Source organism: Micrococcus sp. 093350064-1 (assembly GCF_053627955.1).
The window spans coordinates 1-55,576 of record NZ_JBSEYU010000008.1 but is presented as its reverse complement, the minus strand read 5'-3'; the positions used below and the strand labels follow the sequence as shown (position 1 = coordinate 55,576).

47 protein-coding genes and 5 tRNA genes (1 of these 52 cut by a window edge) are annotated in these 55,576 nt (G+C 74.7%); 18 read left to right on the top strand and 34 right to left on the bottom strand.

What is annotated here, in order from left to right:
• Positions 1-486, bottom strand: partial view of a hydroxymethylpyrimidine/phosphomethylpyrimidine kinase gene (locus ACUW6W_RS09505; RefSeq protein WP_020624820.1) — the 5' portion only. It extends 360 nt beyond the left edge of the window; the window shows 486 of its 846 coding nt (coding positions 1-486); the start codon lies at positions 484-486; the stop codon falls past the left edge of the window.
• Positions 487-617: 131 nt separating this feature from the next.
• Between ACUW6W_RS09505 and ACUW6W_RS09500 the strand changes: the two genes are divergently transcribed.
• The 3 genes from ACUW6W_RS09500 (at position 618) to ACUW6W_RS09490 (ending at position 2,137) form a co-directional block, all read left to right on the top strand.
• Positions 618-1,082, top strand: coding sequence for a DUF4126 domain-containing protein (locus ACUW6W_RS09500; protein WP_044659066.1), 465 nt, complete (start codon positions 618-620; stop codon positions 1,080-1,082).
• Complete coding sequence (locus tag ACUW6W_RS09495; protein WP_010079505.1) at positions 1,079-1,402, top strand: putative quinol monooxygenase; 324 nt, start codon at positions 1,079-1,081, stop codon at positions 1,400-1,402. The genes ACUW6W_RS09500 and ACUW6W_RS09495 overlap by 4 nt, the downstream gene beginning before the upstream one ends.
• Positions 1,403-1,501: 99 nt before the next feature.
• Positions 1,502-2,137, top strand: coding sequence for a GNAT family N-acetyltransferase (locus ACUW6W_RS09490; protein ID WP_002856702.1), 636 nt, complete (start codon positions 1,502-1,504; stop codon positions 2,135-2,137).
• A 10-nt stretch (positions 2,138-2,147) separates the two neighbouring features.
• Here the strand turns inward: ACUW6W_RS09490 and ACUW6W_RS09485 are convergent, their stop codons facing one another.
• Complete coding sequence (locus ACUW6W_RS09485) at positions 2,148-2,753, bottom strand: TetR/AcrR family transcriptional regulator (protein ID WP_036341145.1); 606 nt, start codon at positions 2,751-2,753, stop codon at positions 2,148-2,150.
• 126 nt (positions 2,754-2,879) lie between these two features.
• Here ACUW6W_RS09485 and ACUW6W_RS09480 point away from each other — a divergent pair, with 126 nt between their 5' ends.
• The gene (locus tag ACUW6W_RS09480) at positions 2,880-4,094 is read left to right on the top strand and encodes an acyl-CoA dehydrogenase family protein (RefSeq protein ID WP_100057905.1); all 1,215 of its coding nucleotides are present in this window, start codon (positions 2,880-2,882) and stop codon (positions 4,092-4,094) included.
• 100 nt (positions 4,095-4,194) lie between these two features.
• Here the strand turns inward: ACUW6W_RS09480 and ACUW6W_RS09475 are convergent, their stop codons facing one another.
• The 8 genes from ACUW6W_RS09475 to ACUW6W_RS09440 form a co-directional block, all read right to left on the bottom strand.
• Positions 4,195-5,133, bottom strand: a complete 939-nt coding sequence (locus tag ACUW6W_RS09475; protein ID WP_454180153.1) for an endonuclease domain-containing protein — start codon at positions 5,131-5,133, stop codon at positions 4,195-4,197.
• A 249-nt stretch (positions 5,134-5,382) separates the two neighbouring features.
• Positions 5,383-6,726 carry a tRNA guanosine(34) transglycosylase Tgt gene (tgt, locus tag ACUW6W_RS09470; protein WP_454180152.1) on the bottom strand — a complete coding sequence of 448 codons (1,344 nt, stop codon included), beginning with the start codon at positions 6,724-6,726 and terminating at the stop codon, positions 5,383-5,385.
• A 41-nt stretch (positions 6,727-6,767) separates the two neighbouring features.
• A complete protein-coding gene (locus tag ACUW6W_RS09465; protein WP_044659062.1) occupies positions 6,768-7,727 on the bottom strand; it encodes an ornithine cyclodeaminase family protein in 960 nt (319 codons plus the stop codon).
• A 30-nt stretch (positions 7,728-7,757) separates the two neighbouring features.
• Positions 7,758-8,552, bottom strand: a complete 795-nt coding sequence (locus ACUW6W_RS09460; RefSeq protein WP_454180151.1) for a glutamine amidotransferase — start codon at positions 8,550-8,552, stop codon at positions 7,758-7,760.
• A gap of 74 nt (positions 8,553-8,626) precedes the next feature.
• The gene (locus ACUW6W_RS09455; protein WP_063189932.1) at positions 8,627-9,199 is read right to left on the bottom strand and encodes a GNAT family N-acetyltransferase; all 573 of its coding nucleotides are present in this window, start codon (positions 9,197-9,199) and stop codon (positions 8,627-8,629) included.
• Positions 9,200-9,316: 117 nt separating this feature from the next.
• Positions 9,317-10,216, bottom strand: a complete 900-nt coding sequence (locus tag ACUW6W_RS09450) for a DUF6707 family protein (RefSeq protein ID WP_230297492.1) — start codon at positions 10,214-10,216, stop codon at positions 9,317-9,319.
• A 2-nt stretch (positions 10,217-10,218) separates the two neighbouring features.
• Positions 10,219-10,758, bottom strand: a complete 540-nt coding sequence (locus tag ACUW6W_RS09445; RefSeq protein ID WP_036316089.1) for an NUDIX hydrolase family protein — start codon at positions 10,756-10,758, stop codon at positions 10,219-10,221.
• A 56-nt stretch (positions 10,759-10,814) separates the two neighbouring features.
• Positions 10,815-11,942, bottom strand: coding sequence for an NADH:flavin oxidoreductase/NADH oxidase (locus ACUW6W_RS09440; RefSeq protein WP_073117197.1), 1,128 nt, complete (start codon positions 11,940-11,942; stop codon positions 10,815-10,817).
• A 125-nt stretch (positions 11,943-12,067) separates the two neighbouring features.
• Here ACUW6W_RS09440 and ACUW6W_RS09435 point away from each other — a divergent pair, with 125 nt between their 5' ends.
• Positions 12,068-12,391 carry a hypothetical protein gene (locus tag ACUW6W_RS09435; RefSeq protein WP_036339857.1) on the top strand — a complete coding sequence of 108 codons (324 nt, stop codon included), beginning with the start codon at positions 12,068-12,070 and terminating at the stop codon, positions 12,389-12,391.
• 12 nt (positions 12,392-12,403) lie between these two features.
• Here ACUW6W_RS09435 and ACUW6W_RS09430 read toward each other — a convergent pair whose 3' ends face one another.
• The 8 genes from ACUW6W_RS09430 to ACUW6W_RS09395 all read right to left on the bottom strand — a co-directional run bounded on the left by ACUW6W_RS09430 (position 12,404) and on the right by ACUW6W_RS09395 (position 24,740).
• On the bottom strand, positions 12,404-14,599 hold the full coding sequence (locus ACUW6W_RS09430) for a hypothetical protein (RefSeq protein WP_454180150.1): 2,196 nt from the start codon (positions 14,597-14,599) through the stop codon (positions 12,404-12,406).
• Positions 14,600-14,601: 2 nt separating this feature from the next.
• Positions 14,602-15,207: a DedA family protein gene (locus ACUW6W_RS09425; protein WP_454180149.1), complete on the bottom strand. Its 606-nt coding sequence runs from the start codon at positions 15,205-15,207 to the stop codon at positions 14,602-14,604.
• On the bottom strand, positions 15,204-16,250 hold the full coding sequence (locus ACUW6W_RS09420) for a pseudouridine synthase (RefSeq protein ID WP_454180148.1): 1,047 nt from the start codon (positions 16,248-16,250) through the stop codon (positions 15,204-15,206). Before ACUW6W_RS09420 ends, ACUW6W_RS09425 begins: the two co-directional genes overlap by 4 nt.
• Positions 16,251-16,296: 46 nt before the next feature.
• On the bottom strand, positions 16,297-17,547 hold the full coding sequence (locus ACUW6W_RS09415; RefSeq protein WP_454180147.1) for a glucose-1-phosphate adenylyltransferase family protein: 1,251 nt from the start codon (positions 17,545-17,547) through the stop codon (positions 16,297-16,299).
• 76 nt (positions 17,548-17,623) lie between these two features.
• Positions 17,624-18,565, bottom strand: a complete 942-nt coding sequence (locus ACUW6W_RS09410) for a DNA-formamidopyrimidine glycosylase family protein (protein WP_454180146.1) — start codon at positions 18,563-18,565, stop codon at positions 17,624-17,626.
• Positions 18,566-18,579: 14 nt separating this feature from the next.
• On the bottom strand, positions 18,580-19,092 hold the full coding sequence (locus ACUW6W_RS09405) for a VOC family protein (protein ID WP_454180145.1): 513 nt from the start codon (positions 19,090-19,092) through the stop codon (positions 18,580-18,582).
• 138 nt (positions 19,093-19,230) lie between these two features.
• Positions 19,231-24,285 (bottom strand): ATP-dependent helicase, encoded by a 5,055-nt coding sequence (locus tag ACUW6W_RS09400; RefSeq protein WP_454180144.1) that lies wholly within the window; start codon positions 24,283-24,285, stop codon positions 19,231-19,233.
• A complete protein-coding gene (locus ACUW6W_RS09395) occupies positions 24,282-24,740 on the bottom strand; it encodes a 23S rRNA (pseudouridine(1915)-N(3))-methyltransferase RlmH (RefSeq protein ID WP_186303259.1) in 459 nt (152 codons plus the stop codon). The genes ACUW6W_RS09400 and ACUW6W_RS09395 overlap by 4 nt, the downstream gene beginning before the upstream one ends.
• A 105-nt stretch (positions 24,741-24,845) precedes the next feature.
• Between ACUW6W_RS09395 and ACUW6W_RS09390 the strand changes: the two genes are divergently transcribed.
• The gene (locus tag ACUW6W_RS09390) at positions 24,846-25,934 is read left to right on the top strand and encodes an alpha/beta hydrolase (protein WP_144819949.1); all 1,089 of its coding nucleotides are present in this window, start codon (positions 24,846-24,848) and stop codon (positions 25,932-25,934) included.
• 66 nt (positions 25,935-26,000) lie between these two features.
• On the opposite strand, the gene ACUW6W_RS09385 is transcribed toward ACUW6W_RS09390, so the two are convergent.
• Positions 26,001-26,091, bottom strand: a tRNA-Ser gene (locus ACUW6W_RS09385).
• 74 nt (positions 26,092-26,165) lie between these two features.
• The gene (locus tag ACUW6W_RS09380) at positions 26,166-26,672 is read right to left on the bottom strand and encodes a nucleoside deaminase (RefSeq protein ID WP_454180143.1); all 507 of its coding nucleotides are present in this window, start codon (positions 26,670-26,672) and stop codon (positions 26,166-26,168) included.
• Between the two features lie 83 nt (positions 26,673-26,755).
• Here ACUW6W_RS09380 and upp point away from each other — a divergent pair, with 83 nt between their 5' ends.
• The 3 genes from upp to ACUW6W_RS09365 all read left to right on the top strand — a co-directional run bounded on the left by upp (position 26,756) and on the right by ACUW6W_RS09365 (position 29,249).
• The gene (gene upp / locus ACUW6W_RS09375) at positions 26,756-27,391 is read left to right on the top strand and encodes a uracil phosphoribosyltransferase (protein WP_010079486.1); all 636 of its coding nucleotides are present in this window, start codon (positions 26,756-26,758) and stop codon (positions 27,389-27,391) included.
• A gap of 474 nt (positions 27,392-27,865) precedes the next feature.
• Entirely contained in the window at positions 27,866-28,654 is a 789-nt protein-coding gene (locus ACUW6W_RS09370) for a winged helix-turn-helix domain-containing protein (protein ID WP_036316068.1), read from the top strand.
• Between the two features lie 70 nt (positions 28,655-28,724).
• On the top strand, positions 28,725-29,249 hold the full coding sequence (locus ACUW6W_RS09365; RefSeq protein WP_002854135.1) for a SixA phosphatase family protein: 525 nt from the start codon (positions 28,725-28,727) through the stop codon (positions 29,247-29,249).
• A 79-nt stretch (positions 29,250-29,328) separates the two neighbouring features.
• On the opposite strand, the gene ACUW6W_RS09360 is transcribed toward ACUW6W_RS09365, so the two are convergent.
• Positions 29,329-29,402, bottom strand: a tRNA-Arg gene (locus ACUW6W_RS09360).
• A gap of 244 nt (positions 29,403-29,646) precedes the next feature.
• On the opposite strand from ACUW6W_RS09360, the gene ACUW6W_RS09355 reads away from it, so the two are divergent.
• Positions 29,647-31,491 (top strand): phosphoenolpyruvate carboxykinase (GTP), encoded by a 1,845-nt coding sequence (locus ACUW6W_RS09355; RefSeq protein ID WP_049147908.1) that lies wholly within the window; start codon positions 29,647-29,649, stop codon positions 31,489-31,491.
• 66 nt (positions 31,492-31,557) lie between these two features.
• Here the strand turns inward: ACUW6W_RS09355 and ACUW6W_RS09350 are convergent, their stop codons facing one another.
• Both ACUW6W_RS09350 and ACUW6W_RS09345 read right to left on the bottom strand, forming a co-directional pair.
• Positions 31,558-32,748, bottom strand: coding sequence for a globin domain-containing protein (locus ACUW6W_RS09350; RefSeq protein ID WP_041102857.1), 1,191 nt, complete (start codon positions 32,746-32,748; stop codon positions 31,558-31,560).
• Between the two features lie 95 nt (positions 32,749-32,843).
• On the bottom strand, positions 32,844-33,302 hold the full coding sequence (locus ACUW6W_RS09345) for an RrF2 family transcriptional regulator (RefSeq protein WP_041102859.1): 459 nt from the start codon (positions 33,300-33,302) through the stop codon (positions 32,844-32,846).
• Between the two features lie 71 nt (positions 33,303-33,373).
• Between ACUW6W_RS09345 and ACUW6W_RS09340 the strand changes: the two genes are divergently transcribed.
• Positions 33,374-35,569, top strand: a complete 2,196-nt coding sequence (locus tag ACUW6W_RS09340) for a RecQ family ATP-dependent DNA helicase (RefSeq protein WP_454180142.1) — start codon at positions 33,374-33,376, stop codon at positions 35,567-35,569.
• 10 nt (positions 35,570-35,579) lie between these two features.
• Here the strand turns inward: ACUW6W_RS09340 and ACUW6W_RS09335 are convergent, their stop codons facing one another.
• Positions 35,580-37,055 carry a phosphomannomutase/phosphoglucomutase gene (locus ACUW6W_RS09335; protein ID WP_063189907.1) on the bottom strand — a complete coding sequence of 492 codons (1,476 nt, stop codon included), beginning with the start codon at positions 37,053-37,055 and terminating at the stop codon, positions 35,580-35,582.
• Positions 37,056-37,196: 141 nt separating this feature from the next.
• Here ACUW6W_RS09335 and ACUW6W_RS09330 point away from each other — a divergent pair, with 141 nt between their 5' ends.
• The gene (locus tag ACUW6W_RS09330; RefSeq protein ID WP_255354996.1) at positions 37,197-38,348 is read left to right on the top strand and encodes an MFS transporter; all 1,152 of its coding nucleotides are present in this window, start codon (positions 37,197-37,199) and stop codon (positions 38,346-38,348) included.
• Positions 38,349-38,393: 45 nt separating this feature from the next.
• On the opposite strand, the gene ACUW6W_RS09325 is transcribed toward ACUW6W_RS09330, so the two are convergent.
• A complete protein-coding gene (locus ACUW6W_RS09325; RefSeq protein WP_159832835.1) occupies positions 38,394-39,731 on the bottom strand; it encodes a polysaccharide deacetylase family protein in 1,338 nt (445 codons plus the stop codon).
• Between the two features lie 196 nt (positions 39,732-39,927).
• Between ACUW6W_RS09325 and ACUW6W_RS09320 the strand changes: the two genes are divergently transcribed.
• Positions 39,928-40,764, top strand: coding sequence for a hypothetical protein (locus ACUW6W_RS09320; protein ID WP_061867512.1), 837 nt, complete (start codon positions 39,928-39,930; stop codon positions 40,762-40,764).
• A 79-nt stretch (positions 40,765-40,843) separates the two neighbouring features.
• Here ACUW6W_RS09320 and ACUW6W_RS09315 read toward each other — a convergent pair.
• Positions 40,844-40,932 (bottom strand) — tRNA-Ser (locus ACUW6W_RS09315).
• A 195-nt stretch (positions 40,933-41,127) separates the two neighbouring features.
• Entirely contained in the window at positions 41,128-42,006 is an 879-nt protein-coding gene (locus ACUW6W_RS09310; protein ID WP_101967260.1) for a PRC and DUF2382 domain-containing protein, read from the bottom strand.
• A gap of 291 nt (positions 42,007-42,297) precedes the next feature.
• Between ACUW6W_RS09310 and ACUW6W_RS09305 the strand changes: the two genes are divergently transcribed.
• Entirely contained in the window at positions 42,298-44,253 is a 1,956-nt protein-coding gene (locus ACUW6W_RS09305) for an FAD/NAD(P)-binding protein (RefSeq protein WP_101967261.1), read from the top strand.
• An 83-nt stretch (positions 44,254-44,336) separates the two neighbouring features.
• Here ACUW6W_RS09305 and ACUW6W_RS09300 read toward each other — a convergent pair whose 3' ends face one another.
• The 3 genes from ACUW6W_RS09300 to ACUW6W_RS09290 all read right to left on the bottom strand — a co-directional run bounded on the left by ACUW6W_RS09300 (position 44,337) and on the right by ACUW6W_RS09290 (position 49,609).
• The gene (locus tag ACUW6W_RS09300) at positions 44,337-47,087 is read right to left on the bottom strand and encodes an ExeM/NucH family extracellular endonuclease (protein WP_170748208.1); all 2,751 of its coding nucleotides are present in this window, start codon (positions 47,085-47,087) and stop codon (positions 44,337-44,339) included.
• Between the two features lie 27 nt (positions 47,088-47,114).
• The gene (locus ACUW6W_RS09295) at positions 47,115-49,379 is read right to left on the bottom strand and encodes a bifunctional metallophosphatase/5'-nucleotidase (RefSeq protein WP_148408587.1); all 2,265 of its coding nucleotides are present in this window, start codon (positions 49,377-49,379) and stop codon (positions 47,115-47,117) included.
• A gap of 142 nt (positions 49,380-49,521) precedes the next feature.
• Positions 49,522-49,609: transfer RNA gene (locus ACUW6W_RS09290), tRNA-Ser, on the bottom strand.
• Between the two features lie 143 nt (positions 49,610-49,752).
• On the opposite strand from ACUW6W_RS09290, the gene ACUW6W_RS09285 reads away from it, so the two are divergent.
• Both ACUW6W_RS09285 and ACUW6W_RS09280 read left to right on the top strand, forming a co-directional pair.
• Positions 49,753-50,814, top strand: coding sequence for an NAD(P)H-quinone oxidoreductase (locus tag ACUW6W_RS09285; protein WP_081339248.1), 1,062 nt, complete (start codon positions 49,753-49,755; stop codon positions 50,812-50,814).
• Positions 50,811-51,260 carry a hypothetical protein gene (locus ACUW6W_RS09280; protein WP_044658507.1) on the top strand — a complete coding sequence of 150 codons (450 nt, stop codon included), beginning with the start codon at positions 50,811-50,813 and terminating at the stop codon, positions 51,258-51,260. The genes ACUW6W_RS09285 and ACUW6W_RS09280 overlap by 4 nt, the downstream gene beginning before the upstream one ends.
• A gap of 74 nt (positions 51,261-51,334) precedes the next feature.
• On the opposite strand, the gene ACUW6W_RS09275 is transcribed toward ACUW6W_RS09280, so the two are convergent.
• Positions 51,335-51,408, bottom strand: a tRNA-Thr gene (locus tag ACUW6W_RS09275).
• 181 nt (positions 51,409-51,589) lie between these two features.
• Between ACUW6W_RS09275 and ACUW6W_RS09270 the strand changes: the two genes are divergently transcribed.
• Positions 51,590-52,324: an HAD family hydrolase gene (locus ACUW6W_RS09270; RefSeq protein WP_069941544.1), complete on the top strand. Its 735-nt coding sequence runs from the start codon at positions 51,590-51,592 to the stop codon at positions 52,322-52,324.
• 29 nt (positions 52,325-52,353) lie between these two features.
• Here ACUW6W_RS09270 and ACUW6W_RS09265 read toward each other — a convergent pair whose 3' ends face one another.
• Together ACUW6W_RS09265 and tmk are read right to left on the bottom strand one after the other, a co-directional pair.
• On the bottom strand, positions 52,354-53,544 hold the full coding sequence (locus ACUW6W_RS09265; RefSeq protein WP_069941545.1) for a DNA polymerase III subunit delta': 1,191 nt from the start codon (positions 53,542-53,544) through the stop codon (positions 52,354-52,356).
• Positions 53,541-54,200, bottom strand: coding sequence for a dTMP kinase (gene tmk, locus ACUW6W_RS09260; protein ID WP_002858064.1), 660 nt, complete (start codon positions 54,198-54,200; stop codon positions 53,541-53,543). The genes ACUW6W_RS09265 and tmk overlap by 4 nt, the downstream gene beginning before the upstream one ends.
• 81 nt (positions 54,201-54,281) lie before the next feature.
• Between tmk and ACUW6W_RS09255 the strand changes: the two genes are divergently transcribed.
• Positions 54,282-54,578 (top strand): DUF2516 family protein, encoded by a 297-nt coding sequence (locus tag ACUW6W_RS09255; protein WP_036384680.1) that lies wholly within the window; start codon positions 54,282-54,284, stop codon positions 54,576-54,578.
• A 25-nt stretch (positions 54,579-54,603) separates the two neighbouring features.
• Here the strand turns inward: ACUW6W_RS09255 and ACUW6W_RS09250 are convergent, their stop codons facing one another.
• Complete coding sequence (locus tag ACUW6W_RS09250) at positions 54,604-55,446, bottom strand: hypothetical protein (protein ID WP_044658509.1); 843 nt, start codon at positions 55,444-55,446, stop codon at positions 54,604-54,606.
• Positions 55,447-55,576 lie beyond the last annotated feature (130 nt).

The window sequence follows — 55,576 nt, the reverse complement described above, 5'->3', positions numbered from 1 at the left end:
GAGCTGCTCCGTCTCGAAGTGGTTCGGGGTGGTGAAGGTGGCCAGCGGCAGCAGCTCGGCCTTGAGCGCCTGGTCCGTGTCCAGGGCGTGGCCCGGCTCCTGGCCCTTGCAGATGAGCACGGGGTCCAGGACCACGTGGTCCCACTCGGCGCGGCGCAGGGCCGCGGCCGAGGTGCGGATGACCTCCGGGGAGCCCTGCATGCCCAGCTTCACGGTGCGCAGCCGCTCCGGGTAGTCGCCCTGGATGGCGTCGAGCTGCTGCTGGAGGATCTCGGTGGGCACGGGGAAGAAGCGGTGGTTCCAGTCGTCCTCCGGGTCGAAGGAGACGATGCAGGTCAGCGCCACGATGCCGAAGACGCCGAGTTCCTGGAACGTCTTGAGGTCGGCCTGGGCGCCGGCGCCGCCGGTGGCCTCGGACCCGGCGATGGTCAGGGCGAGCGCGGGGGCGGAGGCGGAGTGCTGGGGGGAGTGAGCGGTCTGGGGCATGCGCCCATGGTAGGACCGACCCCGGACGGGAAGCGCCCGACGGCCGGCGGTGTTCACCGGGGAACGAGGGTCCTCGGACCCGGAGCGTCCGCCCGGGCGCCCCGAGCGACCCGCGAAGGACGGGGACGGACGTGCTCGAGTTCCTCACCGGCACGGGCCTGGCCACCTCGGCCGGGCTCAACGCCTACATCCCCCTGCTCGCCCTGGGTCTGCTGGACCGGTTCACGGGGCTCGTCGACCTGCCCGCGGGGTGGACGTGGCTCTCCGCCGACGCCTCCCTCTGGATCCTCGGCGCCCTGCTCGCGCTCGAGCTCGTCGCGGACAAGATCCCCGGGGTGGACGCGGTCAACGACGTCGTCCAGACGGTCGTGGGAGCCGACACGGTCACGGTGGGGGCCGCCGCGCCCGTGCTCTCGGCGGCCGAGGACGTCTCGGCGGCCGGCCTCGTCGCGGCCGCGCTGTTCCTGCCGGTGCTGGTCGCCGTGCTGGTGGTCGCCGTCGTCGTGGGCCTGTGGCTGCTGGCCCGGCGGTTCCGCGCGCGGCGGACGCGAGGCCGTGCCGCGGCCGTGCCGGGTGGACCAGAATGGACGGCATGATCCTCATCAACCTGAAGTTCACCGTCCAGCCCGAGCGTGCCGACGAGTGGATGGACGCCGTCGCGAAGTACACCGCGGACGTGCGCTCCGAGCCCGGCAACCTGTTCTTCGAGTGGTACCGCCCGGTGGAAGGCGGCCCGAACGAGTACTTCCTGCTCGAGGGGTTCACGGACGAGGGTGCGCAGGCCCACGTCGCGTCCCCGCACTTCCAGGAGGGCCTGGACGCGATGCGCCCGCTGCTGGCGAGCACGCCCCAGATCATCTCCGAGCAGGTCGGTGCGGAGGGCTTCGGCCCGATGGGCGAGCTGCAGATCGACTGAGCCCGCCCCCGGCCGGAGGAGGCGACGGCGCCCGCGTCACGAGCGTGACGCAGGGCGCCGTCTCTGTATCCGGGGTCACACCCTGGCTACGGTGAGCGCATGAGCGCCGAGCAGAACAGCACCCAGACCCCCGGCCACCGCACCGCCCACGTCCCTGCCGGCCAGGATCTCGGCCACCGCTGGTCCACCCGCGAGGCCGATCACGACGATCCGGCCGACCGCCGCGCCGTCCGCCAGATCGCCGAGCTCGCCTTCGCGTCCACGGCCGAGGCCGACCTCGTCGAGGCGCTCGCCGGCGGCGCGGAGGGCTGGCTGCCCCAGTACTCCCTCGTGGCCATGACCGCCGCGATCCCCGGCACGGACCTGCAGTCGGACCCGATGGGCTACGGCACCCTGGTCCGGGCCCACATCGACCACGCCGAGGTGATCGCCCTCGCCCCGCACGGCGTCCTGCCCGAGCACCAGGGCGAGGGCGCCGGCACCGCGCTCGTCAACGCCCTGCTCCAGAAGGCCCAGGCCGACGGCGAGGAGGTCGTGGTGGTCTACGGCTGGCCCGAGTACTACGCGAAGTTCGGCTTCCACCGGGCCTCCGAGCACGGCGTGCACGCGGCCTTCGCGCGTCAACCCGAGGCGCTGCAGATCCTCACGCTCCAGGACGGCGCGGAGGTGCCGGCCGGCGAGTTCCGCTACCCGCCCGCGTTCGGGGCGGAGAACGCGCAGGTCGCCGGCCGCTGAGGGCGGGGCGTCAGCCCACGAGTCGGCGCACGGCGGCGAGCGTTCGTTCGGCCTCGGCCGGCTCGGCCGTGAGCCGCGCGATGACCTCCGCGAGGTCCGCGCGCAGGCCGGCCTCGGCGTCGTCGGCCGGGGCGTGGAGCCACGCCCGCAGGGCGCGGTTGTGGACGGCCACCACGGCCGCCGCCAGCCCGACGGCGACCCCGCCGCGCGCGGGCGTGTCCGGCAGGGCCGTGGCGAGCCAGCCGGAGAACAGCTCCGTGTAGCGGTGCGAGGTGAGCAGCTCGCGCGTGCGCAGCGCCTGGGAGCCGCGCAGCAGGCGGGAGCGCGCCCGGGCCCGGTCCGGATCGGCGGTGTGATGCCGGAAGACCTGGAGGACCGCCTCCTCCAGGGCCTCCCGCACGCCGAGGGAGGTGCCGCGCAGGAAGTCGTCCAGGCGGGCGAGCAGCGCCGCGTGGTCGGCGAAGACCACCTCCTCCTTCCCGCCGAGGTGGCGGAAGAAGCTGGCCCGGCTCATGCCGGCCTGGCGGGCGAGCTGGTCGGCCGTGACGGCGTCGTAGCCCTCGCGGTCCAGCAGGTGGATCAGGGCGGTGAGGGTGTCCTCGGCGGGCGTCGTCATGCGGGCCATGGTGCCACGGGCGCGGAGAGGAGGTGAGACTGCGTCTGATTCTGTGAGATGGCGTGTCAGTTGGTGTAGGGTGATGGCGGACACACCCATCTCTCCGACCCCGCCCGGGAGGCCACCATGACCGAGACCCTGCCCACCGTCGAGCCCGAGTACGACGTCGCCACGCCGCTGGACACCGACTTCTACCTCGCGCTCGCGGACGTCTCCGACGCCGAGAAGGATGTGTGGCGTCGGGCCCGCGCCTTCGCGCTCGAGCCGGACGTGCTGCCCCGGATCCGGGAGGCGTGGGACCGCCACGAGTACCCGCTGGACCTCGTGGCCCGCCTGGGGCAGGCCGACCTGCTGCGCGACGGCGTCCCCGTGGACGGGCTGCCCGACGTCTCCCGCGTTGCAGCGGGCCTGGCCATGATGGAGCTCTCGCGCCTGGACGGCTCGATCGCCACGATGACGGGCGTGCAGGGCGGTCTGGCCATGCGCTCGATCCAGCTGTGCGGCAGCGAGGAGCAGCGTGCCGAGCACCTGCCGGCCATGGCGCGCGGCGAGCTCTACGGCGCCTTCGCGCTCACGGAGCCGACCCACGGCTCCGACTCCGTCTCGCTGGAGACCCGCGCCGAGCGCGTCGACGGCGGCTGGCGGCTGCACGGGCACAAGAAGTGGATCGGCAACGGGGCCGCCGGCGGCGTGACCGTGGTGTGGGCGCGCAGCGCCGAGGACGAGAAGGTCCGCGGGTTCATCGTGCGCCAGGAGTCCGAGGGCTACACGGCCGAGGTCATCAAGGGCAAGGTCGCGCTGCGGGCCATCGACCAGGCCCACATCACCCTCGACGGCGTCTTCGTGCCCGACGCCGACGTCCTGCCCGAGGCCCGCTCCTTCAAGGACACCTCCCGCGTCCTCTTCGCCACGCGCGTGGGCGTCGCGTGGTCCGCCCTCGGGAAGGCCGTGGGCTGCTACGAGGCGGCGGTGCAGTACGCGGGGCAGCGCATCCAGTTCGGCCGGCCGCTGGCCGCCGCCCAGAGCGTGCAGACCCGCCTGGCCGAGATGCTCTCCCAGCTCACCCAGGTGCAGCTGCTCGTGCTGCGTGCGACCCGGCTCGAGGACGAGGGCCGGCTCACCGGGCCGATGGCGTCCCTGGCCAAGTACTCGGCGACGCGCGCCGCGCGGTCCATCGCCGCGAACGCGCGCGACCTGCTCGGTGGCAACGGCATCCTCATCCAGAACGAGGTGGCTCGCCACTTCGCGGACATCGAGGCGATCCACACCTACGAGGGCACCGAGACCGTGCAGGGGCTGATCATCGGCCGCGAGATCACGGGGGTCGGCGCGTTCGTGTGAGATGACGCGAGCGGGGGCGGCGGCGTGAGCCAGAGATTTCTGCTGGTGCGCACGCCCCCCTGCCGCCGATTCGTCTGGCTCGGCGGCCGATTCGTCTGGCTCACGCAGGCAGAGGGAGCCGCAGGTGGGCGGCGAGGTCGCGCAGCAGGGCGGTGAGGCCGCGCCGAGTGAAGACGCTGGCGGCCACGCGCAGCACGATCCACCCCTCGGCCTGCATCCGGCGGTCGCGCTCGATGTCACGGCGCCACTGCTGCGGGTCAGTCCGGTGATGATCGCCCTCGTACTGCACGCAGACGCGCGCCTCCCGCCACACCAGGTCCGGCCGGACGGTGGACCCGTCACTCAGCAGAAGCAGCGGATTCACCTCCGGCTCCGGCACACCCGCGTCGGCCAGCGCCAGTCGCAGGAGCGTCTCGGCCCGCGAATCCGCGCCGTCCCTGAGCAGCGGCAGGGCCGCCCGCAGGGTCCGCGTCCCTCGCCGCCCACGCACCCGGAGCACCTCCGCCTCCAGATCACGCACGGTGCACCGTGGATGGTCGCCGGGACGACGTCGGCCCGCCGGGCCGTCAGCCCGTTGCAGCAGGCTGTCCCCGGCGGCGACGACGTCGGCCAACGGCAGACCCAGCTGCGCCAGCGCCGCCCAGGTGGCGGCCGGCGTCGTGATCCGCACCCGGGCACGCACCAGCACGGGGTCCTGCGGGTGCAGTTCATGCCCGACGACGCCGCTGCGGCGCGGCGCCCCGCCCTCGGCCCGCGTGCGCGCCAGATGGATGGGGCCGCGCTCCCACTGCCGCGGCAGCCACATCCCCCAGAGGCGAGCGGCGGTGGCGTGGGTGGCCGCGGTGCCGGGGTTCGTCCGCTGGAGGGCGCGGACGACGTCGGCCAGTGAGGGCTGACCCCCGGCGGTGTGCCGCAGCCCGTGGTGCGGGGCGTCGAACCGGGGGCCGCGCAGCTGCGAGGCCGTCAGGCCGGCCTGCAGCCCCGCGGCGACCGGGAAGACGGGGCCGAGGGCGTCGTGGTGCGGAGGAGGGGCGACCATGCCGCCAGCCTCCCCTTTCACCAGCGGACCCGGCGCCGCGACCGCGAGGGCCGTGGAGGGCGAGCTGCGCCCGCGGCCCTGTGCAGGAGCCGCTGAATCGTCTGGCTCACGTCTTCCGCACGTCCGAGCGGCGCTGAGCCAGACGAATCGGTCGTGACAGCCCCCTCAGAACAGCAGAAACGTCTGGCTCGCGCCGTCACAGCAGGCTGGCTCGCGCCCGTCGCAGCGTGCCGGCGCACCCAGCACCCCTCAGCCCTTCGGGGCGTAGTACCGGCCGAGGGTCTCGGCCTTGAGCTCGGCGAGCGTGCCATCCTGCATGGCCGCGCGGATCCGGTCCACGAGCGAGACCGTGAACCGCTCGTTGTGGATGGAGAGGAGCGTGTGCGCCACCATCTCCTTCGCCTTGAACAGGTGCCGCAGGTACGCGCGCGAGTAGTGGGCGCACGTGTAGCAGTCGCACTCGGGGTCCAGCGGCCCGAAGTCGCGGCGGTACTTCGCCCCGGGCAGGTTGTAGCGCCCGTCGCGGGTGTAGAACGCGCCGGTGCGGGCCACACGGGTGGGGGAGACGCAGTCGAAGGTGTCGGCGCCGTTCTCGACGGCGGTGAACAGGTCATCGGGTTCGGAGATGCCCAGCAGATGGCGCGGCTTGTCCTCGGGCAGCTCCTGCGCGCACCAGCCCACGATGGTCCCGAGGTTCTCCTTCTCCAGGGCCCCGCCGACGCCGTAGCCGTCGAAGCCGGAGGTCACGCCGTCGAGCTCCCCCGCGGCCGGGAACTCTGCCCGCATCGCTGCGAGGTCGCGGCAGGCCTTGCGGCGCAGGTCCTCGTACTGGGCCCCCTGGATCACGCCGAACAGCGCCTGGTACGGCCGCGCCGCGCGGACCCCGGTGAGGCGGGCGTGCTCGTCGAGGCAGCGCTGGGCCCAGCGGCGGGTGCGCTCGAGCGCCTCCTCCTGGTAGCCGCGGGAGTTGTGCAGGGTGGTCAGCTCGTCGAAGGCGAACATGATGTCCGCGCCGAGGTTGTGCTGGATGCCCACGGACACCTCGGGGGTGAACCGGTGTCGGTCCCCGGTCAGGTGGGACTTGAACCAGACGCCGTCGTCGTCGACGTTGGCCAGGCGCTCCTTGCCGGGGGCGACGGTGTCGTCGGCGCCCTGCCCCTCGGGCGCGCCGGGGCCCTTCATGTCGATGACCTTCTTGAATCCCGAGCCCAGGGACATCACCTGGAAGCCGCCGGAGTCCGTGAAGGTGGGGCCGGGCCAGTTCATGAACGCGCCGAGGCCGCCGGCCTCGTCGAGGAGGTCGTCCCCGGGCTGCAGGTACAGGTGGTAGGCGTTGGCCAGGAGGGCCTGCGCGCCGAGCTCGGCCATCGACTCCGGCAGCACCGCCTTGACCGTGGCCTGTGTGGCCACCGGGATGAACGCCGGCGTCTGGATCCGCCCGTGCGGGGTGGTGATGACGCCGGTGCGGCCGAGCGGGGCGCCGTCCGCACCGCCGGTCTCCAGCCGGTGCGTCACCTCGAAGCCGAACTGCGAGGGATGCGCGGGGGCACCGGAGGCGGGCTGCGGCGTCGGGGCGGCGGGGGTCTCAGGCATGGGACCCAGGGTAGTGCGCAGGCACCGCAGGCCGCCCCGGCTCAGCCCAGCACCTCCCGCGCCACCGCGCTCGCCACCACCAGGTCCTGCCAGGGCATGCCGGTGGTGACGAACAGGGCGGGCGCGCCCTCCCGACGACGCGCGGTCCCGGCCACGAGCTCGGCCAGCGTCACCGTGTCCTCGATCCCGGCGAGGGCGCCGGAGTCGATCGCGAGGGTGACGTCGCCGGCCTCGCGGGCGGCCGAGTCCCGCGACTCCACCGCCACGGTCGCGCGGCGGGCCAGGGCGTCGTCGGTCTCGCGGGCGTCCGTGGTGTGCGAGCCCATCGCCACGACCGTCGCGTGCTCCGGCACGAGTGTCCCGTCGAACAGCGGGGCCGTCGCGGCCGTGCACGTCACCACGACGTCCGCCTCCGCCACGGCCTCCGGGCCCGCGGCGCTCGCGGTCACGCCCAGCTCCGCTTCGATGCGCGCGGCCAGGGCGGCGGCCCGGTCGGCGTCGCGGCCCACCACGGACACCCGTTCCAGCCCGAACACGTCCTGGAAGGTGAGCGCGTGCTCCCACGCCTGCACGCCCGTGCCGACCACGACCAGGTGCCGGGGCGAGGCGTCCGCGAGCAGCCGCACCCCGAGCGCGGACACCGCGGAGGTGCGCAGGCCCGTCAGCTCGACGCCGTCCAGCACGGCCCGCGGCGCCTGGCCGGGGGTGCCCGGGGCGCCGAACAGCACGTAGACGCCCTGGATGACGGGCAGTCCGCGCTCGGGGTTGTCCGGCGTGAGGGTGAGCAGCTTGGTGCCGACCTCGGTCCCGCGCGTCGAGGGCATCTGCAGCAGCTGCCCGGCGGCGGTGGACACGCGGGTGCGGGGGGCGTCGGCCTCCGGGTCCAGGCCGGCGGCGAGGGCCGCCTCCAGCGCGTCGACGGCGGCGCGCGGGCTCAGGGCGGCGCGCACGGCGGGGCCGTCGATCCAGGGCAGGGAAGCGGTGGCGCGGTGCGTGTCCATGCGGCCACGCTACGGGGTGGGCCGGGCGGCTCAGCCGAACAGCGTGCGGAAGTTCGCCAGGATCCGGCGCGGGTGCTCGGGGTCGACGGCGGCCAGCCCCGCCACCGTGGGCTCGTACTCGCCCGGCGCGAAGTACCCGTGCTCGCGGTAGATCTCAAGGCGCTCGAGGATCCCGGCCTGGTCCAGCTCCGGGTGGAACTGGGTGGCGTACTGGCGGGTGCCGAGCCGGAACATCTGCACGGGGCAGTCGGCGCCCTCGGCGAGCAGCACCGCGCCGGGCGGCAGCGCGCTCATCGCCTCCTTGTGGCCGACGTACGCCGCGAACACGCGGGGCACCCCGGCCAGCAGCGGATCTGCGGCACCCTCGTCGGTGAGCGTGACCTCGACGGGCGCGGCCGACTCGCCATGGGCGTTGTCCACGACGCCGCCGGCGTGCCGGCCCAGCGTGCCGACGCCGTAGCAGCAGCCGAGGAACGGCAGGTCGCGGCGCCGGACGACGTCGAGCATCCGGCCCAGCTCCGCCTCCACGGCGCGCTGCACGGGGGACTTGGTCTCCTCGGGATCGGAGCCCGTGAACGGGCTGCCGGGCAGGATCACGGCGGCGACGTCCGCGAGCTCCGCCTCCCAGTCCAGGCCGTGCGTGGCCACGTCCGGGCGCTGCACGACGCGGTCCAGGCGCAGCACCCGCAGCCGGCCCTCCGGATAGCCGCCCAGTCGCTGGACGGCCTCGACCTCGGCGGCCGCGGCGTCGTCTTCGGGGCGCGTCTGGACGAGGAGGAACGGCCGCGGATGCGGGCTCGGGATGGCGCCGGTCGGGGTGGTCATCTCGGCAGACTAGCGGGGCATCGGGCCGGGAGGGCGTGACGGCGTCGCGGGGCGTCGTCGGGGGCGGGTCGCGGTCAGCGGTCGGCCCAGGGGCGGGCGTCGGAGGCCCACGGCAGGGGACGGACGCGTTCCTCGGGCAGCGGGTCCGCGGCCAGCCGGCCGTAGAGGTGCACGTCGAGCCGCCGCCCGCCCGTGCGGAGGCGGCCGCGCTGCGTGCCTTCGTGACGGAGCCCAGCGGCCCGGGCGACGGCCCCCGCCGTCGGGCTGTCCGCCCGGTGGGCCAGTTCGATCCGTTCGAGCCCGCCCTCGGCCAGTTCGGCGTCCGCCACGGTGGTCGCCGCCCGCGACATGATCGCGTCCCCGCGCCAGCCCTGATGCAGCCAGGCGGTGAGCGCGCCGGTGCCGTGCGCCTCGTCGCGCACGACGGCGACCAGGCCGATCAGCGTGTCCGTCCCGCGCTCCACCACGGCGACGGCGTCCGTCCCCTCCGCCTGGACCAGTCCGTCGACGTAGGCGCGGGCGGAGGCGTCGTCGGTGACCTCTGCGGGATCGGCCATGCCGACGGTGCCCGCGTGGAAGGCCGCCAGGACGGCGGGCGCGTCCGTGGCGCGGAGGGGGCGGAGCTGGGCGGGTGCGGAGCCGGTCATGCCGGGAGCATAACCCCGGCAGGGGCTGGAGAGTGAGGTGCGCCACACGAGCCGGACCCCGGAGGGCGTGTCACCGGGGACGGGGCCGGCTCTCGACGCCCGTCCCGCGGCTGGGCCTCACCGGCGCGTGGCTGCCTTCGCCTCGAGCTCGTCGGCGAGGGTGCGCAGCGCGCCGAGCTCCCGGGCGATCCGGGAATCCAGGTCGGCGTCCGTGAGCGTCTCCGAGCCGCCGCGGGCACGCAGGTAGAGCAGCTGGCCGAACCGGGCCCGGCGCCACTGATACTCGGCCTCGGCGTCGCGGGCCTGCAGGGCGCGGGAGATCTCCCGGTCGTAGAGCGGCGGCTCGTTGAGCTGACGCTGGCGCACTTCGAGCACGCGGGACGCCCGGCCCGGCTCGGAGGGGACCTCGTCCGCCTCGAGCAGGCGCCGACCGAGGTTGGCGGCGGCGATGTGCTCGCCCTCCTCGCGCAGGATCAGCGACGCCAGGGACAGCGCGGCCTGGATGGACTTCCACCGCCCCACGGCCCCGTCCCACGGCAGGTTCGTCAGCAGGCCCAGGGTGGCGAGCGTGCCCTCGGTGTCCTCGTGCAGCAGGTAGAGCCGCTCGGCCATGCCGAACACGTCCTCCAGCTGGGAGCCGGAGCGCAGGTTCAACCCGTGGGAGAGCCGGGCCGCGGTGGCGGTCAGCTCGGTGTCGTCGAGGTGGCGCTTGCCGACGGCGACGATCCGCTCCTCGGGGGACCCCGCGTCCACGGGGGAGAAGGTGGTGTCCGGGACGGCCCTGCGCTCCTCCGGGCGGTCCGTGCGGACCCGGATCACGGAGCCGTGGGCGATCTTGACCTCCCGGCCGCCCTCGAGGGTGGCGATCACGAGCGCGGGGGTGCCGAAGTCGTCCCGCATCACCCGGGTCGAGGCCACGGGCGGGGCGGGCTCGCCGCGGCGGGTCAGGAAGCTGTCCCCGGGCTGCACGTCCTGGGACTTCAGATGGCGGAGGTAGCCGCCGACGACCGGTGCCATGCTCAGCGCCCCCATCCCACGTGGGCGAGGGCCTGGCGCACCAGGTCCCCGCGGCCACCGATGAACTCGGCCTGGATGTCCTCGCCGAGGGCCTCCTCGGGGGTGAGCCAGGTCAGCTCGAGCGCGTTCTGGCGCGGCTGGCACTCACCCGTCACCGGCACCACGTACACCAGGGCCACGGCGTGCTGGCGGTCGTCCGTCAGCCCGGTCTCGGACGGCGCCGGGAAGTACTCGGCGACGGTGCAGGGGACCACCGATGGCGGCAGCTGCGGGAACGCGAGCGGGCCGAGGTCCTTCTCCAGGTGGCGCATCAGCGCGGCGCGGATGGTCTCCCGGTACTGGACGCGTCCGGAGACGAACGTCCGCTGGAACGTGCCGGTCTCGTCCGCCACGTAGAGCAGGCCGATCTCGGTGACGTAGCCGAGGGAGTCCAGCCGCACCGGGATGGCCTCCACATACACCATGGGCAGCCGGCGCCGGGCCTCGTAGAGGTCCTCGTCGGACAGCCAGCCCGGATTCGGGTCGGGGGTGCGCACGCTCATGGTTCTGTTCTACCGGAGTTCCGCGCCGGGGGCACACCGGGTCCCGGGTGTTCCGCTCACCACTTGGCTCGGAAGTACTGCCGGGCCATCGGCACCTGCTCCGAGGGGACGTCGAGCGCGAGGGCGGCCGCGGTCGGCCAGTTCGGGTTCGCCAGGGCGGCGCGGCCCACGCAGACGGCGTCGGCGCGGTCCTCGTCCACCACGGCCGCGACCTCCTCGGCGCCGGTCAGCGAGCCGACGGCGGACACCACGATCCCCTCGGTGCCCTCCTTCACGGCGGTGGCCAGCGGCACCTGATAGCCCGGGCCCTGAGGGCCCTCGTAGGTGTCCCCGATGCCCGCGGAGGACAGGTCGAACCAGTGCACCTGCCCCTGCAGCTCCTGCGCCAGGCGGACGGTCTCCTCGATGCTCCAGCCGCCCTCGACCCAGTCCGAGCCGGAGATGCGGATGCCGAGGACCTTGTCCGCGGGCCACACCTCGCGCACGGCCGCCACGACCTCCTTGAGGAAGCGGGTGCGGCCCTCGAAGTCCCCGCCGTACTCGTCGGTCCGGGTGTTGGTCAGCGGCGAGAGGAACTGGTGGATGAGGTAGCCGTGGGCGGCGTGCAGCTGCACGGCGCCGAAGCCGGCACGGTCGGCGCGCTCGGCGGCGTCGGCGAAGGCCTGGACGGTCTCCCGGATCTCGTCCACCCGCATCGCGTGGGTGCGGATCTCCATGGAGTTGGTGGCCACGCCGGAGGGGGAGAGGGTCTCCCAGGAGTCGGGGCCCTCGAGGATCGGCTGCCCGGCGAGCGCGCCCGGGTGCATGGGGACGGTCGAGGCCTTGGCGCCGGCGTGACCGAGCTGGATGGCGGGCAGGGCGCCCTGGGAGGCGATGAACTCGGCGATCGGCGCCCACGCGTCCCGCTGCTCGTCGTTCCACAGGCCGGTGTCCCACGCGGAGATGCGTCCCTCGGGGGTGACGGCGGTGGCCTCGGCCACCACGATCCCGAAGCCGCCGGCCGCGCGGGCGCCCAGGTGCTGGAAGTGCCAGCCGTGGGGGACGCCGTCGCGCGCCTCGCACGAGTACTGGCACATCGGCGGCAGGATCAGGCGGTTGCGCACGCGCACGCCGTTGATCTCAATCGGTTCGAAGATCGCGGGCACGGCGGGGGCGTCGGTCTGCGGGGTGGCGGTCTGAGTCATGCACCCCACCCTACGAGCGGGTCCGGACACGGGAGGGCTCGCGTCCGCCGCGGGCGGAAGGGCGGGCCGGCCCGTGCGACGAGAGAAGTCGTCACCGCTGCTGCGTCCACCCCTACCCTGGGCCCATGCCCTCCTACCGCGCCCGCCTGCAGATCGGCGACCTCCTGCCCGGCCACCGGCCCGAAGAGGTCATGGACCTGGCCGAGGCCGCCGTCCAGGCCACGCACGTGCTCGCGGCCAAGGACATCGAGGTCGTCGCGCGCGTCCCGCGGATCGTGCTGCGCTTCACGGTGCCCGGCTCGCACCGGGCCGGCGAGGACGCCGAGGCCGCCGAGGTGGCGCGGCGGATGGCGGAGGCGGTGTCCGGCGTCGCCGTGACGGGCCGGCTGGACGTGCTCCGGCGCGACGGCGGCCGGTGGGTCCCGGTGCCCGCTGGGCTCGGGCGCTGAACGGGGCCGGGCTCAGGCGCCGGCCGGGTGCGGCCGGCGGGCGGCGTCGCGCTCGATCTGGCGGGCCCAGGAGCGGCGCACGGCCGCGGCGGTGACCAGCAGCAGCGCCCCGAAGGCGGCCGCGAGACCCACCCACACGCTCTGCTGCGCCCCGAGCGGGCTGGGCAGCAGGCGGGGCAGGGCGAGGCAGAGCAGGGTCCAGGCCATGCCCAGGGCCACACCCATGCGGCCGCGCCCCCCGAGCACGAGGCGCAGGGCCGCCAGCAGCAGGGCCACCAGCACCAGCAGGGCGAGCAGCTCGGTCGGGAACCAGCCGACGTGCACACCCCAGGCGTGGAGGGCGGCGCCCACCGCGGTGGGTGCGCCGGCGAGGAGGGTGCCCAGCAGCACGCCGAGCGCGCCGTCCTCGGCCACCCGTGCGACGCGGCGGGCCGCCGGGCGTGCGCCGAGCCGCCGGACCACACGGAGCATGAGGACCAGGGCGAGCAGCCACGGGACGACGTCGAAGCCCCCGGGGGCCAGGACGGCCAGGGGGAACCACAGCGCCAGCGCCAGCAGGGCCCCCGCGATCGCGCCCCGGATGCGGCGGTGCCGCGGCGACGCGCCCTGGCCCCGCCCCCACTGCCGCAGCACGTACATGCCGGTCAGCAGCCACAGCACCGGCCAGATCGCCGGGTGCAGCGGGGACAGCCCGAACACGCTCGCGCCGGGGCCGTGTCGGCCGTCGGCGGTGAGCGGGTACGCGCCGGCATCGAGGGCGCCGAGCCCCGGGACGCGGCCGGCCAGACCGAGGCCCCACGCGCCGGAGAGCACGAACAGCGCCCACACGACGGTCAGCAGCGCCTGGCCGCGTCGGTCCGCAGCGGTCGGTGAGCCGGCCGGCTCCTCGGGCGGCGCGGGGGTGTAGCCGGGGATCAGGGGCAGGGCGCCCGTGACCGGCCCCGCCGAGGAGTGGGCGGTGGCCTCGGCCCGGACGGCCTGCGCCTTCGTGGAGAGCCGCTGCCGCCGCCGCCACTCGGGCAGGGCCACCCGGGCCCGGGCGAAGAGCTCCTCATCGGTGAGCCGCTCCTCCGGGTCGGACAGCAGCGGCCGGTCGGCGGCGGCCGGGAAGACCTCGGGGCCCTCGAGCTCGCGCGCGGCCCGGGCCAGCGCGCGGGACTCCCGCTCCTCGTGCTCGCGACGGCGGCGGGCGGCGTCCTCCGCCGCACGGCGCTCGGCCTCCCGGGCGCGGTCCTCGAGGAGCCGGGCCTGGGCGAGGGCGCGTTCGGCGTGCAGCACGGTGTACGCGCGGACGCGTGCGGCCTGGCGACGACGTCGCTCGGCCTCGAGGCGGGCGGCCTCCTCCGCCTCGCGACGGCGCCGCTCGGCCTCCTCGGCCCGACGGCGCCGCTCGGCCTCGACGCGTTCGGCCTCGAGGCGACGGCGTTCGGCCTCGGCCGCCTGCCGACGGCGCTCCGCCTCCGCCTCCGCCTCGAGCCGGAGCCGCTCCCGTTCCGCGAGCGCGGCCTCCTCGCGGGCCCGCCGCTCCGCCTGCACGCGGGCGCGCTCGGCGGCGACCTCCGCCTCCCGGCGGCGCCGTTCCTCCCGCTCCCGGCGGCGGGCCTCCGCCTCGGCGGCGGCACGTGCCTTCTCCTCGGCCGCCACCCGACGGCGCCGCTCGGCTTCACGCCGACGGCGCTGCTTCTCCTCCTCGCGGCGGCGGCGGGCCACCCGCGCGGCCTGGGCCCGGCGGGCCTCCTCGTCGAGGCGGGCCCGCCGGCGCTCCTCGGCCGCGGTGCGGCGGCGTGCGGCCTCCGCGGCCTTCTCCGGGTCCCGGCCCGGGGCGGGGAGGATGCGTTCGACCGTGCCGACGAGTGGGTCGGTGAAACGGGCGAGGTCCGGGCTGCCGAGGCGGTCCAGGATCTCGCTGAGGTCGCGGCGTGGGCGCTGCTGGGCGGGAGCGCCCGGGGTGCGCAGTCGGTCCATGGCGCGGTGCACGTCCGCGCGGCGGTCCTCGCGCACGCGGCGCTCGGCGGCGGTCTCGGGTCGGCCCGAGCGCAGGGCGCGCTCGTGACGGCGCAGATCGCGGCGGGAGATCTCCCCGGGCGCGGCCAGGGCGCGGCGGGGGCGCGCGGCGGGGGCACGCGTCGCGTCGTCGTCGGGACGGGGCGCCGAGGCGTCCCGGAGGCGCTCGAGGGCGGCGCGGGACTCGGAGGACGCGTCCTGCATGCTCACCCCTTCCGGCCCCGGCGACGGTGGGCCATGATCCCCGCGATCATCAACCCTGCAAGGGTACCGAACACCATGCCGACCACCGCGGACGCCCACCACGGCAGGCCGGTGGCCCGGCCGGTGATCCAGCCGAGCCCCACCATGGACCCGGACCACGCAAGCGAGCCCGCCCCGGACAGCCACAGGAACACGGGCCAGCGGATCCCGCCGATCCCGGCCGCCGCCATCGACGCCGTCCGTCCGCCCGAGACGAACCGCAGCACGGACAGCCCCGCCAGGCTGCCCGCCGGGCCCACCCGCACCAGCAGAGTCCGGATCCCCCGGTGGATCCGCCGCCACCACGCCCAGCGGTCCAGGCGGTCGGCGAGGCCGTGGCGGAACAGCGCGTAGAGGCCGACGTCCCCGGCCCAGCAGCCCAGCCACGCCGCCAGCACCGCGGCCACGGGGGAGACCCGGCCCTCCGCCGCGAGCGCCCCCGAGCCGATGACCACCACCTCCGACGGGACGGGTGGGATCGGGGCGTCCAGGGCCACGAGCAGCGCGGTGAGCGGGTGGAACCACACTCCGAGCGCGTCCATCAGGGCGGCCGGGTCCCCGCCCGTCACCGCGGTCGCTCCTGCAGCTCGGCGGGGGAGGTGAACTCCCGCTCCTCGCCCGTCACCGGGTCCGTGAAGCGCAGCGACCGGGAGAGCAGCTGCAGGGGACGCGTGACGTCGTCCGGGGCGAGGTCGAGCAGGTCCGGGTAGAACGGGTCGAACGCGATGCCCAGGCCCAGGGCGGCCAGGTGGATGCGCAGCTGGTGGGTGCGGCCCGTGCGCGGGGTGAGCCGCAGGTGCGCCACGCGCCGCCCCGCCAGCGTCCCGGCGGAGACGCCGACGCCCAGCAGCTCCACCCGGGACTCCGCGTTCGCCCCGGCGTGGGGCCGGTTCGACCGCCGGGTCCGCACCGGCGCGCCCGCCCGGCGTCCCGAGGCGGCCGGCGGGATCTCCTCCACCACGGAGCGCAGGATCCCCTTGTCCTTGCGGATCCGGCTGCGCACGGTCAGCGGGAATCGCCCCAGGACGGGGTCGGCCGGGGCACCGGGGCCGTGGGCGGCGTCGTCGGGGGCGTCCGGCAGGAGCGCCACGGCCTCGTAGGTCTTGGCCACGGCACGCCGCTCGAAGAGCAGGTGGTAGGCGCCGCGGGTGGCCGGGTTCGCGGAGAACATCACGACGCCGGCCGTCGCCCGGTCGAGCCGGTGCAGGGGCACGAGGTCGTCGAGGCCGAGCTCGTTGCGCAGCCGCACGAGCGCGGTCTCCTGGACGAAGCGGCCGCCCGGGGTGGTGGGCAGGAAGTGGGGTTTGTGGATGACCGCGAGGTGCTCGTCGCGGTGCAGGAGCGTGTGCGTCACGGGCAGCGGGGCCTCGTCGGGGACGTCCCGGTAGTACCAGAGGTCGTCGTGCACGCCGAGCGGTGTCGTCGGCGTCAGTGCGGTGCCGTCCGCCGCCACGACCTCGCCGCGGGCGAAGCGCGCGCGGATGCCGTCCGGGTCCACGTGACCGAACCGGTGGAGCACGTAGTCCTGCGCGGTGGGCCAGCCGGCGGCGGGCAGGCGCAGGCGCGTGGCGTTGACGCCGTTGCGCGGGGGGAGGGGAGAGGGGACGGCCACGGGTCCATCCTCCCAGCCCGGTGCGGCTGCGTCCGACGGGCGCCGCTCAGTCCGACCGGCCGGGCCGGCCGGAGCCGGTGGTCTCGTCCTCGGCCGGGCCCCGGTGCTGCGGGGTGAGCACCACGACCTCCTCGGCCGGCGCGGCGCGCCCCGTCACCTCGCGCGCCGGGACCGCCCCGCCGACGTCGACCACCACGGTGTCCAGCACCGCGCCCGCGGGGACCACGCAGTCGCCGAGCAGGAGGCTGCCGCGCACCGTGGCGCCGGCCGCCACGACCACCCCGGGGCCGACCACGCTGCCCGACACCTCGCCCTCGATCCGGCAGCCCGGGCTGAGCAGCGAGCCGGAGACGCGGGCGTCCGGGGCCACCCACGCCGGCGGCGCCTGGTGGGGGTTGGTGATCAGCGGCCAGCCCTCGGCGGCGACGTCCAGGCCGGTGCCCTCGAGGATCTCCCGGTGGGCGCGGACGTACGCGTCCAGGGTGCCGATGTCCCGCCAGTACCCGACGAGGCGGTGCTCCCGCACGTGTCCCCGCGCCACGAACGCCGGGATGATGCTCTCCCCGTAGTCGCCGAGGGAGGAGCCCACGGGGTCGCCGTCCTCATCGGTCTCGCCCTCGTCCTTGGTGGCCGCCTCGTCCTCGCCCGCCACGAGGTCGCCGACCACCTCGGAGAGCGCGGCGACGTCGAACACGAACACCTCGGTGGCCACGAGCGTGCCCGCCGGGTCCTCCGGCTTGTAGGCGTAGTCGGTCACGGCGCCGTCGTCGTCCACCTGCACGACGCCGAAGCGCGAGGGGTCCTCGTCCGTCTCGGTGGTGACCACGGTGAGCTCGGCGCCGGAGCGGGTGTGCTCGGCCAGCACGGGGCGCAGGTCCAGCTGGTACAGGTGGTCCGCGGAGAGCACGACGACGGTCTCGGCGCCGAACTGCTCCAGCAGGGGCAGCTGCTGGGCGATCGCGTGGCCGTTGCCGCGGGCGAAGCCCTCCTCGGCGCGGCCCTGCGCGGGGGGCAGGAGCCGCAGGCCGTGGCGGGTGCCGTCGAGATCCCACGGCCGGCCGCCGGCCAGGTGCTGGTTGAGCGTGAAGGGGCGGTACTGCTCCACGACCCACACGTCCCGCAGGCGCGAGTGGGCCAGGTTGGACAGGACGACGTCGATCAGCCGGTACTGGCCCGCCAGCGGCACCATCGGCTTGGCGCGGGCCGCGGTGAGCGGCATGAGGCGGCCGCCGGTGCCGCCGGCCAGCACGAGCGCGACGACGGCGCCCTCCGGGTCCTTCGGGAACGGGTCGGCCATGACTCCTCCTCGGGTCGGGGCGGGTTCAGCATAGGGAGCGGGCAGGACATGCGGCCACCGTTCGGGCGCGTCCGGTTCAGCCCTGGCAGTGCGGGCACCACCACAGCCGCCGCGCGTCGTCCTCGGGGGAGCCGTAGTCCTCCTGGCGGACGGGGCCGCGGCAGCGCAGGCACGGGGCGCGGTCGTGCCCGTAGACCCAGTACGACGGCGTCCCGCCGCCGCGCGCGCCGGGCGTCCGGCCGGGTGCCGTGCCGGGTGACGGACCGGCAGGGACCAGCACCTCGACCCCGAAGGGCCGCCCCGGGTTGGGACGCACGCCCGTGGTCCGGCGCCGGGCGCCCGTGGCGGGGGCGGCGGGCGGGACGTTGGCGCGCAGCAGGTCCCGGGCGAGCAGCACGAGTCCGGCGACGTCCTCGACGTCGCCGATCGGCCGGTGCGGGTCGATGCCGGCCAGCAGGAGGGTCTCGCAGCGGTAGATGTTGCCGATCCCGGAGACGAGCCGCTGGTCGAGCAGGGCCAGGCCGACCGGCCGCTCGGGCCGGGCCGTGAGCCGCCGCACGCCCTCGGCGAGCAGCGCGGCGCCGTCGTCGGGCGTGTCCCAGGCCGGGTCCAGCAGGTCGGGGCCGAGGTGGCCGAGGACGGCGGCCTCGTCGGCGGTGGGCACGAGGGTGAGCAGGCCCAGCTGGGCGCCGAGCACGCGGTGCTCCGCCGTCTCCAGCACCGCCCGCACCTGCCAGGCGGGGGCGCCCCACCGCGCGTCGACGGCCGAGACGAGCCAGCGCCCCTCCATCTTCAGGTGCGAGATGAGCGTGAGCGGCCGGGCCCCGGGGCGGGCCGCGGGCGGGGTCAGCCGCATCAGCAGGTACTTGGCGCGCGGCAGGACCTCGGCCACCGTCCAGCCGGTCAGGTCCGCGGTGGCGTGGCGGGGCACGCGCAGATCCGCGTGCGTCAGGTCCCGGCCCTCGAGCACGGGGCGGAGCCGGTGCGCGACGCGGACGAGGGAGTCGCCTTCAGGCACGGGCCGTCACCGGCTCAGGCCGCGTTGAGCTGCCAGGTCACGCCGAAGCGGTCCCCGACCCACGCGAAGCGGCGGGAGAAGCCGTAGTCGTCGGGCGGCATGTAGTCACGGCCGCCGCCGGCGAGGAGCGCGTCGTGGATCGCGTCCACCGCGGTGGCGTCCGGCAGCTCGACGAACAGGCTGATGGCCGGGGTGAACGTGAACCCGTGCGGGGTGAAGGAGTCGAAGAACCGCAGCCGCTGGCCGGCGATCTCGAGCTCGCCGTGCAGGACCTTGCCCGCCCATTCGGCGCCGCGCGGGGAGGAATCGTCGAAGAGGTCCCGGCGGACCTCGGTGACCGGCAGGTATTCCACGAAGGCGGTGAGGTAGGCGTCCATGGCCGCACCGGCGTCACCCTCGAACAGGAGGAACGGGGTGACGGAGGGGTCTGAGGGATGCGGCAGGGAGTCCTCGAGGGCCTCGGGGGCGGGGGACGTGCCCGTGGGGGCGGTGCCCACGTCCTCGGGCGGGGCGGCGTCGATGCTCATGGGCCGAACCTACCCCCCGGGCCCCGCCTCCGCGACAGGGCCACCCCGGGCAACGCGGGTTGGGTTGTCGCGGGTGTTCGACGGCGGGACCCGTGACAACTCAACCCGCGTTGCGGACGGACAGACGGACACGAGTTCTCAGTTCCGGAACCGGATGCCCGATGGGCTCGAGTAGAACCCCGCGGCCAGCAGCGCCTCGGCCAGCGGCGTGCCGAGCACGGGCCCGCCGTTGACCTTCTCCAGGCTCAGCCGCTCGGTGCGGCCGGTGCGCAGCGCCCACACGAGCGCCTCCGCCGCGGCCCGCAGCTCGCCCGGATCCTCCGTGAACGCGAGCAGCGTGCGCCCGCCGCGCTCCATGTAGAGGGCCAGCCGCCCCGCGATCAGCACGACGACGGCGCCCGCCTTCCGGCCCGGGCGGTGGCCCGTGGGCACGACGCCGTCCGGCCCGGCCGGCACGGACGGCCAGTCCAGCGCGGCGCCGTAGGGGTTCGCCGGATCCGTCGCGGCCAGGGCGAGGGCGAGCGGGGCGGCGTCGACGGCGGCGTCCTCCTCGTCCCGCTGGAACCCGCGCAGCCGATCCACCACCGCGCCGGTGGAGAACTGCGCGCCGCCCAGCCCGTCGACGAAGTGGCCGCGGCGCACCTGGCCCGCGTCCTCCATTCGGGTGAGCAGCCGGTACTGCCCCGCGAACCCGCCGGGGACCTCCTCGGCCACCACGGAGCCGCGCGTGATCACGCCGTACCGGTCCAGCAGCAGCTCGGCGGTGGCGTGGGCGCGGATCGTGGGGTCCTGCTCGGCGGCGGGCAGCAGGGACCAGCGGCCGGCCGAGCGGGCCTGCTCGGCGGCCGAGAGCCCGACGGTCCCCGCCGTGAGACCGGCCGAGCCCCGGGCGCCGCCCTCGGGCGAGGCGAGCCCCGCGTACCGGCCACGCCCGCGCACCCCGGCCAGCCGTCCGCCGAGCCCGCGCCCGGCCGCCGCCCCCGCGGCCCCGCCCGTCCGCGCGGTGCGGGCCCGCGGCGTCTGCCGCCCGGTGCGGTGCGCGGTCTTGCCGAGCGAGAGCAGGCCGCGGACGGGGGCGAACGTGTCGTTGCCGACCCGGCCGTCCCACACCAGGCCCCACAGCGCGCCCAGCACCGCGGGGCCGCGGGCCAGGTCGGCCGGGTCGCGGTGCGGGTCGGGCCCGCCCGCCCCGCCTGCGCCACCCGCGTCGCCGTCGTCGCCCGCCGCCTGCGCCGCCCGCACCCGCTCCACGAGCTGCGGGAAGAACCAGGCCCCACCGCCGGCGAGCACCTCCAGCACGGCCGCGCGCAGGGCGGCGTCGGCCGGCGTCGCCTCGGCGGGCTCGGGCAGGCGCAGCGTGAGGTCCACGGCGTCGGCGGGGTGCAGGGCCACCCAACCGTCGTTGCCGGCGGCCTCCCCGACGCCCGACCACACGTACTCGCCCGTGGCCAGCAGCTCGTCGAGCAGGGCGGGGGCGTAGTCCCGCACACGGGCGGGCAGCACGAGGGACTCCCACGCGCTCGCGGGCAGGGGCGTGCCGGCCAGCTGGTCCAGGACGGTGGCCACCCCGTCCACGCCCTCGAGCGTGGCCGGCGGCCGCCAGGCCCCGTCGCGCCCCGTCCGCGGCCGCAGGTGCTGCCAGTCGGCGAGGAACCGGGCGTACGCGGCCTGGTCCACCGGCTCGACCTCGGCGCGCAGCGCGGCGAGGGAGCGCATGCGGATCCGCCGCAGCACCTCGGCGTCGCACCACTCGGCGTCCAGGCCGGCGGCCCCGGGGGTGCCCTCCGGCCGGAACGCGCCCGTGCTCACGCGGCGCTCGGTGGCCAGACGCTGCAGCACCGAGAGCACGACGGCGCCCCCCAGCCCCAGCGCGGCCCCCGCCTCGGCGGCGGTGAAGGGGCCGTGGGTGCGGGCGTAGCGGCCCACGAGGTCCCCGAGCGGGTCGTCGACCGGGTCGAGGAATGCGGTGGGCACTCCGTGCGGGATCGGCGTGCCGAGCGCGTCCCGCAGGCGGGCGGCGTCCTCGACGGCGGCGAACCGCTCGACCCCGTCCTGGCGCAGGCGGAACGCGCGGCCGGCGCGCTCGAGCTCCGCCAGCATGCCGGCGACGGCGGCCTCGTCCGCGGCCTCCTCCGTCTCCCCTTCGGCCCGGGTGCGCCGCGCGGCCTCCGCCGCGGACAGCGGGCCCAGCAGGCGCAGCAGGTCCGCCACGCCCTCGACCCCGCGGGCGCGCCGGTCGGGCGCGAGCCGCTGCAGCTGGGCCTCGACCTCCGCGATGACCCCGGCGTCCAGCAGCTCGCGCAGCTCCTCCGTGCCCAGCAGCTCGGACAGCAGTGCCGGGTCGAGGGAGAGCGCGGCGGCGCGGCGCTCGGCCAGCGGGGAGTCGCCCTCGTAGATGAACTGGGCGATGTAGCCGAACAGGATGGACTGGCTGAACGGCGAGGGCGCCGTCGTCGTGACCTCCACGAGCCGGACGGCCCGCGAGGACACCCGCCCCGCGAGCTCCTTGAGCGCCGGGAGGTCGTAGACGTCCTGGAGCACCTCGCGCACGGTCTCCAGGATCACGGGGAACCGCGGGTGCTTCCGCGCCACGTCCAGCAGCTGCGCGGACCGCTGCCGCTGCTGCCACAGGGGGGTCCGCCGCCCGGGGTCACGGCGCGGCAGCAGCAGGGACCGGGCCGCGTTCTCCCGGAACCGGGCCGCGAACAGCGCGGACCCGCCGACTTCCGCCGTGACGATCTCGTCCAGCTCCTCGGCCGTGAACTCGAACAGTTCCGCGCCCGGCGGCTCCGCGTCCATCAGCGGGATGCGCAGCACGATCCCGTCGTCGGCCGCCATCGCCGCGCCCGAGCCGGTCTCCAGCCCGTACCGCTGCGCCAGCCGCGCCCCCACCGCGAGCGCCCACGGGGCGTGCACCGCCATGCCGTAGGGGGAGTGCAGCACCACGCGCCAGTCGCCGAGCTCGTCCGTGAACCGCTCCACCACGAGCGTCTGCTCGGTGGGCAGCACCCCGGTGGCCTCGCGCTGGTCCTTCAGGTAGGCCAGCAGGTTGTCCTGCGCCCACGGGTCCAGGCCCGCGGCGGCCAGGCGGGTGCGGCCGGCCTCGGGGTCCGCGTCCAGCTCGCGGCGGAAGCGCCCGACGGCGTCGCCCAGCTCCGCCGGCCGGCCCGCGGCGTCGCCCCGCCAGAACGGGAGCTTGCCGGGCTGCCCGTAGGCGGGCAGCACCAGGACGCGGTCCGCGGTGATGTCCACGATGCGCCAGCTCGTGGCGCCCAGCAGGATGACGTCCCCCACGCGGGACTCGTAGACCATCTCCTCGTCGAGCTCGCCGACCCGGCGCCCGCCGGAGCGGGCCGAGCCCGCGGACGCGGAGCCCGCCGACTCGGCCGTGTCCCCGGCCGCCGCGCCGCCGGGGGTGCCGTCCGCGCCGCCGTCGGAGGCCAGGAACACCCCGAACAGGCCGCGGTCCGGGATGGTGCCGCCCGAGGTGACCGCCAGGCGCTGGGCGCCGGGGCGGGCGGCGAGCGTGCCGTTCTCCCGGTCCCACAGGATGCGCGGGCGCAGCTCGGCGAACTCGTCCGAGGGGTAGCGGCCGGCCAGCAGGTCGAGCACGGACTCGTAGGCGGAGAACGGCAGCGTGGCGAACGGCGCGGACCGGCGCACGAGGTCGAACCACTCCTGTGCGTCCAGGTCCGCGACGGCGACGGCGGCCACGGTCTGCTGGGCGAGGATGTCCAGCGGGTTGGCGGGGATCCGCAGCGACTCGATGCGCCCGGCCGTCATGCGCTCGGCCACGACGGCGGTGTCCACGAGGTCGCCCCGGTGCTTGGGGAAGAACACGCCGCGGGAGACCTCACCCACCTGGTGGCCGGCGCGGCCCACGCGCTGCAGACCGGAGGCCACCGAGGGCGGCGACTCGACCTGGATCACCTGGTCCACCGCGCCCATGTCGATGCCCAGCTCGAGCGAGCTCGTGGCCACGACGCAGCGGATCTGGCCGGTCTTCAGGGCGTCCTCCACGATGGCGCGCTGCTCCTTGGACACGGAGCCGTGGTGGGCGCGGGCGAAGTCGGAGACGGTGCCCGATCCGGTGCCGGTCTGCCCGGCCACCTGGGCGGGTCCGTGGAAGCCGGTCGGGTCCGGTGTGCGGAAGCCGGGGACGGCGTCCGGGTGCTCGGCTGCGGCGGCCGCCTCGGCGCGGGCCTCCCAGATCTCGTTGAGGCGGCCGGTGAGGCGCTCGGCCAGGCGCCGGGAGTTGGCGAACACGAGTGTGGAGCGCCGCTCGGCCACCAGGTCCACGATCCGCTCCTCGACGTGCGGCCAGATGGACCCGCCCGTCACCGCGCCCTCGTCGCCGAGCCCGCCCGTCGAGGAGCCGGGGCCCAGGTCGTGGGCGGCGGCGGGGGAGGAGAGGTCTGTCAGGTCCGGCACCGGCACCGTGACCGTCAGGTCCCAGCGCTTGGCCGAGGCGGGCCGCACCACCGTCACCGGCTGCGTGCCGCCGAGGAACCGGGCCACCTCGGCGGCCGGCTCGACCGTGGCGGACAGGCCGATCCGCTGCACCGGCGTGTCCAGCAGGGTGTCCAGGCGTTCGAGGGAGACGGCCAGGTGGGCGCCGCGCTTGGTCCCGGCCACGGCGTGCACCTCGTCCACGATCACCGTGCGGACCCCGGCCAGCGCCGCGCGGGCCTGCGAGGTGAGCATGAGGTACAGCGACTCGGGCGTGGTGATGAGGATGTCCGGCGGATCCTGCTGCAGGCGCCGTCGCTCGGCCGCCGGGGTGTCCCCGGAGCGCACACCCACCCGGACGCGCGGCACGGGCCTGCCCTGGTGTGCGGCGGTCTGTGTGATGCCCACCAGCGGGGCCCGCAGGTTCCGCTCCACGTCCACGCCGAGCGCCTTCAGCGGCGAGACGTAGAGGACGCGGGTGGCCGCCGTCCCCTCGGCGGCGGGCTCGCGCACGAACGAGTCGAGCGCCCAGAGGAAGGAGGAGAGGGTCTTGCCTGAGCCGGTCGGCGCGATCACCAGTGCGTGCCGCCCGGAGGAGATCGCGTCCCACGCGCCGAGCTGGGCCGGCGTCGGGGCCTCGAACGCGCCCGTGAACCAGGCGCGCGTGGGCTCGGTGAACCGGCCCAGGACGACGTCGGCCGCGGGCGTGGCCGAGCCCGCTGCGGTCTCCGCGGGCCCGCTCATGCGTGGTGGTATGGTCGGCCGGCGGAGATCTCCTGGGCTCGGTAGACCTGCTCCGCCAGGATCAGCCGCACGAGCTGGTGCGGGAAGACGAGCGGGGACAGGGACCAGACGCGGTCCGCGCGGGCGTGGACCCGGGCGTCCACCCCGTACGCGCCTCCGATCACCATCGTCACCGGGGCGCCGACGTCGAACCGGCTCTGCAGGTGCCGCGCCAGACCCGGCGAGTCGAACGCCGTCCCCCGCTCGTCCAGCAGGATCAGGTGCTCGTCCGCGCCGACCGCGCCCAGGATCCGGTCCGACTCCTCCGTGCGCGCCGCCTCCTCCTGCCGCGCGGCGTGCGGCAGCAGACGCCACGAGAGGTCGTAGGGCTTCTTGAGGCGCCGCTCGTAGCGGTCGATCCCGTCGACGACCCACGCCTCATGCTTCTTGCCGATGGCCAGCACCCGAACAGACATGGCCCCATGATCGCACCGGCCGCGGACACGGTACGGGGGTCGGCCCCCGCCGCTCGGTTACGCTCGCCGGGGCGGGGTGCCTGGCTCCGCACCGGAAGGGGGCCCATGACGTCGACCGCACGGTCCCCGCGGGTGTCCCGCCGCGCCGCGCTCGGCCTCGGGGTCGGCGCCCTCGCGGTGGGTGGGGTGGCCGTCGTCACCGACCTGGCCGGCGCGCCCGCCGGGCCGCTGGGCGCCAACGCGCCGGCCCTGTACGGCATGCGCAGCTCCACCGGGCACACGTACGCGGCCCTGCCCGGGCGCGCCGGACGCATCGACGTGTACCGGCCGCCGGGCCAGGGCCCGTTCCCGGTCCTCGTGTGGAACGCGGGCTCCGGCTGGCGCAGCGATCGCGGCTACAGCGACGGTGTCGACGTCGCCCGCGGCCTGGTCCCGCACGGCTACGCCGTCGCCGCGTTCTCGGTGCGCAGCTCCAAGCAGGGCACGTTCCCCGCCCAGGTGGAGGACGCGACGGCGGCGGTCCGCTGGGTGCGGCGCAACGCCCCGGGCCTGCAGCTGGACGCGGGGCGGGTGGCCGTGGCCGGCTCGTCGTCGGGCGGTTGGAACGCCCTCATGGCCGGCCTCACGGGCGGACAGGACCTGGACCGGGAGCAGGTGACGCCGCCCGGCCGGGAGGTGCCCGACGGCGGCCACGCGATCCCGGAGGAGGACCGCGTCCAGGCGATCGTGGACTTCTTCGGCCCCACGGACTTCCTGACGATGAACCGCCAGATGCTCCCGGGCGCGTGTGCGGACTACAACCGCGCGAACCGGCTCGCGCACTGCCACCTCGACGACCGCAGCACCAAGTCGGACATGCTGGGGGTGCCCGTCCTGGCCTCGGGCGGCCTGACCCGGCTGGCCTCCCCGATCACGCACGTGCGCCCGGACTCGCCGCCCCTGCTGGTCGTCCACGGGCGCAAGGACGTCACGGTCCCGTGGGGACAGAGCCTCGAGCTGTACCGGGCCGCCGAGGCCGCCGGACTGCGCACCGCGTTCTACTCGGTGGCCGAGGGCGGCCACGACCTGGGCATGATGACCGCGAAGACCCGCAGCGCGGAGGTGCTCCGCACCGGTGTGCCGGCCAGCGCCGTGCACGCCTCCATCTCGTGGTCCGCGGTGGCCTCGTTCCTGGACGCCGTCCTGCCGCGCTGAGCCGGCGGCCGGACCCGCCCCGGCATGGCGAAAGCCCGGGAGCACGAGGCTCCCGGGCTGCACATCTGGCGGTGACGGTGGGATTTGAACCCACGGTACGGGGTTACCGTACACAGCATTTCGAGTGCTGCACCTTCGGCCGCTCGGACACGTCACCAGACCAGGACACCCTACCCGAGCCGCGGCGGCGCGCCCAAACCGGTCGCCCGCCGTCGTCGGGCACGGGCGCGTTCAGTCGCGCTGTGCCGCGAAGAACCCCCGCAGCAGCGCCGCGCTCTCCTCGGCGCGGACGCCGGCGCGGACCTGCACCCGGTGGTTGAAGCGGGGGTCGCGGACCACATCCAGCACCGAGCCGCACGCGCCCGCCTTCGGGTCCCACGCCCCGAACACGACGCGCGGGATGCGGGCCAGCAGCAGCGCGCCGGCGCACATGGGGCAGGGTTCGAGGGTCACCACGAGGGTGCAGTCCGTCAGGCGCCAGCCGTCGCCTGCCCCGGAGGCGGCCCGCAGCTCCGCCCCGCGGCGCAGCGCGAGGACCTCGGCGTGGGCGGTGGGGTCGTGGTGCTGTTCGCGCTCGTTCCCGACGACGGCCAGGACGGTCCCGTCGCCGGCCACGAGCGCGGCGCCGATCGGCACGTCGCCGGCCGCTCCGGCCGCGCGGGCGGCCCGGAGGGCCAGGCCCATCCACGCGTGCTCCTGCTCGGCCGTGGGCGCGGGGGAGGGGATGGGGGCGGACACGCGGCCAGCCTAGCGGCGGTGTCGGCGCCACCGCGGGCGCGGGGACGGGCGGAGGGGCGCGCGTGGGCGGTACCGTGGGCGCCATGCGCGTCCACATCGTCGACCACCCGCTCGTGGCCCACAAGCTCAGCGTCCTGCGGGACAAGAAGACCCCGTCCATGATCTTCCGGCAGCTCACGGAGGAGCTCGTGATGCTGCTCGCCTACGAGGCGACGCGCGACGTGGCCATGGAGGAGGTGCGGATCGAGACCCCGGTGACCGAGACCACCGGCTTCCGGCTGGCCCGCCCGCGTCCGCTGGTCGTGCCGATCCTGCGCGCGGGGCTCGGGATGCTGGAGGGGATGACCAAGATGGCGCCGTCCGCCGAGGTCGGGTTCCTCGGCATGGCCCGCAATGAGGAGACGCTGGACATCGTCACCTACGCGGAGCGGCTGCCCGCCGACCTGTCCGGGCGTCACGTGTTCGTCCTGGACCCCATGCTGGCCACGGGAGGCACGCTGATCGAGGCCATCCGCTTCCTCTACCAGCGCGGCGCGGCGCGGGTCACCTGCCTCTGCCTGCTCGGAGCGCCCGAGGGCATCGAGCGGTTGGAGGCCTCGCTGGGCGACGTCGAGGTGGACCTGTACCTGGCCGCCGTCGACGAGCGCCTGGACGAGCGGTCCTACATCGTCCCCGGCCTCGGCGACGCCGGCGACCGGCTCTACGGTCTGGCGGAATGACCTGATCGGACCTCCGCGTCCGCCACGAGACGACCACGGCCCCCGCCCCCACCCGGCGGGGGCCGTGGTCGTCTCACGGGAGCGTCTCCGGCGGGGACGTCAAGCGGGGCCGCCAATGTGTCGTCCATCTAGTGGACGTCACGACCCGCTGTGACCCGTCATCATGGCGTCACATGGAAAACCTGGCAGTCTCCTGCATAAATATTCCGCATACTCATTGGTCCTGCGGCGCGCTCCCACCTGTTGAACAATGAGAGAGTCACGCGGGCGAGCCGAGCGACGGCGCGACGCTATTCCGATCCGCGAATAGTGATGTTGAGCACATTCAGGACTCTTCTTCTCAAATAATGAGACAAAAGTGCGAACGTTACTTGCCAGTCCCCTCGGTGAAGTCACATTCTTGTCATGTGACGCCTCGTCCGCCGCACCGACCGAGCGGTGGAGGGGCCATGAGCCGAAAGAGGAGTGGTGGCCATGGGTCAGTCCGCCGGATACGTGCACATCTCCGTCCGCAACGCGCAGCGCCGGGCCGACGGCATGTCCCGCCGAGGCCAGGCCCGCGCAGGCCTGCGCCTGGCCGGTGGCACCGACGCCCCCGACTCCCAGACGGCGCCGACGCCGGTCCTGGCGCCGAACGGCATCCCGGGTCCCCAGGCGGTGGCCCGGGAGAACGAGGCCCGTGGGTTCGTCATCTACGTGGGCATGGACGAGCTGGCCGCCTCGGCCGCCGGCACCTCCCTCACGCGGCTGGCCAATGAGCTGCGCCACTACGTGGAGTCCCTCGTCCCCGGGGCGGAGTCGCACGCCGCCGTCGCCCTGGCCCCCGCCGGCGCGGAGGGCCGCGACATCGAGGTCGTGCGCCAGGTGCTCGGCGACCCGACCGTGCAGGGCGGCACCCGTCCCGACCTGGCGCAGGCGCCGGCCCCCGTGTCCACGCGCCAGCCCGGTGTGCTGATCGATCTGTCCCGGCGCGAGGTGCAGCTGGACGGTGAGTCGCTGAACCTCACCTTCAAGGAGTTCGAGCTCCTGAACTACCTCGTGGAGAACGGCGAGCGCACCGTCGGCCGCGAGGAGCTGCTCGACGCCCTGTGGCGCAACGCCGACGAGGTGCCCAACGAGCGCACCATCGACGTGCACATCCGCCGCCTGCGCGCCAAGCTCGGCCGCCTCGCGAACACCGTGCGCACCGTGCGCGGCCAGGGCTACCGCTTCTACCGCCACCCCGAGGTGGTCGTGTGGGCGGCGCCGGAGTACAGCATCTGACCCGCGCCCGCCCGTGTCCGACGACGGCCCCCGCTCACCCGAGCGGGGGCCGTCGCCGTAGCCTGGCCGCATGAGCACCGCCGACGCGAAGACCCTGATCGTCCTCCGGCACGCCAAGGCCGGCTGGCCCGACGCGGCCGACGACCATGCCCGCCCGCTCGCCGAGCGAGGCCACGCCCAGGCGCCCGCCGCCGGCGACTGGCTCCGCGAGCACGACCTCGTCCCGGACGCCGTCGTGTGCTCCGATGCGCTGCGCACCCGTCAGACGTGCGTGTGGGTGTGCGAGCGCCTGGGCGAGCTGGCACCCACGCCCTACCTGGACCCGCGGCTCTACGGCGCCGACGCGGCGCGGGCCCTGGCCGTCGTCAACGAGACGGAGGAGACCACGCGACGGCTGCTGGTGGTGGGCCACATGCCGTGGGTGCAGGAGCTGGGCATGCGGCTGATGAGCCTGGACTCGGACCAGGACGCGGCGCTGCGCATGAGCGAGCACTACCCGACGCTCGGGATGCAGGTGTTCCGGGTGGAGAAGCCGTGGGCCGAGCTCGACGGCCGCGACGCCGCCCTGACGCACTTCGTGGTTCCGGGGCGCTGACCTCCGCGGCGGCGCGCGTGGCAGAGGCGCGCCGACATGACGAAGGCCCCGCTCCAGCAGGAGCGGGGCCTTCCGATCGTGCGCCCAAAGGGATTCGAACCCCTGACCTTCTGTTCCGTAGACAGACGCTCTATCCAGCTGAGCTATGGGCGCATCATCCGATCCGCCGGAGCGGCTCGAACTCGTAGAACACTACAGGACCTCTCCGGCGAAGTGCAAATCGACGGTCTGCGGCGGTCTGTGTCGGGGGTGTGGCGGGGGCGCGGCCATGATAGCCGGGCTCGGGTACCATGGCAGGACCGTGCGGCCACAACGATGTGGTGCGCGCTTCGGCGGTGCACGCATCGGAGTGGACGGGACGGAACGGCCCCGGACCCCAATGGGAGGACTCTCCACCATGGCTGACAACGCCACCACCTCGTTCGCGGATCGCGCCCTGGCGGACGCGCCCACGGACTACGCCCAGCTGCGCGAGTGGGTCGCTCAGATTGCAGAGCTGACGCAGCCGGACTCCGTCCAGTGGGTCGACGGCTCCGAGGAGGAGCGCGACCGCCTCGCGGACGAGCTCGTGGCGGCGGGCACCCTGACCCGCCTGGCCGAGGACAAGTTCCCCAACTCCTTCGCCGCGTTCTCCGATCCCGCCGACGTCGCCCGCGTGGAGGACCGCACCTTCATCTGCTCCGAGAAGGAGGAGGACGCCGGCTTCACCAACAACTGGATGGACCCGGCGAAGATGCACGGCATCCTCGACGACGCGTTCACCGGCGCCATGCGCGGCCGCACCATGTACGTGATCCCGTTCGTGATGGGCCACCTCGACGCCGAGGACCCGAAGTACGGCGTGGAGATCACCGACTCCGCCTACGTGGTCCTGTCGATGCGCATCATGGCCCGCATCGGCCAGGACGTGCTGGACAAGATGTCCCGCGAGCAGGCCTTCTACGTGCCGGCCGTGCACTCCGTGGGCGCCCCGCTGGAGCCGGGCGAGCAGGACGTGCCGTGGCCGTGCAACGAGACCAAGTGGATCGTGCACTTCCCCGAGGAGCGCTCCATCTGGTCCTTCGGCTCCGGCTACGGCGGCAATGCCCTGCTCGGCAAGAAGTGCTACGCGCTGCGCATCGCCTCCGTGATGGCCCGGGACGAGGCCTGGCTCGCCGAGCACATGCTGATCCTCAAGCTGACCAACCCCGAGGGCCGGTCCTACCACATCACCGGCGCCTTCCCGTCGGCCTGCGGCAAGACCAACCTCGCCCTCATCGACCCCACGATCGAGGGCTGGAAGGCCGAGACCCTGGGCGACGACATCACCTGGATCCGCGCCGGCAAGGACGGCGAGTTCCGCGTGATCAACCCGGAGACCGGCTACTTCGGCGTCGCCCCCGGCACCGGCTGGTCCACCAACCCGAACGCCATGCGCGCGATCTCCAAGGGCAACTCCATCTTCACCAACGTCGCCCTCACCGACGACGGCGGCGTGTGGTGGGAGGGCATGACGGACGAGGTCCCCGAGCACCTCACCGACTGGCGCGGCAACGACTGGACGCCCGAGTCCGGCACCCCGGCCGCCCACCCGAACTCCCGGTTCTGCACGCCCATCGAGCAGACGGACATGCTGGCCGACGAGTACCGCGACCCGCGGGGCGTGAAGCTGGACGCCATCCTGTTCGGCGGCCGCCGCAAGACCACCGTTCCGCTGGTGACCGAGGCCTTCGACTGGGAGGACGGCATCCTCAAGGGCGCCACCCTCTCCTCGGAGACCACCGCGGCCGCCGCCGGTGCCGTGGGCGTCGTGCGTCGCGACCCGATGGCCATGCTGCCGTTCCTCGGCTACGACGCCGGCGACTACCTGGCCCACTGGGTCAGGGAGTCCGGCAAGGCCGACCCGGAGAAGCTGCCGCGCATCTACCTGGTCAACTGGTTCCGCCGCAACCGCGACGGCGGCTTCGCCTGGCCCGGCTTCGGCGAGAACTCGCGCGTCCTGAAGTGGGTCGTGGAGCGCCTCGAGGGCAAGGCCGAGGCCGAGGAGACCCCGATCGGTCTCGTGCCGGCCGCGGGCTCGCTCGACCTGTCCGGCATCGAGGTGTCGGCCGAGGACCTCGAGGACGCCCTCAAGGTCGACGCCGCGGAGTGGGCCGAGGAGAACGAGCTCATCGAGCAGTGGCTCGGCCGGTTCGGCGAGTCGCTGCCCGCCGTCGTGCGCGAGCGCTTCGAGGCGCAGAAGGCCCGGTTCGCCCAGGCCTGAGCCCCGGAACGCGGAACGGCCCGCACCCCGTGAGGGGTGCGGGCCGTTCCGCGTTCCGGGGCCGGATCAGGCGGCGAGCCAGAGGTCCGGGCCGAAGATCTCGTAGCGGATGGACGTCGCGGGCACGCCGGCGTCGATCAGCTTCGAGCGGGTGGACTGCATGAACGCGAGCGGGCCGCACAGGATGTAGTGCCCGTCGCGGGGCAGTTCGACGTCGTCGAAGTGCATCACACCCTCGACGGTCGTGACGCCCTCGGGGTCCTGCTCCGGCCGCACCCCGAGGAAGAGGCGGGCGTCGCCGTGCGGCAACGCCGCCAGGGACTCCGTCACCTGTTCGCGCAGGGCCACCGCCTCCCAGGACGCGTCGCCGTGGAAGAAGAGGACCTGGCGGTCCGAGCCCTGCTGGGCGAGCGCGTCCAAGATCGCGGCGGCCGGGGTGATGCCGATGCCGGCGGTCGCCAGGACCAGGGGAGCGGTGGAGTCCTCGTCCTCGAGGGTGATGTCGCCGTAGGGGTTGGACAGCTCGATGACGTCGCCGACCTCCACGTTCTGGATGAGCATGGGCGAGACCTCGCCGCCCTCGTCCAGCTTCACGGTGATGACACGTTCGGTGGTGGACTCGGCCTTCTCGGAGAGGGAGTACTGGCGGCACTGGCGCAGGCCGTCCTCTACCTTCAGGCGCACGGACACGTAGCCGCCGGCCCTGCCGCGGGACTGCGGGGTGTCGTCGGCCGGCTCGAAGCGGAAGGTGACGGCCGCGTTGCCGGTGGGCTCCTTCGCGACGACCCTCCAGTCCGTCCACATCCTGTCGTTGGCCTGCTGGGAGTAGAGGCCCTTCTCGATCTTGATGAGGGCGTCGGCCATGAGCCAGTAGACCTCGGTCCAGGCGTCGGCCACCGCGGGGGTGACGGCGTCGCCGAGCACCTCGCCGATGGCCCAGAAGAGGTTCTCGTAGACGATCGGGTACTGCTCCTCGACGATGCCGAGGGCGGTGTGCTTGTGGGCGATGCGGGACAGGACGGCCTCGGGCAGGGTGCCCGGGTTCTCGAGCAGGTGCACCGCGAACTTCACGATCGAGCCGGCGAGGGCCTGGGCCTGCTCGCCGTTGCGCTGGTTGGCGCGGGAGAAGACGCCGTCGAGGAGCTCGGGGTGGGCCTCGAACATGTGGGCGTAGAACAGGGGCGTGATCTCCGGCATGTGCTCGGCGACGACGGCGGCGGTGGCCTCGATGACGGGGTGGGACTTCTCGGACAGCACGGGGGTCTCCGTCTCTTCGGTGGCGAATCTTGCGCTGGTTTTGCCAGATTACACCCGGCCGTCGCCGTCGGGAACTCGCCCCCCGGCCCGTTCCCTCAGTGCGTCACGGGGATCTCCGGCAGGCCCAGCAGCACGGGTCCGCCGACAGGCCCGGCGCTCACCAGATCCCGGATCCGCACGGTGTCGAGTTCGGCGAGGAAGGCCTCGCGTGCGCGGTGCAGGGCGCCGCGCAGGCGGCAGTCGCCGGCGTAGGGGCACGCCACCCCGGAGTCGCGCCCGGCGCAGTCGATCACCTCGTCGCGGCTGCTCAGCGAGCGCACGAGCTCGCCCACACGCTGGTCCAGACCGGCCGCGGCGATCATGGCCCCGCCGTGCCGACCGCGCAGCACCTCGATGGTCCCGCGGCGACGCAGCTCGGCGACCGCCTTGATCACGTGGTTGTAGGGCACCTGGATCCGGTCCGCGATCTGCTGGCTGGTGAGCCGTTCCCCCTCGGCGGCCGCGAGCGTCATCAGCACACGCAGGCAGACGTCGGTGTAGGCGCTCAGCTTCATCCCGCCATCATCCCACCGGTGCACGGCGCCGCCGCGCCTGCGGTGTCCGGGCCGGTTGGCATACTGACGCCATGGACGCCACCTCGCACCCCGACGCCGGCCCCCGCCTCCCCGAGACCTCCGTGCCGGGGGGCGACGCCGCGCTGCACGAGGAGGCCCTGGCCGTCCTGCGTCGGCTCGTGGACCGGCCGGACGCGCGATTCAAGGACGGGCAGTTCGAGGCGATCGAGGCGCTCGTGGCCCACCGCCGCCGCGCCCTGGTGGTGCAGCGCACCGGCTGGGGCAAGTCCGCCGTGTACTTCGTGGCCTCCCTCCTGCTGCGCGCCCGCGGCGCGGGGCCCACGCTGATCGTCTCCCCGCTGCTCGCGCTCATGCGGGACCAGGTCGCGGCCGCCGCCCGGGCGGGCGTGCGCGCGGTGTCCGTGAGCTCGGCGAACGCCACGGAGTGGGACGAGGTCCGGGCCCGGCTCGCGGCGGACGAGGTGGACGTGCTGCTGATCTCGCCCGAGCGCCTCACGAACCCCCGGTTCCGGGACGAGCAGCTGCCGGACCTCGTGGCGCGCATGGGCCTGCTCGTGGTGGACGAGGCCCACTGCATCTCCGACTGGGGCCACGACTTCCGGCCGGACTACCGCCGCATCCGGGACCTGATCGGGCTGCTTCCCGCCGAGGGGCCGCGCGCGGTGCCCGTGCTGGCCACCACCGCCACGGCCAACGCCCGTGTGGTGGCGGACGTGGTGGAGCAGCTCGGCGTCGCCTCCGAGCAGGACGTGTTCGTGCTCCGCGGCCCCCTGGCCCGCGCCTCGCTGCGCCTGGGCGTGCTGCGCATGCCCAGCCCGGCCGCGCGCCTGGCCTGGCTCCTCGACCACCTCGCGGACCTGCCGGGCTCCGGGATCGTCTACGCCCTCACGGTCTCCGCCGCCGAGGACACGGCGCGCGCCCTGCGCGAGGCGGGGCACGAGGTGGTCGCCTACACGGGCCGCACGGACCCGGAGCGGCGCGCCGAGATCGAGGAGGACCTCAAGGCCAACCGGGTGAAGGCCGTCGTGGCCACCTCGGCGCTCGGCATGGGCTTCGACAAGCCGGACCTGACGTTCGTGGTGCACTTCGGCGCGCCGGGCTCGCCCGTGGCGTACTACCAGCAGGTCGGCCGTGCCGGCCGCGGGACGGACCACGCGGACGTGCTCCTGCTGCCCGGGCCCGAGGACCGTCGCATCTGGGAGTACTTCGCCACCGCCTCCATGCCGGACGAGGAGCAGGCGCGCGCCGTGCTGGGGGCGCTCGCGGACCACGGCGGGGCCCTCTCCGTGGCGGCGCTCGAGCCGGCCGTGCGGATCAAGCGCACCACCCTGGAGCTGCTGCTCAAGGTCCTCGCCGTGGACGGGGCGGTCGAGCGGGTGGGCGGCGGCTGGCGCGCCACCGGGCGGGAGTGGACGTACGACGCCGAGCGGTACGCCCGCGTGGCCGAGGCGCGCCGGGCCGAGGAGCGGCTCATGCTCGACTACCAGACCACGGACCGGTGCCGCATGGAGTTCCTGGCCCGCACCCTGGACGACCCCACCGCCGCGCCGTGCGGCCGCTGTGACGTCTGCGCCGGCCCCTGGTACCCGACGGGATCGGACGGGGCGGCGGGGGAGCGCGCGGAGGCCGCCCTGCGCCGCACCGGTGTGCCGATCGAGCCCCGTCGCATGTGGCCCTCGGGCATGGACCGGCTGGGCGTGCCCGTCAAGGGGCGCATCGCGTCCGAGTCGCAGGCCGAGGAGGGCCGCGCGCTCGCCCGCCTGACGGACCTCGGGTGGGGCACCGTCCTGCGGGACCTGCTGGACCGGGAGGACGCGCCGGTGCCGGAGGAGGTCCTGCGGGGCGCCGTCGACGTCCTGGCCGGCTGGGGGTGGCGGACGCGGCCGATCGCCGTCGTCGCGATGCCCTCGCGCACCCGCCCGCAGCTGGTGGGGTCGTTCGCCGAGGGGATCGCCCGGATCGGCCGGCTGCCGTTCCTCGGCTCGCTTGAGCACGCGCGCGGCGGCCCCACGGCCGGGCCGGGCGGCAACAGCGCCTACCGGCTCGGGTCCGTGTACGGCCGGTTCGCCGTCCCCGAGGCGATGGCGCAGATGTTGCGCACCGCCCCGGACGCCGGCCGCCACGGCCCCGTGCTGCTGGTCGACGACCTCGTCGACTCGCGGTGGTCGCTCGCCGAGGCTGCGCGGGTGCTGCGCGAGGCCGGCGCCCAGGGGGTGCTGCCGCTCGTCCTGGCCCAGGCCGGATGAGCCGCCGAGGTCAGCGCTCCGCGCGGACGATCGCCAGCACGGCGTCGCGGAGCGCCTCCATGGTGGCGGCCGTGCGGGCCTCGCCGTTGTAGCGCAGGAACGGCTCCGTGTTGGACGGGCGGAGGTTGAACCACCACGTGCCGTCCTGGGCGGCGACCGTGGTGCCGTCCATGCGGGTCACCGTGGTGGCCACCCCGGCGAAGTCCTCGTGCACGGCCTGGCCCTCGCCGACGCCCTCGCCCACGGCGGGGGCGAACTGCGCCACCACCGCGGCCACGGCGGCGTCCTTGTCCGCGACCTGCGAGTTGATCTCTCCGGAGGCCACGTACGGCTCGTACTCCTCGGCCAGCTCGGACAGCGGCTGCTCCTGGCCGCCCAGGGCCGCCAGCACGTGCATGGCCGCGAGCATGCCGGTGTCCGCGTTGAAGAAGTCGCGGAAGTAGTAGTGCGCGGAGTGTTCGCCGCCGAAGACGGCGGACTCGGCGGCCATGACCGCCTTGATGAAGGAGTGGCCCACGCGGGTCTCCACGGCCCGGCCCCCGTCGGCCGCCACGAGCTCGGGGACGGCGCGGGAGGTGATCAGGTTGTGGATGACCACGGGGGTCTGCTCGCCGTCGGCCTTCGCGCGGGCGATCTCGCGGCGGGCCACCAGGGCGGTGACCGCGGAGGGGGAGACCGGGGCGCCCTGCTCGTCGATCACGAAGCAGCGGTCGGCGTCGCCGTCGAAGGCCAGGCCGATGTCCGCGCCGTGCTCCACGACGGCGGCCTGCAGGTCCCGCAGGTTCTCCGGTTCCAGCGGGTTGGCCGGGTGGTTCGGGAAGGTGCCGTCCAGCTCGAAGTAGAGCGGCTCGATCTCCAGCGGCAGGGCGGCCAGCTCGGCGTCGCCGAGGACGGCCGGGGTGGTCTTGCCCGCCATGCCGTTGCCCGCGTCCACCACGACCTTCAGGCGGCGCACCCCCGTCAGGTCCACGAGCGAGCGCAGGTATGCGGCGTAGCCGGGGAGGATGTCCTCCTCCGTCACGGTGCCGGCGGTCTCGGCGGCGGGGATCTCACCGGCGTCGAGGTAGGCCTGGGCCGCGTCGCGGATCTCGAACAGCCCGGTGTCCGAGGAGACCGGCACGGCGCCGGCCTGGGCCATCTTCATGCCGTTGTACTCGGCCGGGTTGTGCGAGGCGGTGAACACCACGCCCGCGGCCTGCTTCACGCCCGCCGCGTAGTAGAGCATGTCCGTGGAGATCAGCCCCAGGGTGACGACGTCGGCGCCGCGGCGCGTGGCACCCTCGGCGAAGGCCGTCATGAACGCGGGCGAGGAGGGGCGCATGTCCCCGCCGACCAGCACGGTGTGACCGGCCAGGCCCAGCACGTCCACGAAGGCCGCGCCCACCGCGCGGACGCTCTCCGCCGTGATGGACTCGCCCACGATGCCGCGGACGTCGTACGCCTTGAAGGAGTCGTGCAGGTCGAGGGAGGGGGTCGAGGTAGTCACCCGACCGATCGTAGTGGACAGCCTGGATACAGTGAGGGCGTGCCCCCGACCACTCCGCCCCCGAGCGCGGGGCCCCCGGCCGTCCCGCCGTCGGGACCCGCGCCGGCCGCTCCCGGGGAGCCCGCGTACCGCAGGCTGCTGATCGGGCTGTTCCTGGCGGGGGTGGCCACGTTCGCCCAGCTCTACTCCCCGCAGGGCCTGCTGCCGCTGGTCAGCGACGACCTGGGCGTCCCCGCGGACCGTGCCGCCCTGCTCGTCTCCGCCAGCACACTCGGCCTCGCCCTGTCGGTGGTGCCGTGGTCCGTGGCCGGGGACCGGTGGGGCCGCCGACGCGCCATGGTGGTCTCGATGGTCTCCGCCAGTGCGTGCGCGCTCACGGGCGTCCTCGCACCCACGTTCGAGGCCATGCTGGGCCTGCGCCTGCTCGAGGGCATGGCGCACGGGGGTGTCGCGGGACTCGCCGTGGCGCTGCTGGCGGAGGAGGTGGTCCCGCACGCGGTCGCGGCGGCCGCCGGCACCTACATCGCCGGCACCACCCTCGGCGGGCTCTCCGGCCGGCTCCTCGCCCTGCCCGTCGCGGAGGCGTCCTCGTGGCGCGGCGGGATGCTGGCCGTCACCGTGGTCGGGGTGCTGTGCACGGTCGGCTTCCTGGCGATCACGCCGCGTGCCCGACGTTTCACGCCGTCGCCCACCTCCCCGGCGACGCTCGTGCGCATCGTGCGCGGTCACCTGCGCTCGCCGGAGCTCGTCGCCGTCTACCTGCAGGGGGCGCTGCTGATGGGCGGGTTCGTGGCGCTGTACAACTTCGTGGGGTACCGCCTGCTCGACCCGCCGTTCTCCTGGACGCCGACGGCGGCCGGCCTCGTCTTCCTCGCCTATCTCGCGGGCACGTGGTCGTCGCCGCGCGCGGGTCGGCTGGCCGCGCGGGTGGGCCGGCTGCCCGTCCTGGCCGGCGCGACGGCGGCCATGGCGGCGGGCGTCGCCCTCACGTCGGTCCCGCATCCGGCGGTGCTGGTGCCCGCCCTCGTGCTCGTGACGGGCGCGTTCTTCGCCGCCCACGCCGTGGCCTCCGCGTGGTCTGGGACGGCCGCCCCCACGGGCCGCGCCCAGTCGACCTCCCTGTACAACTTCGCGTACTACGCCGGCTCGAGCCTCTTCGGTTGGCTGGGCGGCGTGTTCCACGAATCCCATGGGTGGCCGGGGACGGTGCTGATGGTCCTGGCCCTGGTGCTGACCGCCCTGGTGAGCGCCGTCGTCGTGCTGCGCGGACGCGGGACGGCCCCGGCGCGCTGAGCCGGGGCCGTCGTCGGGGCGGATGTCAGTGGGTCGACCCGCCGATCACCAGCCGAGGGCCTCGGCATCCGTGCCGGTGGCGGACCGGGCCTGGTCGCGCCAGGCGGCGAGGACCTCCGGGTCCTGCAGCTCGAGCCACGCGATCATCTGCTGGTAGGTCACGCAGTAGGTGTCCTCCTCGACGCAGACCTCCCGCATGACCTTCTCCACAGCCGGGTTGAACGCGTTGAGACCCCAGTCGTTGAAGTGGTTGCCGAAGACCAGCGGGGCGCGGTTGCCCGCGAACGCCGAGTCGTACATGTAGCGGTAGGTGCGGTACTGGAAGTCGGTGAGTCGGGAGACGTCCTCCGGGATGTCCTTGCCGCCGTTGCCGGAGATCCAGAAGTTGTAGTCCATCGCCATCACGAACGGGCTGGCCGCGTCCTTCTCGGCGAGCACGGGGGACCAGGTCATCGGCATCTCGAACTCCCAGATCCCGTCCTCCTGGTAGGGCCAGGCGACGCCGGAGGCGGCCGCGGCACGCGACGTGTCGTACTCGAGTCCGTTGTCCTTCCACATCGGGACGAGCTGGTCCCACTCCCCGTCGAGGCAGGGCAGGCGTCCGCCCTTGACGTCGTCGGGGGTGACCTCCAGCGCCGGCAGGGAGCTGCCCGGGTTGTAGGCGCCGGGGTCGGAGAGGATGTCCGTGAACGAGCCGTACTCCTGCTTCCATTCGGCCGTGGACCACTGGTCTGCGCCGTACCTCGTGGGCGCGCCCAGGTGACCCGCGTAGTGGGTGCCGATCTCGTGGCCGGCGGCGTGTGCCGTGTTGATGTTCTCGATGCGCTGCGCCACCTCGGCCTCGTCGCCGCCGAACTCCGTGCCCACGTAGCCGGGCTCGTTGCCGGGCGCCGTGTAGTTCTCCCGGTTGGCGGTCTCGATGAGGTTGATCGCGGACTGGAACACCGTGAACTTCGCGTCGGAGTCCGCCGCCGCGTCCAGGAAGGTCTTCCAGCGCGCGTCCTGACGGCCACCGTCGAAGGAGAAGAGGACGAACTGCGGCGGGCGTTCCTCCGCCGTGAAGGCCCGCATCGGCACGTCCTCATGGGAGCGGGCGGCCAGGGGGAGCGCGGGGTCCGCGGCGGCCGACGGCGAGCCCTCACCGGACGACGCCGCATCCGAGGACCGTCCCTGCGACGACGAGGCCTCCGATCCGTCCGCAGATGCGGGCGACGAGACGGCCGCGTCCGTGGCGCCGGAGGACCCGGCCGCCGTCCCCTCGTCCCCCTGCGGGGCGGCACAGCCGGCCAGCACGAGGGCGAGCGCCACCGACGTCCCCCACCAGCGGCGTCGCCGGGGCGAGGGGGTGTCGACGGTGCGGGCGGACGGGCGGGGGAAGGACATGCGGTCTCCTGGCTCGGTCGAGTGGCGGGCGGAGTGTCTCCTCCATGGCCGCCGTGACCAGACACGGAGGACTCCACGTTCCACCGTAGGGGAGGCCCCCCGGTGGCTCTGGAGCCCTGGCAGAACTGTGACCAGGTTGTGATGTGGCGCCGCGGCTGCCGGCATGGCCCTCGCGGGCCACACCTAGACTGGAGGCATGGAATATCTCGTCCCTGTCCTCGCGGTGGTCGTCATCGGCGCCCTCGCGTTCGCCGCCGCCCGGTGGATGTCGGCTGGTCGAGCGCGTCAGGCGGCGGATCAGCGCACGCCGTCCGGTCGCGGGCTGGACATCGGACCGGAGCGGGCGCGTCTGGCGGCGGGGCTGCTGGACGAGGACGCCCATCGGCGCGTGTACGGGCACATCGCCCAGAGCCGTGTGATGGAGGCCGTGCGCGACTACCGCGCCCACACGGGACGCGGCCTGAAGGACGCCGTCATGGACGTGCAGTCCCTCGCCGTGCATCCGCAGGTCTACTCCGAGCCGGTGCAGGAACCGGACGCCACGTCCGCCGGAGTCGCGGGGCCCGTTCCCGACGACCATGGGGAGCCCCACCGGGACGATGCGGCCCCGGCCGAGACCCCCGGGCCGAAGCGGCCCGGACAGGATTCGAGCGGGCGGGGGGAGCCGGACGCCCAGACGCCCGATCGCGAGACCTCTGACGCCGTGGCCGAGGACGACGCCCGGCAGGACGCCGACCACGACTCAGCAGCGCCGCCCGCAGACGAGTTGACGACCCTGACCGTCCCCGCCGAGTGGACCGCCGCCCCCGCCGAGGAGGAGCTCCCCTTCGAGGTCGAGGTGATGCGGGGGACGGAGTCCGTCCGCCTCTCCTCGCAGGACCTGCCGCCGTGGCTCCGCGATCAGCTCTCCGCCATGGTGCGAGACGGCAACCTCGAGTCCGCCGCCGTCCAGCTGTCCAGCCACTCGGAGCTCTCCGTGCCGGAGGCGTACGAGCTGCTGCGCCGCATGCGGGAGCGCCGCGGGGAGGGCTAGTCACCGGTCGGTCGGCACGTCAGGTCCCCGCGGCAGACGCGAAGAGGGCCGGAATCGCGTGGATTCCGGCCCTCTCTCGCGGAGACGGGGGGATTTGAACCCCCGGCCCAACTTTCGTCGAGCCCTTCATTAGCAGTGAAGTCCATTCGGCCGCTCTGGCACGTCTCCTCCGTCCGGCGCGCCTCGCACGGGGCGACGCGCGGTCAGACCGGTCCAGCTTAGCGCGCCAGGCCAGGGCAGGGCAAAGGAGCGCCGTGCTCACGGTCGGACCACCATCGCGCACGAGCGGGCCCCGGATCGATCGATCCGGGGCCCCGCGTGATCTGTCAGCCGTCCGGCCTGAGGCCGACGCGTCCGTTCAGATCAGATGCGATCCTTGCGGTCGTTGCGGCCGTCGAGGTCGCGATCGGTGGCGTCGCCGTCGACCTTGACGTCCTCGTGGCGGACCTCCTCGGTCACCGTCTCGGTGTCCTGCACCTGGCGCTTGCCCAGAGAGACCTTCTCGGCGTCCACGGTCTTGTTGACGACCGGGGTCTCCTCGTAGGTGGTCACCTCGACGTCGCCGTCGCGGCCGGCGGTGCGGGCCTCGGCGGAGTTCGGGTCGACGGACTCGCGCTCCACCACGACCTCCTCGCGGGTGACGGGCACCTCGACGGTCTCGGTGGTGGTGTAGGCCTGCTTGCGCAGACGGACGCGGCCGGAGGCGCGGCGCTCGGTGCCGACGTTCAGGTGCTCGTCCTTGACGACGACGGAGTCGGCGTCGGTCACGTCGCGGCGATCGCGGTCGGTCACGTCGCGGCGGTCGCCGTCCACGACGGCCTCGTCGCGGCGGTCGGCCACGCCGGCCACACCCGCGGTGCCGGCCACGCCAGCGGCGCCGGCGTCGGTGCGCACGTCGTCACGACGCACGTCGCCGTCGTGATCCGCGGCGGAGTACTCCATGGAGTAGTACTCGTAGATGCGCTGCTCCTCCTCGGGGGTCAGCGAGCCGTCCGCGTCCACGTTCGGGGCGTCCTTCACGAAGGACTTCTCGAAGGGCACCGTGATGCCGTCGGCGGTGATCTGGGCCTGCTGCAGCGGGACGAAGGTCTCGCGGGCGCCGAACAGGCCGGTCTTCACCGTGATGAAGGTGGGCTCGTTGGTGACGTCGTCGAGGTAAACCTGACCGACGGAGCCGATCTTGTCGCCGTCGGTGGCGAAGACGGTGGAGTTCTGCAGCTGGTCGAGAGCGTTGCGGTCCATGAGGAATTCTCCTTCTGAATTGGTGTTTTGTTGCCTTACGCTCATTCACAATTCCCCATGGGCCCGAGTGGCGTCAACCATCGGCCCCCCAGATTCCAAATTCCAAGACTTCTCCCAGAATCTCGGTGTGATCCGCGTGATTCCGCGGATTCTTCGTCCGGGCCCGCTCCGGACCCTGGGGGATCGGTGGGAGTGTGGCGCATGCGGTCCGCGACCCTTGACGGCCACCGATAATGTGTGGAATACGCGCGCCGCAGGCGTGAAAACGATCCCGAGGAGAGTGGAGGCCCCATGTCCGAGCCCCTGGTGGCCGATCGCCGCCTCGCAGTGGTGGGAGCCGGCCCCCGCGGCGTCATGCTGCTGGAGCGGATCCTCGCCCGACTCGAGGGCGCGGCCCCGGACGCGCACCCCCGGCGGCTGCGCATCGACGTCGTGGACCCCTATCCCCCCGGGCCGGGGCGGGTGTGGCGCACGGACCAGTCCGAGCTGTACCTCATGAACACCCCCGCGTTCTTCCCGACCGCGTGCGCCGCCGACAACCCCGGTCTGCGCCCCTCCACCGCCGCCCAGACCTTCGACCAGTGGCGACGCGTGCACCCGGAGGCCAGCCTCGGCGTGCGCCGCCACCAGTACCCGGCCCGTGCGGTCTACGGGCGCTACCTCCGGCATCTGTACAAGGACGTCGTCGCCGGGCTGCGCGCCCGTCCCGAAGTCGCCGAGGTCATCGAGCACCGCGCGGAGGCCACCGCCCTGCACCCCCGGCCCGACGGCGGCGCCCGCCTGGAGCTGCGGGACGCCGACGGCTCGGTCTCCGTGCTCGACGCGGACGCCGTCGTGCTCTGCCTGGGCCATCAGCCTGCGGAGCTCAGCCCCGGCCAGATGCGGATGGCCGCCGCCGCGCGGGGCCGGGACGAGCTGCACTACCAGGGCCCGCAGATCCCCTCGGACGTGGACTGGGAGACCGTGGAGGCTGGGGCGGACGTCCTCGTGCGGGGCATGGGCCTGAACGCGTTCGACCTGCTGGCCCAGCTCACCCAGGGCCGGGGCGGGGTGTACCGCCGCACCGGCGACGGACCCGGCCGGGCCCTGCGGTACGAGCCGACGGGGGACGAGCCGCGCCTGCACCTGATGTCCCGCCGCGGCATCCCGTACCTGCCCAAGGCCGAGGTGGACGCCTTCGTGCCCCGCGGCGTCACCCTCAGCTACCTCTCCGACGCCGCCGTGGACGCCCTCACCGCCCGGCACGGGGCCCTGGACCTCGCCGAGCACCTCTGGCCGCTGCTGCACCGCGACGTGGTCCGGCACTACTACGCCACGCTCGTCCGGGCCCAGCCCGAGATCCTTGGCGGGCCCGTCGAGGCGCGCCGGTTCCTCGGGGAGCTCGTCGGCCAGCTCGAGGAGGCCGGCCGCGGCGCCCCCGTGACCTCCGCGCACGCCGAGGAGCTCCTCCAGCGGTACGCCCCCGGGCGCCGCTTCCTCGACATCCTGGCCTATGGGTCCCCGTTCGAGGACGCCGTGTTCGCCTCCCATGAGGACTATCAGCGGGCCGTCGCGGACCTCATGGAGCAGGCCTGCGTGGAGGCCGCCCTCGGGGAGGAGTCCCCGTTCATGATGGCCGTCGGCGCGCTCCATGCCGGCCGACTGCGGATCAAGGCGTGGATCGCCGAGGGCCGGATCGCCGAGGCCTCCCGCATCCGGGACGTCCAGGGCTGGTTCGAGCCGCTGGTCGAGGGCCTCGCCTCCGGCCCGCCCCTGTGGCGCGTCGAGCAGATGCTCGCGGTGCACCGGGCCGGCCTGCTCACCTGGGCCGGCCCCGCGCCCGTGGTCGAGGCCGAGGACCACGGCTTCACGGCCCGCAGCCCCCAGGTAGGAGCGCAGGACTCGCTGGAGCCCGCCGTCGTCGAGGGGGCCTGGCTGGTGGAGGCCATGATGCCGCCCAACCGCGTGCAGGCCGCCGCCTCCCCGCTGGTCCGTCAGATGCTGGCGGACGGTGTCGCCGCGGCCGGGACGTGGGAGGACGAGGAGGGTGTGCGCGTGCCCGCCACCGGCTTCGACGTCACGGCCCGCCCGTACCGGCTGCGGGCCGCGGACGGCACGGTCCACGCGCACGTGTTCGTGCTGGGCCTGCAGCTCTCGGGCGTGCAGTGGGGCACCGCGATCGCGGCCGAGGCCGGGGCCGATCCGGCCGGACGTGCCCTCTTCCTCGCCGACGCCGACGCCGCCGCGGCGGCCGTGCTCGCCGGCTGAACCCCACGACGACGGCGGGGCCGCCCGGGTGGATCCCGGACGGCCCCGCCGTCGTCATGCCGGGTGCGGCGCCCCGCGCCCCGTCAGGGACGGACCGGCCCGCGGCCCTTGCCCGGGTGGTCACCGCCGTGGCCCTTGCCCGGGTGGTCGCCGCCGTGGCCCGGGGTCGCGCCGATGCAGCGCAGCCACTCGCGCACGGAGTTCGCGGGCTTGCCGGGCACGCCGCGCGGATCGGTCACACCGTCGCAGGTCTCACCCGGGGTGGGTTCCGGCTCCGGCTCCGGGGTCGGCTCGGTCACGGGCGCGTCGAGCTGGAGGCCCACCAGGATCGGGTTGTGGTCCGAGGACCGCCACTGGTCCGCGGAGTACAGGTCCTCGGCCACGTAGTTGTGGCGCGAGTACTCCAGGGCCACGGATTCGTTCGCGTTGATCATCCAGATGTCCTGGCCGGTGATCGCCGCGGCCGCGGACGGCGAGGCGTAGATCCCGTCCAGGCTGCCGACGGCGCCGCCGAACGCGTAGGAGTACTCGCCCGTGAGCGCACCCTGGGAGACGTACCCGGCCGCCTCGAGCACGCGGATCGGGTCCTCCTTCTCGTAGGCGTTGAAGTCGCCCATGAGCAGGACGCGGTCGGTGCCGGTCTCGGCCTTCATGCGCTCGGCGAAGGCCACGAGGGCCTCGGCCTGGCCCACGCGGTCCGCGTTGTACGCGCCCTGGCCATCGCCGGAGTCCACGTTGTCCCCGGTCGCACCGGAGCCGCCCTTGGACTTGAAGTGGTTGGTGATCGCCACGAACTCGGTGCCGGCCGCCCCCTCGGCCGTGCCGTCGGCGGCGCGGAACAGCTGCGCCATCGGCTCGCGGGCGTTGTCGAAGTTCGTCTGGTCGTCCAGGATCACCGACTCGCCCAGCGGGGTGACCTCGGCCGGCTGGTAGATGAACGCGGAGCGGATGACGTCCTCGTCCGCGAGCGCGGGACGGGCGGACGGGGAGGCCACGTAGGCCCAGCGCTGCTCGCCCGCCTGCGCGTTGAGGGCCTCCACGAGGTGGGCCAGCGCGTGGTCCCGGTCGAGGCCGAACTTCTCGGAGTTCTCGATCTCCTCGAGCGCGACCACCGAGGTGCCGAGGCCGTTGATCGCGGCCGCGATCTTCTCCTGCTGGCGGGCGAACGCCTCGGGGGTGTAGGCGCCGCGCGGCAGGCAGCCGTTCGTGGTGACGGGGGTGCCGGCGCGGTCGCGGTAGGCGCCGCAGCCGGCCACGTCCTGGCCCAGGGTCGTGAAGTAGTTGAGCACGTTGAAGCTGCCGACGGTGACGTTGCCGCCGACCGCCTCGGGGGCGGCCTCGGCCGGGCGGGTGTCCTCGATCGTCACGGGCTGGACGGCGGCCGCCGTGGCATCGGTGAGGTGGCCCAGCGGCTGGAAGGACCACGCGTCGAAGCGCCAGTCGAGGATGACTCCGGTGCTGAACTCCAGGCCCGCGCCCACGCGCACCGGCTGGTCCGCGTCCAGGTACGGCAGCGGGTTCTGGTTGCCCGGCGAGCGCATGAAGTTCGTGGAGGCCCCGTCGTCGAGCACGATCAGCTGCTGCGCGTTGGCGGCCGCGACGGCCTGCGCCTCGGCGCCGGGCCGGGCCACCGACGTCGGATTGTCCAGCGGCTTCGTGCCGGGGACGACGCCGAGGGAGCCGTACTGGTTGAGGGAGTAGTTGTCCGTGACCGTCCAGTCGCCCTGCGGGGCGAGGACCATGCCCTCGAGCGCCTCACGGTCGGCCTCCTCCAGCGGGAACTCCACCGGCGTGGGGGCCACGGCGCCGGGCTCGGCGACCGGCAGCACGCCGTCGGCGGCGACCTTGATCTGCGTGAGGCCGTAGTGCTCGGCCGCTTCGCCCGTGACCTGGACGTGGTCGCCGAGCGTCACGGAGCCGACCGTGTCCGGCGAGTACACGAACACGCCGTCGGAGGCGCCCGGGGTGGCGTCGGGGGTGTCGCCGCCGGTGCCGGCGGTCTGGATGTAGTAGCCGTCGTAGCCGCCCGTGGAGTACACGGCGGTGACGACGCCGGTGGTGGTCACCTGGCGCCCGGCGTACGGGGTGGCCGTGCCGGTGCCCTGGAGCTGGGCGATGGTGATCCGCTCGGACGGGGTCGGCTGCGGCTCGGGCTCCGGGGTCGGCTCGCCGCCGGTGGCGGCGGCGTTGGTCGGGGTGACCTGGCCGGTGACGGTGAAGTCGGCGCTGTTGTCGTCCGTGTCCACGCCGTTCGTGCGGGTGAGGGACTTCGGGTCCGAGTTGGCCGAGGGGGCGCCGGCAGCCGCTGTTTCGAAGGTGTTCGTGGCTCCGTAGCCGAGCACGTCCGCGACGCCCGGCACCTGGCCGGTCACCACGGAGCCGACCGGCAGGTCCGTCACGGTGCCCGCCTGGCGCGCGAGCACGATCGTGCCCTTGGTGCCCGCGGGGTTGAACGCCCCGCCGGCCACGAGGTCCGCCTGCGGCAGGGCCGCGCCCGCGGTGCCGTTGGAGCCGCCGGAGACCAGGAAGTGGCCCTTCGCGGGCACCGTGCCGGACAGCGCGACCGTGCCCTGGGTCGCGGCCGTGCCGGCGGCGGAGCGGTACTGCAGGGACCAGCCGTCGAGGTTGATCGGCTGGTCGGTGGGGTTGTAGAGCTCCACGAACTTGTGGGTGTACACGGCGTTCGCGGAGCCGCCGTTGGTGTATGCCTCGTTGATGACGAGGGAGTCGCCGGCCGGGCTGGCCTGGGAGGGCAGGGCCACGGCGGGGGCGAGCAGGGCCAGGGCGGCGGTGGTCACCGCGGTGCGCGCGGCGAAGCGGGGCAGGGGGGTCATGTCGTCCTCGGTCTCGTTCTCGATGGGTCAGCGCGGCAGGCCCGCGGCGGTCAGCCAGGCCTGGGCGGAGAAGACGGGGTGCGTGGCGGCGCCGCGCTGCACGCCGCGGCCCTTGCCCGGGTGGTCCTCGCCCTTCACGCGGCCCTTGCCCGGGTGGTCGGCGCCCTTGTCATGGCCCTTGCCATGACCCTTGCCCGGGTGGGTCGGGGCGGGCTGCTCCGGCTCGGTGGGGGACGGGGCCGCGGTGACCTCGAGGGCATGGCGCACCACGGTCGTGCTGCCGTCGGCGTAGCGCACGGTCATCACGAGCTCGCCCGTGCCCGCCGCGGCGGGGGCGGTGATCCCGGAGAGCGTGACGGTCTCGGAGCCCGCGGGGACGGCCACGGTGCCCAGGGCGGTCTCGGTGCCGTCGGCCGTGCGGAAGGCGACGTCGACCGCGGTCGCCGCGGGGGCGCCGTCGGAGTCCACCACGAGGTCCCCGAGGGTCAGGCCGACGGCCTGCCCGGCCTCGACCGAGGCGGGGGCGTCGGTGACCGGCACGCCGTTCTTGCCGAAGTCCGGGGCGACGGCGCCGTGGGCCGCGTCCTGGGCGCGGGCGTAGTCCGTGATCGCCTGGGAGTCCAACAGGCCCATGTTCACGAAGTCCTGGCGGCCGGTCGCGAAGGCGGTGTAGCCGTCGGGGGCCTTGGTCGGGTCCCCGAGCGTCGTCCAGGTGTCGTCGGCCAGGAACGACTGGCTGGCCACCGTGTACATGCGGTCCGCCTGGAGCGGCTCGCCGTCGATCCACACGCCGGTCACCTTGTCCCCCTGCGGGCGGGACTCGTCGTAGGTCCAGGTCAGCTCCTCGGACCAGCCGAGGGTGAACTTGCGCACGTCGTTCCGCCAGTTCTCCTCGAGGGCCAGCTTGATGGAGGAGCCCGGGATGTCGAAGTAGGTGATGGTGTTGCCGAACGGCGCCATGTCGAGCAGCTCGCCCAGGGTGAGGCGACCGACGAGGTCGGCCGGCTTGGCCGGGAACGCGCCGCCGTCGGTGAAGCGGTCCGTCAGCAGCTCGGAGCGCAGGCCGCCGGGGTTGGTCACGCCGAGGTCCACCTCGGGGTTCGCCTGCTCGGCGGCGTGCTTGACGGCGTCGCCCACCCAGGTGCCCAGGGTGGTCTCGGCGGCGCGCGTGCCGCCGGCCTTCCAGGAGCCGCCGGCGTCGATGAGCTTCTGGTAGTCGGTGGTGATGGAGGCGGACAGGTCGGCCACGACCTCGCCCTGCAGGTCCTCGAAGACCGCGACGGCCTCCTGCTCGATCGCGTACACCTGGGCGGTGACGGGGGATTCCGCGGCGGCCTCGGCGGGGGCCTGCGTGGACCGGGCCAGCAGGCGCGGGGTGAGCCCGGTGACCTCGCCGTCGGCGCCCACGGTCAGCTCGACGGCGGCCAGGTGGCTGCCGGAGGCGCCCGCCTGGATCACGGGGCGGTGGGCGCCGCCGGCCGTGGTGTCGTACTGGTAGAGCTGGTGGGTGTGGGCGTTGAAGATGAGGTCCACGGCGGAGGAGGTCTCGCCGACGATGCGGTCGAACTCGGCCCGGGCCGCCCGCTCGGCGGCCAGCTCGCCCGCGCCGGCGGCGCCGTCGTGGTACGAGGCCACGATCACGTCGGCGGCGTCCTGGGCCTCCAGCTCGTCCGCGACCGCGTTCACGGCGGCGACCTCGTCGAGGACCTCGTTGCCCTTCAGGCCCGCGCCGGTGGTGGTCGCGTACAGCTCGTTGGGGGAGGCGCCGATGACCGCGACGCGCACGCCGTCGACGTCGAAGACGGCGTGCGAGGTGAGGACGGGCTCCTTGCTCGTCGGGTCCACCAGGTTGGCGGAGAGCACCGGGAACTGGGCCCGGGGCTCCACGCGGCCCTGCAGGTCGTCCAGGCCCTTGTCGAACTCGTGGTTGCCGGCGGTCAGCGAGGCCAGGCCGAGCGCGTTCATCACGTCGATCGTCGGGTTGTCCTGCTGCACGTTGGACACGGACTTCGAGCCGCCGATCAGGTCGCCGGCGCTGGTCAGCAGCGTGGAGCCGGCGCCGTGCTCGGCCTCGAACGCGGTGCGGTAGTCCTCCACGGTGTCCGCGAACTGCGTGCCGATGTAGTCCGCGGACAGCGCGCCGTGGAAGTCGTTGAAGGACAGGATCGAGATGGTGGTCTCGTCCGCGGCGGCCGTCTCGACGGCGAGGGCGGGCGCCGCGCTCGCGGGCGCGAGGACGAGGACGGTGCAGGCGGCCGTGGTGACGGCACGGCGGCGGAACAGGCTGGGCATGGCTCTCCCCGGGATGCGTGATGACAGAGGTGCGCCGCCGGTGGACGGCGGGGTGACGCGCGGAGTCCATCACATCCAGGTGGCCTCCAGGTGAACGAGAGGCGGCGGGCCGTCCGGCCCGCCGCCTCTCGTCGTGTGCACGCGGATGGTGAGGGATTCGAACCCTCGGCACGGGGTCACCGCGCACCGGTTTTCAAGACCGGCTCCTTCGGCCGCTCGGACAACCATCCCGGGCCTGACCGCGACGGCGTGGGCCGCCGCGTCGAGGACCCACTCTAGCCCGTGGCCCGGCGGGCGACCGGTGGCGAGTCCGGCCCCCGCGCGCGAGGATGGACCCTCGACCCTCGACCCCCGACCAGAGGAGGAGACCCCCATGGACGTCCCCGCACAGATGCGCGCCGTGCGATTCACCGGCGCCGGCGACAACGGCGTCGTCCGCGTGGGCCACGAGCCCGTGCCGGACCCCGGCCCGGGCGAGGTGCTGGTGCACGTGGCCACCGCGGGTCTCAACCGCGCGGACATCGCGCAGCGCGAGGGCCGCTATCCGCCGCCGCGCGGCGCCTCCGAGATCCCCGGACTCGAGGTCTCCGGCACCGTGGCGGCGCTGGGACCCGAGGCCGGGATGCCGGGTGAGGGGCGGTTCGCCGTCGGTGACCGGGTGTGCGCGCTCCTGGCCGGCGGCGGCTTCGCCGAGTACGTCGCCGTGCCGGCGGGCCAGCTCATGGCCGTCCCCGACGGCGTCGGCCTCGTCGAGGCGGCGGCCCTGCCGGAGGTCGCCTGCACGGTGCACTCGACGCTCGTGGGCCGGGCGGGCGTGCAGGCCGGGGACCGGGTGCTCGTGCACGGCGCCACCGGCGGCATCGGCTCCTTCGCCGTCCAGTTCCTCGCCGCGCTCGGTGCACGGGTGCTGGGCACCGCCGGCGGCCCGGAGAAGGTGGCGCTCGGTCGGCGGCTGGGCGCCGAGCACATGTTCGACCACCGCGCCGCCGAGTCCGGTGCCTTCGCCCCGTGGGTCAAGGAGGTCACGGACGGCCACGGCGCGGACGTCATCCTCGACGTCGTCGGCGCCCCGTACCTGGCGCCCAACGTGTCCGCGCTCGCCCCCGAGGGACGCATCGTGACGCTCGCGGTCCAGGGCGGCGCCGTCCCGGAGGACTTCAACATCATGAAGCTGGTGGTCAAGCGCGGCTGGCTCACGGGGGCGACGCTCCGCTCCCGCTCGGTCGTGGACAAGGCCGGGATCGTGGCCGCGGCCGAACGTGCCGTGTGGCCCCTGGTGGCGGCGGGCCGCATCGACGCGAGCGTCGGGGCGTGCTTCCCGCTCGCCGAGGCCGCCGAGGCGTTCGACTGGTTCGACTCCGCCACCCGCACGGGCAAGGTCGTGCTCGTCACCGACCCCGCCGACGCGCGCCGGCCGTCCGGCGACCGCGCATGAGGGGGCCCTTCGCACGCTTCCGTCAGGAGCGTGCCGACGACCGCGAGCTCGGCACGGGGCTGTGGCGCCGTGCCCACGACCGACTCAGCCGGGCCCTGGACCGCTACTGGCAGGTGCTGGAGGGCCAGCGGGGCACGGACGTGCTGAGCCACGAGGAGCGCAACGGCGTGGTCCACGCCGGCAACGTCCTCACGGAACGGCTCCCCGCGGTCCGTGCCCTGTGCGTCCGCCTGCACCGGGACCACGAGGGCGACGGCGAGCACATCCCGGCCGAGGCCGCCGACGTCCACCGTGAGCTCTCCCGCGCCGCACACGAGCTGGCCGCCACCGCCCAGGCCCTCGCCCTGTACCGGCTCGGCCAGGGCTCGGCGGAGTCGGTCGGCCGGCACGCCGAACGCACCCTCGGCCACCTGGACCGGGCGGAGGAGCTGGGAGCCGGGCTCTGACGGCGGCGCGCCCCGGACGGCCGGCCCGAAGACGAGAGGACCCCGCCGCGTGATCACGCGGCGGGGTCCGGGGGAGCCCCCTGCCGGATTCGAACCGGCGACCTGCTCTTTACGAGGGAGCTGCTCTGGCCAGCTGAGCTAAGGAGGCACGGACCGTGAACGGCCACGGCTGACGAGCATACCGGTTTCGCGGCCCCGATTCCACCGCACGGCCGGGCGCGCGGGCCACCGACTGTGGCCCGCGCCTTCCGCAGGCGTTCACCCCCAGGCCACGCCGCGGCCAGACGGGGACGGTTCCCTGGTGGGCACACACCGTCGACGGGAGACGCATGAGCCTGCCCCACGCCCCTCGCACCCCGGCACCCCCCGCCGCGGCCTCGTCAGCCGCGCCCCTCCGCCTGGCCGTGGTGGACATGTCCGGCACGTCCATCGTGGAGCACGGGCTCCAGGACACGGCGTTCGCCCGCACGTTGGACCAGCACGGCGTCCCGGCGGGCACCCCGGAGCACGACGACGCCGCGCGGCGGTTCCGTGCGCTCCGGCCCACCTCGCGCACGGCCGTGTTCCCCCGCGTGTTCGCCGACCGGGCGGTGGCCGCGGCGGCGACCCGCACGTTCGAGGCGACCTTCGACGCGCTGCTGGCCGAGCACGGCGTCCGGGCCGTCCCGGGCGCGGAGGAGGCGCTCGTCCGCCTGCGCGCCCTCGGCCTCCACGTGTGCCTCTGCACCGGCTACGCCCGCCACACCCAGAACATGATCCTCGAGTCGCTGGGGTGGATGGGCCTGGCGGATCTGAGCCTCTCCCCGGACGACGCCGGCCGCGGCGTCCCCCACCCGGACATGATCCTCACCGCCCTGCTCGGTCTCGACCACGACGACGTCCGCAGCGTCCTCGTGGTCGGGGACACCGCGGAGGACATGACGGCCGGGCGCCGCGCGGGGGCCGGACTCGTGGTCGGCGTGCGCACGGGTCGCGACGCGGACGACGTCCTGCTGGCGGCGGGCGCGGACCGGGTGGTGCCGGGCCTGGCCGACGTGCCGGACCTGGTGGTCCGCACCCGCTGAGCCGGCGCCGGCCCGCCCCGCGCGGCCGCTCAGCGACGTCGCGGGGTGCGCACCCGGCGGGGCAGCAGCGCCAGCATCATGGCTTCGAGGGCCAGCTGCTCCGGCACGTTGGCGGCGATGCGCTCCCGGGCCGTGGTGACGGCGTCGATCCGGGCGAGCACCTCGGCCGAGTCGCCGGCGGTGCCGCGGGCGTACGCCTCGATCTCGTCCCGACGGTGCTCGTTGATGAGCTCGCCGTCGGCCCCCAGCTGCACGCGCAGCACGTCCCGGAACAGGCCCATGACGTCGATCATGGCCCGGTCCAGCGAGTCCCGGACGGCGCGGCGCCGCCGGCGGGTCTGGTCCTCCTCGAGCCGTTTGACGTGGTGGCGGAGCTTGGGCGGGACGGGCTCGCCGGGCTCGAGGCCCAGGGAGCGGCGCAGTGCCTCGAGCTCCTCGGCGTCCCGGGCTTCGGCGGCGGACTCGGCCTCGGCCTTGGACACCTCGGCCAACGTGGCGGCCAGGGCCATCGCGTCGGAGACGGCGGTGGCCTGGAGCGGCAGGGAGAGGATGCGCTCGCGGCGTTCGAGGGCCTCCGGGTCCCGCGCGAGGCGGCGGGCCATGCCCACGTGCGACTGGGAGATCCGGGCGGTGGTGAGCGCCGTCTCGCGGTCCAGCCCGTCGCGGCGGTGCAGCAGCTCCGCCACCTGCTCCACGGCGGGGATGCTCAGCGTGATCAGCCGGCAGCGGGAGCGGACGGTGGGGAGCACGTCCGCGGGGGACGGGGTGCACAGCATCCAGATCGTGCGGGCCGGCGGCTCCTCGATGGCCTTGAGGAGCACGTTCGTGGCGCGCTCCGTCATGCGGTCCGCGTCCTCCATGAGGAAGATCCGCCAGCGCCCGGTGGCGGGGGTGGACTGGCCGGCCTCCACGAGGGCGCGGACGTCCTCGATCCGATAGCTCACCGCCTCGGTGGCCAGCACGGTCACGTCCGGGTGGGTGCCGCCGAGGACGGTGCGGCACGCGTGGCACTCGCCGCAGCCGCGCGCCGCCGGGTCCACGACCTCGCACTGCAGGGCCGCGGCGAACGCACGCGCCGCCGTCGACCGGCCGGAGCCGGGCGGGCCCGTGAACATCCAGGCGTGGGTGGGACGGTCCTCGGCCGCGGCGCGGCGCAGCTGGGCCACCGCGGCCTCCTGGCCCGCGAGGTCCGCGAACACGGCGGGGGCGGGGGCCGTCATCGGTCGGCCGCCTGGGCGGTGACGCGGGCCAGCGCGCGGGCGGTGAGCTCCTGCGGCGGCAGCGCGCCGTCGAGCACGAGGTACCGCTCGGGCGCGGCCGCCGCGCGCGCGAGGAAGGCGGCGCGCAGGGCCTCGTGCCGGTCCGCCGTCTCCCGCTCCATGCGGTCGGGGGTGCCCTCGCCCCCCGCCGCGCGCCGGTCACGCCGGTCCGCGGCGGTGGCCGCGTCCACGTCGATCAGCACCGTCAGATCGGGGACGAGGCCGTCCGTGGCCCACTCGTTCAGGGCGGCGATCCGCGCCTCGCCCAGCCCGCGCGCCGCGCCCTGGTAGGCCACGGACGAGTCCACATACCGGTCCGTGACGACGACGGCGCCCCGGGCCAGCGCGGGGCGCAGCGTGCGGACGGCGTGGGCGGACCGGGCCGCGGCGAACAGCAGCGCCTCGGTGCGGGGGTCCACGGGGGCGTGCCCGGGGTCCAGCAGCAGCTCTCGCAGCGTCTCGCCCAGGTCCGAGCCGCCGGGCTCGCGCGTGAGCACCACCTCGTGGCCCGCGGCGCGCAGGGCCTCGGTCAGGGCGCGGGCCTGGGTGGACTTGCCGGATCCGTCCGGTCCCTCGACGGCGACGAACAGGCCGCGATGCTCGGTCTGGGTGCTCACGCCTCGAGCCTAGACGCCGCCCCGGACGGGGAGGGAACCCGGCCGGGCCGACCGCCTAGACTGACCGGCATGAGCGCCCCCATGCACTTCGCCCTGCTCGTCGACCACTGGCTGTTCCGCGTCCTGGCGATCGCCGCGCTCGGGCTCGAGGTCTGGGCGCTGGTGGACGTCGTCCGGCGCCGCCCCGACGACTTCGCCCGCATCGGGGGCCGGGACAGGAGCTTCTGGCTGATCCTCACCGGCGTCGCCGCCGTCGTCGGGCTCCTCGGCGTGCTCGCCGGCGGCGGGATGGGCATGTTCGGCCTCGTGGCCGCGTGCGTGGCGTGCGTCTACCTCGCCGGCCCCCGCCAGGACATGGGCCCGGCCCTGCGCCGCTGAGGGTCCCGCGCCGTCGGCGCCGCCCTCATGACGACGGCGCCACCGCCGCCCAGCGCACGCTCAGCTCCCCGCGCCGCCACTGGTGCGGGCCGCCCAGCACGGGCCAGCCCGCCGCGCGGAGCGTGCCGACCGTCGCCAGCCACCGCTGCCGCGTCCCGTAGGCCGCGAGCGGGGCGTGCGCGGCCCACGCGGCGTCGGCCTCCGCCAGGAGCCGATGGACGGGCTCGCCGGGTACGTGCCGGTGGATGAGGACCTTCGGCAGGCGCGCCGCCACGTCCGAGGGGCGGGCGAAGGACCCCAGCCTGAGGGCCACGGTCAGGCTCGCGGGCCCGTCCCGACGCAGGTCCACCCAGGCCGCCCGCCGGCCGTCCTCGGAGCAGGTGCCCTCCACGAGGACGCCGTCGTCGGCGAGCCCCGCGCACAGCAGGGACCAGATCGCGGGCACGTCCTCCTCCCGGTACTGGCGCAGCACGTTGAACGCGCGCACCACGGTGGGCGGCCGCGGCACGGGCAGCTCGAAGCCGCCGACCGCCCAGGTGACCCCCGGCAGGTCGCCGGCCCGCTCCCGGGCCCGGGCCACCCGAGCGGGGTCGATCTCGAGGCCCACCAGCTCGAGGGCCGGGTTCTGCACGCGCAGCCGCTGGGCCATCTCGACGGCGGTCACCGGCTCCGCGCCGAAGCCCAGGTCCACGGCCAGTGGGCGGGGAGTGCGCCGCAGCAGGGGGCCGTGCACGTCCGTGAGCCAGCGGTCCACCCGGCGCATCCGCTGCGCCGCCGTCGTGCCGCGGGTGATGTGGCCCTGCGGTCCCCGGGCGGGGCCGGGGCCGGGCGTCGTGCGCGCGCGCAGCCGCCGGGCCTTCTCCACCATGGGCTCCAGCGTAGGGGAGCGGCGGGACGGGTCCGCCTAGGTGTAAGAGGTCATGACGTTGTTGACTCGTGCCGGGGCCAACGAGGTTGGCGGGGCGTCCCCGCAGGAGGTATGAGGCCGATGGTAGTTG

Coding starts and splice junctions, on each gene's coding strand:
- ACUW6W_RS09440 (WP_073117197.1), bottom strand. CDS start 11,942: ATGACTCAGACCGCCACCCCGCAGACCGACGCCCCCGCCGTGCCCGCG.
- ACUW6W_RS09450 (WP_230297492.1), bottom strand. CDS start 10,216: ATGGCACCGGTCGTCGGCGGCTACCTCCGCCATCTGAAGTCCCAGGAC.
- ACUW6W_RS09345 (WP_041102859.1), bottom strand. CDS start 33,302: ATGAAGCTGAGCGCCTACACCGACGTCTGCCTGCGTGTGCTGATGACG.
- ACUW6W_RS09285 (WP_081339248.1), top strand. CDS start 49,753: ATGGACGTCCCCGCACAGATGCGCGCCGTGCGATTCACCGGCGCCGGC.
- ACUW6W_RS09465 (WP_044659062.1), bottom strand. CDS start 7,727: ATGGACACGCACCGCGCCACCGCTTCCCTGCCCTGGATCGACGGCCCC.
- ACUW6W_RS09485 (WP_036341145.1), bottom strand. CDS start 2,753: ATGACGACGCCCGCCGAGGACACCCTCACCGCCCTGATCCACCTGCTG.
- ACUW6W_RS09475 (WP_454180153.1), bottom strand. CDS start 5,133: ATGGTCGCCCCTCCTCCGCACCACGACGCCCTCGGCCCCGTCTTCCCG.
- upp (WP_010079486.1), top strand. CDS start 26,756: ATGCGCGTCCACATCGTCGACCACCCGCTCGTGGCCCACAAGCTCAGC.
- ACUW6W_RS09310 (WP_101967260.1), bottom strand. CDS start 42,006: ATGGACCGCAACGCTCTCGACCAGCTGCAGAACTCCACCGTCTTCGCC.
- ACUW6W_RS09250 (WP_044658509.1), bottom strand. CDS start 55,446: ATGGTGGAGAAGGCCCGGCGGCTGCGCGCGCGCACGACGCCCGGCCCC.
- ACUW6W_RS09405 (WP_454180145.1), bottom strand. CDS start 19,092: ATGAGCATCGACGCCGCCCCGCCCGAGGACGTGGGCACCGCCCCCACG.
- ACUW6W_RS09365 (WP_002854135.1), top strand. CDS start 28,725: ATGAGCACCGCCGACGCGAAGACCCTGATCGTCCTCCGGCACGCCAAG.
- ACUW6W_RS09455 (WP_063189932.1), bottom strand. CDS start 9,199: ATGACCGGCTCCGCACCCGCCCAGCTCCGCCCCCTCCGCGCCACGGAC.
- ACUW6W_RS09400 (WP_454180144.1), bottom strand. CDS start 24,285: ATGAGCGGGCCCGCGGAGACCGCAGCGGGCTCGGCCACGCCCGCGGCC.
- ACUW6W_RS09355 (WP_049147908.1), top strand. CDS start 29,647: ATGGCTGACAACGCCACCACCTCGTTCGCGGATCGCGCCCTGGCGGAC.
- ACUW6W_RS09305 (WP_101967261.1), top strand. CDS start 42,298: ATGTCCGAGCCCCTGGTGGCCGATCGCCGCCTCGCAGTGGTGGGAGCC.
- ACUW6W_RS09320 (WP_061867512.1), top strand. CDS start 39,928: ATGGAATATCTCGTCCCTGTCCTCGCGGTGGTCGTCATCGGCGCCCTC.
- ACUW6W_RS09435 (WP_036339857.1), top strand. CDS start 12,068: ATGCCCTCCTACCGCGCCCGCCTGCAGATCGGCGACCTCCTGCCCGGC.
- ACUW6W_RS09415 (WP_454180147.1), bottom strand. CDS start 17,547: ATGGCCGACCCGTTCCCGAAGGACCCGGAGGGCGCCGTCGTCGCGCTC.
- ACUW6W_RS09280 (WP_044658507.1), top strand. CDS start 50,811: ATGAGGGGGCCCTTCGCACGCTTCCGTCAGGAGCGTGCCGACGACCGC.
- ACUW6W_RS09370 (WP_036316068.1), top strand. CDS start 27,866: ATGGGTCAGTCCGCCGGATACGTGCACATCTCCGTCCGCAACGCGCAG.
- tgt (WP_454180152.1), bottom strand. CDS start 6,726: ATGCCTGAGACCCCCGCCGCCCCGACGCCGCAGCCCGCCTCCGGTGCC.
- ACUW6W_RS09300 (WP_170748208.1), bottom strand. CDS start 47,087: ATGACCCCCCTGCCCCGCTTCGCCGCGCGCACCGCGGTGACCACCGCC.
- ACUW6W_RS09255 (WP_036384680.1), top strand. CDS start 54,282: ATGCACTTCGCCCTGCTCGTCGACCACTGGCTGTTCCGCGTCCTGGCG.
- ACUW6W_RS09340 (WP_454180142.1), top strand. CDS start 33,374: ATGGACGCCACCTCGCACCCCGACGCCGGCCCCCGCCTCCCCGAGACC.
- ACUW6W_RS09430 (WP_454180150.1), bottom strand. CDS start 14,599: ATGCAGGACGCGTCCTCCGAGTCCCGCGCCGCCCTCGAGCGCCTCCGG.
- ACUW6W_RS09480 (WP_100057905.1), top strand. CDS start 2,880: ATGACCGAGACCCTGCCCACCGTCGAGCCCGAGTACGACGTCGCCACG.
- ACUW6W_RS09495 (WP_010079505.1), top strand. CDS start 1,079: ATGATCCTCATCAACCTGAAGTTCACCGTCCAGCCCGAGCGTGCCGAC.
- ACUW6W_RS09265 (WP_069941545.1), bottom strand. CDS start 53,544: ATGACGGCCCCCGCCCCCGCCGTGTTCGCGGACCTCGCGGGCCAGGAG.
- ACUW6W_RS09325 (WP_159832835.1), bottom strand. CDS start 39,731: ATGTCCTTCCCCCGCCCGTCCGCCCGCACCGTCGACACCCCCTCGCCC.
- ACUW6W_RS09490 (WP_002856702.1), top strand. CDS start 1,502: ATGAGCGCCGAGCAGAACAGCACCCAGACCCCCGGCCACCGCACCGCC.
- ACUW6W_RS09460 (WP_454180151.1), bottom strand. CDS start 8,552: ATGACCACCCCGACCGGCGCCATCCCGAGCCCGCATCCGCGGCCGTTC.
- ACUW6W_RS09445 (WP_036316089.1), bottom strand. CDS start 10,758: ATGAGCGTGCGCACCCCCGACCCGAATCCGGGCTGGCTGTCCGACGAG.
- ACUW6W_RS09295 (WP_148408587.1), bottom strand. CDS start 49,379: ATGCCCAGCCTGTTCCGCCGCCGTGCCGTCACCACGGCCGCCTGCACC.
- ACUW6W_RS09270 (WP_069941544.1), top strand. CDS start 51,590: ATGAGCCTGCCCCACGCCCCTCGCACCCCGGCACCCCCCGCCGCGGCC.
- ACUW6W_RS09395 (WP_186303259.1), bottom strand. CDS start 24,740: ATGTCTGTTCGGGTGCTGGCCATCGGCAAGAAGCATGAGGCGTGGGTC.
- ACUW6W_RS09390 (WP_144819949.1), top strand. CDS start 24,846: ATGACGTCGACCGCACGGTCCCCGCGGGTGTCCCGCCGCGCCGCGCTC.